This is a genomic window from Halomonas sp. G15, from assembly GCF_021282295.1.
In the GTDB taxonomy this organism is placed as follows: Bacteria; Pseudomonadota; Gammaproteobacteria; order Pseudomonadales; family Halomonadaceae; genus Halomonas; species Halomonas alimentaria.
This window is the reverse complement of the sequence record NZ_JAJSPA010000001.1, coordinates 54,606-111,196: the sequence shown is the minus strand read 5'-3', so window position 1 is coordinate 111,196 and position 56,591 is coordinate 54,606. Positions and strand designations below refer to the sequence as shown.

The 56,591-nt window shown below is 67.2% G+C and carries 50 protein-coding genes (1 of these 50 only partly in view); 39 read left to right on the top strand and 11 right to left on the bottom strand.

Annotated elements, in window-relative coordinates; genetic code table 11:
• The first annotated feature begins 120 nt into the window (after positions 1–120).
• The 13 genes from LWH48_RS00525 (at position 121) to LWH48_RS00465 (ending at position 11,730) form a co-directional block, all read left to right on the top strand.
• On the top strand, positions 121–885 hold the full coding sequence (locus tag LWH48_RS00525; RefSeq protein ID WP_232910859.1) for an electron transfer flavoprotein subunit beta/FixA family protein: 765 nt from the start codon (positions 121–123) through the stop codon (positions 883–885).
• Positions 882–1,808, top strand: coding sequence for an electron transfer flavoprotein subunit alpha/FixB family protein (locus LWH48_RS00520; protein WP_232910858.1), 927 nt, complete (start codon positions 882–884; stop codon positions 1,806–1,808). Before LWH48_RS00525 ends, LWH48_RS00520 begins: the two co-directional genes overlap by 4 nt.
• A gap of 321 nt (positions 1,809–2,129) precedes the next feature.
• On the top strand, positions 2,130–2,741 hold the full coding sequence (locus tag LWH48_RS00515) for a superoxide dismutase (protein ID WP_232910857.1): 612 nt from the start codon (positions 2,130–2,132) through the stop codon (positions 2,739–2,741).
• A 228-nt stretch (positions 2,742–2,969) separates the two neighbouring features.
• Positions 2,970–3,197 (top strand): glutaredoxin-like protein NrdH, encoded by a 228-nt coding sequence (gene nrdH / locus LWH48_RS00510; RefSeq protein WP_232910856.1) that lies wholly within the window; start codon positions 2,970–2,972, stop codon positions 3,195–3,197.
• Entirely contained in the window at positions 3,194–3,625 is a 432-nt protein-coding gene (gene nrdI, locus LWH48_RS00505; protein WP_332875597.1) for a class Ib ribonucleoside-diphosphate reductase assembly flavoprotein NrdI, read from the top strand. The genes nrdH and nrdI overlap by 4 nt, the downstream gene beginning before the upstream one ends.
• Complete coding sequence (gene nrdE, locus LWH48_RS00500; protein WP_269816041.1) at positions 3,607–5,769, top strand: class 1b ribonucleoside-diphosphate reductase subunit alpha; 2,163 nt, start codon at positions 3,607–3,609, stop codon at positions 5,767–5,769. The genes nrdI and nrdE overlap by 19 nt, the downstream gene beginning before the upstream one ends.
• Positions 5,770–5,783: 14 nt before the next feature.
• The gene (nrdF, locus tag LWH48_RS00495; protein ID WP_232910855.1) at positions 5,784–6,758 is read left to right on the top strand and encodes a class 1b ribonucleoside-diphosphate reductase subunit beta; all 975 of its coding nucleotides are present in this window, start codon (positions 5,784–5,786) and stop codon (positions 6,756–6,758) included.
• Between the two features lie 72 nt (positions 6,759–6,830).
• The gene (locus LWH48_RS00490) at positions 6,831–7,610 is read left to right on the top strand and encodes a DUF3450 domain-containing protein (RefSeq protein WP_232910854.1); all 780 of its coding nucleotides are present in this window, start codon (positions 6,831–6,833) and stop codon (positions 7,608–7,610) included.
• A complete protein-coding gene (locus LWH48_RS00485) occupies positions 7,610–8,995 on the top strand; it encodes a MotA/TolQ/ExbB proton channel family protein (protein WP_232910853.1) in 1,386 nt (461 codons plus the stop codon). Before LWH48_RS00490 ends, LWH48_RS00485 begins: the two co-directional genes overlap by 1 nt.
• Positions 8,982–9,512: a MotA/TolQ/ExbB proton channel family protein gene (locus LWH48_RS00480; protein WP_232911022.1), complete on the top strand. Its 531-nt coding sequence runs from the start codon at positions 8,982–8,984 to the stop codon at positions 9,510–9,512. Before LWH48_RS00485 ends, LWH48_RS00480 begins: the two co-directional genes overlap by 14 nt.
• Entirely contained in the window at positions 9,505–9,915 is a 411-nt protein-coding gene (locus LWH48_RS00475) for an ExbD/TolR family protein (protein ID WP_213313115.1), read from the top strand. The genes LWH48_RS00480 and LWH48_RS00475 overlap by 8 nt, the downstream gene beginning before the upstream one ends.
• A complete protein-coding gene (locus LWH48_RS00470) occupies positions 9,912–10,685 on the top strand; it encodes a TonB family protein (protein ID WP_232910852.1) in 774 nt (257 codons plus the stop codon). The genes LWH48_RS00475 and LWH48_RS00470 overlap by 4 nt, the downstream gene beginning before the upstream one ends.
• A 4-nt stretch (positions 10,686–10,689) precedes the next feature.
• Positions 10,690–11,730, top strand: a complete 1,041-nt coding sequence (locus LWH48_RS00465) for a hypothetical protein (protein WP_232910851.1) — start codon at positions 10,690–10,692, stop codon at positions 11,728–11,730.
• A gap of 55 nt (positions 11,731–11,785) precedes the next feature.
• Here LWH48_RS00465 and dinG read toward each other — a convergent pair whose 3' ends face one another.
• Both dinG and rhlB read right to left on the bottom strand, forming a co-directional pair.
• Positions 11,786–13,930 carry an ATP-dependent DNA helicase DinG gene (dinG, locus tag LWH48_RS00460; protein ID WP_232910850.1) on the bottom strand — a complete coding sequence of 715 codons (2,145 nt, stop codon included), beginning with the start codon at positions 13,928–13,930 and terminating at the stop codon, positions 11,786–11,788.
• A gap of 5 nt (positions 13,931–13,935) precedes the next feature.
• Positions 13,936–15,210, bottom strand: a complete 1,275-nt coding sequence (gene rhlB, locus LWH48_RS00455) for an ATP-dependent RNA helicase RhlB (protein WP_232910849.1) — start codon at positions 15,208–15,210, stop codon at positions 13,936–13,938.
• Between the two features lie 132 nt (positions 15,211–15,342).
• Between rhlB and LWH48_RS00450 the strand changes: the two genes are divergently transcribed.
• Positions 15,343–15,600 (top strand): hypothetical protein, encoded by a 258-nt coding sequence (locus LWH48_RS00450; RefSeq protein ID WP_213313118.1) that lies wholly within the window; start codon positions 15,343–15,345, stop codon positions 15,598–15,600.
• The gene (gene xthA, locus LWH48_RS00445; protein ID WP_232910848.1) at positions 15,600–16,427 is read left to right on the top strand and encodes an exodeoxyribonuclease III; all 828 of its coding nucleotides are present in this window, start codon (positions 15,600–15,602) and stop codon (positions 16,425–16,427) included. Before LWH48_RS00450 ends, xthA begins: the two co-directional genes overlap by 1 nt.
• 102 nt (positions 16,428–16,529) lie before the next feature.
• On the opposite strand, the gene LWH48_RS00440 is transcribed toward xthA, so the two are convergent.
• A complete protein-coding gene (locus LWH48_RS00440) occupies positions 16,530–17,606 on the bottom strand; it encodes a 3-deoxy-7-phosphoheptulonate synthase (RefSeq protein ID WP_232910847.1) in 1,077 nt (358 codons plus the stop codon).
• Between the two features lie 322 nt (positions 17,607–17,928).
• On the opposite strand from LWH48_RS00440, the gene rpoE reads away from it, so the two are divergent.
• The 11 genes from rpoE (at position 17,929) to LWH48_RS00385 (ending at position 28,583) form a co-directional block, all read left to right on the top strand.
• A complete protein-coding gene (rpoE, locus tag LWH48_RS00435; protein ID WP_232910846.1) occupies positions 17,929–18,534 on the top strand; it encodes an RNA polymerase sigma factor RpoE in 606 nt (201 codons plus the stop codon).
• Between the two features lie 189 nt (positions 18,535–18,723).
• Positions 18,724–19,443, top strand: coding sequence for a sigma-E factor negative regulatory protein (locus LWH48_RS00430; RefSeq protein WP_232910845.1), 720 nt, complete (start codon positions 18,724–18,726; stop codon positions 19,441–19,443).
• Positions 19,444–19,457: 14 nt separating this feature from the next.
• A complete protein-coding gene (locus LWH48_RS00425) occupies positions 19,458–20,426 on the top strand; it encodes a MucB/RseB C-terminal domain-containing protein (protein WP_232910844.1) in 969 nt (322 codons plus the stop codon).
• A gap of 70 nt (positions 20,427–20,496) precedes the next feature.
• On the top strand, positions 20,497–21,912 hold the full coding sequence (locus LWH48_RS00420; RefSeq protein ID WP_232910843.1) for a DegQ family serine endoprotease: 1,416 nt from the start codon (positions 20,497–20,499) through the stop codon (positions 21,910–21,912).
• 156 nt (positions 21,913–22,068) lie between these two features.
• Positions 22,069–23,886, top strand: a complete 1,818-nt coding sequence (gene lepA, locus LWH48_RS00415; RefSeq protein WP_161430395.1) for a translation elongation factor 4 — start codon at positions 22,069–22,071, stop codon at positions 23,884–23,886.
• Positions 23,887–23,914: 28 nt separating this feature from the next.
• Positions 23,915–24,718: a signal peptidase I gene (gene lepB, locus LWH48_RS00410; RefSeq protein WP_232910842.1), complete on the top strand. Its 804-nt coding sequence runs from the start codon at positions 23,915–23,917 to the stop codon at positions 24,716–24,718.
• A 52-nt stretch (positions 24,719–24,770) separates the two neighbouring features.
• Positions 24,771–25,460: a ribonuclease III gene (gene rnc, locus LWH48_RS00405; RefSeq protein WP_232910841.1), complete on the top strand. Its 690-nt coding sequence runs from the start codon at positions 24,771–24,773 to the stop codon at positions 25,458–25,460.
• The gene (era, locus tag LWH48_RS00400; protein WP_161430398.1) at positions 25,457–26,356 is read left to right on the top strand and encodes a GTPase Era; all 900 of its coding nucleotides are present in this window, start codon (positions 25,457–25,459) and stop codon (positions 26,354–26,356) included. Before rnc ends, era begins: the two co-directional genes overlap by 4 nt.
• A gap of 133 nt (positions 26,357–26,489) precedes the next feature.
• A complete protein-coding gene (gene recO / locus LWH48_RS00395) occupies positions 26,490–27,191 on the top strand; it encodes a DNA repair protein RecO (protein ID WP_232910840.1) in 702 nt (233 codons plus the stop codon).
• Between the two features lie 201 nt (positions 27,192–27,392).
• Entirely contained in the window at positions 27,393–28,202 is an 810-nt protein-coding gene (gene pdxJ, locus LWH48_RS00390) for a pyridoxine 5'-phosphate synthase (RefSeq protein WP_232910839.1), read from the top strand.
• A 3-nt stretch (positions 28,203–28,205) separates the two neighbouring features.
• Entirely contained in the window at positions 28,206–28,583 is a 378-nt protein-coding gene (locus LWH48_RS00385; RefSeq protein ID WP_161430404.1) for a holo-ACP synthase, read from the top strand.
• Here the strand turns inward: LWH48_RS00385 and LWH48_RS00380 are convergent.
• Positions 28,523–31,246 (bottom strand): ATP-binding protein, encoded by a 2,724-nt coding sequence (locus LWH48_RS00380; RefSeq protein WP_232910838.1) that lies wholly within the window; start codon positions 31,244–31,246, stop codon positions 28,523–28,525. The two genes, LWH48_RS00385 and LWH48_RS00380, sit on opposite strands and share 61 nt — an antisense overlap.
• A gap of 110 nt (positions 31,247–31,356) precedes the next feature.
• On the opposite strand from LWH48_RS00380, the gene cysM reads away from it, so the two are divergent.
• The 5 genes from cysM to ppc are packed head-to-tail and all read left to right on the top strand — an operon-like array spanning position 31,357 to position 39,575.
• A complete protein-coding gene (cysM, locus tag LWH48_RS00375) occupies positions 31,357–32,253 on the top strand; it encodes a cysteine synthase CysM (RefSeq protein ID WP_161430408.1) in 897 nt (298 codons plus the stop codon).
• 3 nt (positions 32,254–32,256) lie between these two features.
• On the top strand, positions 32,257–33,708 hold the full coding sequence (locus LWH48_RS00370; RefSeq protein WP_232910837.1) for a TRAM domain-containing protein: 1,452 nt from the start codon (positions 32,257–32,259) through the stop codon (positions 33,706–33,708).
• Positions 33,701–35,989, top strand: a complete 2,289-nt coding sequence (relA, locus tag LWH48_RS00365; protein ID WP_232910836.1) for a GTP diphosphokinase — start codon at positions 33,701–33,703, stop codon at positions 35,987–35,989. Before LWH48_RS00370 ends, relA begins: the two co-directional genes overlap by 8 nt.
• Positions 35,986–36,930 (top strand): nucleoside triphosphate pyrophosphohydrolase, encoded by a 945-nt coding sequence (mazG, locus tag LWH48_RS00360; RefSeq protein WP_232910835.1) that lies wholly within the window; start codon positions 35,986–35,988, stop codon positions 36,928–36,930. Before relA ends, mazG begins: the two co-directional genes overlap by 4 nt.
• Positions 36,927–39,575, top strand: coding sequence for a phosphoenolpyruvate carboxylase (gene ppc / locus LWH48_RS00355; RefSeq protein ID WP_232910834.1), 2,649 nt, complete (start codon positions 36,927–36,929; stop codon positions 39,573–39,575). Before mazG ends, ppc begins: the two co-directional genes overlap by 4 nt.
• A gap of 112 nt (positions 39,576–39,687) precedes the next feature.
• Here ppc and LWH48_RS00350 read toward each other — a convergent pair whose 3' ends face one another.
• The 3 genes from LWH48_RS00350 to LWH48_RS00340 all read right to left on the bottom strand — a co-directional run bounded on the left by LWH48_RS00350 (position 39,688) and on the right by LWH48_RS00340 (position 43,300).
• On the bottom strand, positions 39,688–40,305 hold the full coding sequence (locus tag LWH48_RS00350) for a hypothetical protein (RefSeq protein ID WP_232910833.1): 618 nt from the start codon (positions 40,303–40,305) through the stop codon (positions 39,688–39,690).
• Between the two features lie 161 nt (positions 40,306–40,466).
• Complete coding sequence (locus LWH48_RS00345; protein WP_232910832.1) at positions 40,467–41,366, bottom strand: ketopantoate reductase family protein; 900 nt, start codon at positions 41,364–41,366, stop codon at positions 40,467–40,469.
• Positions 41,366–43,300: a DNA topoisomerase III gene (locus LWH48_RS00340; RefSeq protein WP_232910831.1), complete on the bottom strand. Its 1,935-nt coding sequence runs from the start codon at positions 43,298–43,300 to the stop codon at positions 41,366–41,368. Before LWH48_RS00340 ends, LWH48_RS00345 begins: the two co-directional genes overlap by 1 nt.
• A gap of 119 nt (positions 43,301–43,419) precedes the next feature.
• Here LWH48_RS00340 and LWH48_RS00335 point away from each other — a divergent pair, with 119 nt between their 5' ends.
• Both LWH48_RS00335 and LWH48_RS00330 read left to right on the top strand, forming a co-directional pair.
• Positions 43,420–44,670 (top strand): ABC1 kinase family protein, encoded by a 1,251-nt coding sequence (locus LWH48_RS00335; protein WP_232910830.1) that lies wholly within the window; start codon positions 43,420–43,422, stop codon positions 44,668–44,670.
• A 223-nt stretch (positions 44,671–44,893) separates the two neighbouring features.
• Positions 44,894–46,735, top strand: a complete 1,842-nt coding sequence (locus tag LWH48_RS00330; RefSeq protein WP_232910829.1) for an SEC-C metal-binding domain-containing protein — start codon at positions 44,894–44,896, stop codon at positions 46,733–46,735.
• Between the two features lie 18 nt (positions 46,736–46,753).
• On the opposite strand, the gene LWH48_RS00325 is transcribed toward LWH48_RS00330, so the two are convergent.
• Positions 46,754–48,121 carry an AmpG family muropeptide MFS transporter gene (locus LWH48_RS00325; RefSeq protein ID WP_232910828.1) on the bottom strand — a complete coding sequence of 456 codons (1,368 nt, stop codon included), beginning with the start codon at positions 48,119–48,121 and terminating at the stop codon, positions 46,754–46,756.
• A gap of 138 nt (positions 48,122–48,259) precedes the next feature.
• On the opposite strand from LWH48_RS00325, the gene rfaH reads away from it, so the two are divergent.
• The 5 genes from rfaH to LWH48_RS00305 all read left to right on the top strand — a co-directional run bounded on the left by rfaH (position 48,260) and on the right by LWH48_RS00305 (position 51,438).
• A complete protein-coding gene (gene rfaH, locus LWH48_RS00320) occupies positions 48,260–48,793 on the top strand; it encodes a transcription/translation regulatory transformer protein RfaH (RefSeq protein WP_161430430.1) in 534 nt (177 codons plus the stop codon).
• A gap of 53 nt (positions 48,794–48,846) precedes the next feature.
• Positions 48,847–49,353 (top strand): FKBP-type peptidyl-prolyl cis-trans isomerase, encoded by a 507-nt coding sequence (locus LWH48_RS00315; RefSeq protein ID WP_232910827.1) that lies wholly within the window; start codon positions 48,847–48,849, stop codon positions 49,351–49,353.
• A gap of 129 nt (positions 49,354–49,482) precedes the next feature.
• A complete protein-coding gene (gene ccoM, locus LWH48_RS18335) occupies positions 49,483–49,593 on the top strand; it encodes a cytochrome c oxidase subunit CcoM (protein ID WP_276608735.1) in 111 nt (36 codons plus the stop codon).
• A 229-nt stretch (positions 49,594–49,822) separates the two neighbouring features.
• Entirely contained in the window at positions 49,823–50,239 is a 417-nt protein-coding gene (locus LWH48_RS00310; RefSeq protein WP_232910826.1) for a hypothetical protein, read from the top strand.
• The gene (locus LWH48_RS00305; protein ID WP_232910825.1) at positions 50,239–51,438 is read left to right on the top strand and encodes a PqqD family peptide modification chaperone; all 1,200 of its coding nucleotides are present in this window, start codon (positions 50,239–50,241) and stop codon (positions 51,436–51,438) included. The genes LWH48_RS00310 and LWH48_RS00305 overlap by 1 nt, the downstream gene beginning before the upstream one ends.
• A gap of 10 nt (positions 51,439–51,448) precedes the next feature.
• On the opposite strand, the gene LWH48_RS00300 is transcribed toward LWH48_RS00305, so the two are convergent.
• Positions 51,449–52,096 carry a lytic transglycosylase domain-containing protein gene (locus LWH48_RS00300; RefSeq protein WP_420841781.1) on the bottom strand — a complete coding sequence of 216 codons (648 nt, stop codon included), beginning with the start codon at positions 52,094–52,096 and terminating at the stop codon, positions 51,449–51,451.
• Positions 52,097–52,112: 16 nt separating this feature from the next.
• On the bottom strand, positions 52,113–53,825 hold the full coding sequence (locus LWH48_RS00295; protein WP_232910823.1) for a proline--tRNA ligase: 1,713 nt from the start codon (positions 53,823–53,825) through the stop codon (positions 52,113–52,115).
• 239 nt (positions 53,826–54,064) lie between these two features.
• Between LWH48_RS00295 and LWH48_RS00290 the strand changes: the two genes are divergently transcribed.
• Entirely contained in the window at positions 54,065–55,609 is a 1,545-nt protein-coding gene (locus tag LWH48_RS00290; protein ID WP_232910822.1) for an acetyl-CoA hydrolase/transferase family protein, read from the top strand.
• Between the two features lie 130 nt (positions 55,610–55,739).
• Here the strand turns inward: LWH48_RS00290 and LWH48_RS00285 are convergent, their stop codons facing one another.
• On the bottom strand, positions 55,740–56,591 hold the 3' portion of the coding sequence (locus tag LWH48_RS00285) for a vWA domain-containing protein (RefSeq protein WP_232910821.1). 339 nt of this gene lie beyond the right edge of the window; only the last 852 of its 1,191 coding nucleotides appear in the window; its start codon lies beyond the right edge, outside the window; its stop codon occupies positions 55,740–55,742.

Here is a 56,591-nt window from a genome sequence, read left to right as displayed (position 1 = left end):
ACATATAAGAGCATGCCACGCCGTTCTATGCGGCTGTTCCAGGAAGGTGCGGTCGGCAGTGGCAGTACCGCACCATTGGATTTGTGATGGTTCAACTTCCGAGAACCAAGCGAGGAAATCATGAAAGTACTCGTCGCGGTCAAACGCGTCATCGACTACAACGTCAAGATCCGCGTCAAGCCGGATAACTCCGACGTCGATCTCACCAACGTCAAGATGGCCATGAACCCCTTCTGCGAGATCGCCGTGGAAGAGGCGGTTCGCCTGAAGGAAAAGGGTGTGGCCACCGAGATCGTCGCCGTCACCGTCGGTCCCAAGGCCGCCCAGGAGCAGCTGCGTACTGCGCTGGCGCTGGGCGCCGACCGTGCCATTCATGTCGAGACCGACGAGCGCGTCGAGTCGCTGGGCGCGGCCAAGGCGCTGGCCAAGCTGGTGGAAGAGGAACAGCCGGGTCTGGTGATCCTCGGCAAGCAGGCCATCGACACCGACAACAACCAGACCGGCCAGATGCTCGCCGCCCTGACCGGCCTGCCCCAGGGCACCTTCGCCTCCGCCGTGAATATCAGCGGAGACGGGGGGGATGGAAAGATACAGGTGACCCGTGAGATCGACGGCGGCCTGCAGACCGTCGAGCTTTCCCTGCCGGCCATCGTCACCACCGACCTGCGCCTCAACGAGCCGCGCTACGCCAAGCTGCCCGACATCATGAAGGCCAAGAAGAAGCCGCTGGACGTCAAGAGCCCGGCAGACCTGGGTATCGAGGTGGCCTCGAAGGTCAAGCTGCTCAAGGTCGAGCCGCCGGCCGAGCGCCAGGGTGGCGTCAAGGTGGGCTCGGTGGACGAGCTGGTCGACAAACTCAAGAACGAGGCGAAGGTGATCTCATGAGCATCCTGGTACTTGCCGAACATCACGACGGCGCCCTGGCCGGCGCCACCGCCCATGTGGTCGCGGCCGCCCAGGCTATCGGCGGCGATATCGACGTGCTGGTGGCCGGTGAGAATGTGGCCGCCATCGCCGAGGCCGCCGCCAAGCTCGACGGCGTCAGCAAGGTGCGCGTGGCCGACAATGCCGCCTATGCCCATCTGCTGGCCGAACCCACCGCGGCGCTGATCGCCGAGCTCGCCGGAGACTACAGCCACGTGCTGGCGGTGGCCTCCACCACCGGCAAGAACGTGCTGCCGCGAGTCGCCGCGCTCAAGGACGTGGCGCAGATCTCCGAGATCATCGCCGTCGAGGCCGCGGATACCTTCAAGCGCCCGATCTACGCCGGTAACGCCATCGCCACGGTGCAGAGCGAGGACGCCCTCAAGGTGATCACCGTGCGCACCACCGGCTTCGATGCCGTGGGCGAGGACGGTTCCGCCAGCGTGGAAGTCGTCGACTTCATCGCTGACAACGCCCAGTCCACCTTCGTCAAGGAAGAGCTGGCCCAGTCCGACCGTCCCGAGCTGGGTGCCGCCAAGGTGGTCATCTCCGGTGGCCGCGGCATGGGCAACGGCGAGAACTTCAAGCTCCTCGACGGCATCGCCGACAAGCTGGGCGCGGCCATCGGTGCCTCGCGCGCCGCGGTGGATGCCGGCTTCGTGCCCAACGACATGCAGGTGGGCCAGACCGGCAAGATCGTCGCCCCGGACCTCTACATCGCCGTGGGCATCTCGGGTGCCATCCAGCACCTGGCCGGCATGAAGGACTCCAAGGTGATCGTGGCCATCAACAAGGACGAGGAGGCGCCGATCTTCCAGGTGGCCGATTACGGGTTGGTGGCGGATCTCTTCGAGGCTCTTCCGGAACTCGAGAGCAAGCTGTAACGACGATCGGGATCTTCCAGGTCGCGCTCTCGACAGTCATCGGGTTGGTGGCGGATCTCTTCGAGGCCCTGCCCGAGTTGGAAAGCAAGCTGTAAGGCATGACCCGATAGGCATGAACGAAAGCCGGTTCCGTCAGGGGCCGGCTTTCTGCTATCTGCGATAGCCCTGCCTTCGTCTGGTCTGCGCTAGACGGATTCGCGCTGCCTGGGGTAGGGTGGCCGAAGGATAAAAAGTGCGTGCGGTGCGGTTGAAATCCCCATGCGGCGACCGCATCTCAATGAGTTGCAGCACAATGAAAGCCACCAAAAGGAGATGATCAACATGGCACATACCCTCCCTGACCTTCCGTATGCCTACGATGCGCTCGAGCCCCACATCGATGCGCTGACCATGGAGATCCACCACTCGCGTCACCACCAGACCTACGTCAACAACCTGAACGCTGCCCTCGAGGGCACCGGCCTGGAAGACGTGCCTGTCGACGAGCTGCTGGCCGATCTGGACAAGGTGCCGGCTGAGAAGCGTCAGGCGGTGATCAACAACGGTGGCGGCCACTCCAACCACTCCATGTTCTGGCAGATGATGTCGCCCAATGGCGGCGGTCAGCCCAAGGGCAAGGTGGCCGAGGCCATCGACAGCGAGCTGGGTGGCTTCGAGGCCTTCAAGGATGCCTTCACCAAGGCCGCTCTGGGTCGCTTCGGCAGCGGCTGGGCGTGGCTCAGTGTCACCCCGCAGAAGACGCTGGTGGTGGAGAACTCCCTCAACCAGGATAGCCCGCTCTCCAACGGCAACACCCCGGTGCTGGGTCTGGACGTGTGGGAGCACGCCTACTACCTCAAGTTCCAGAACAAGCGCCCGGACTACATCGCCGAGTTCTTCAACGTGATCAACTGGGACGAGGTCGAGCGTCGCTACCAGGCGGCCACCGCCTGATCGACCGACTTCCGGTCTCACCATGCAGCGCCGCGGCCCCTGGGCCGCGGCGCTGTTTTTATATTTGGCTCTTGCCCCTTTCTCCTGCCGCTTGGCTGCAGCCACTTGTGCCTCGTTTCTTTCTATACCACTACATATGGTATTTCAAGAGTGACGAATTCTATATATGGTGTATCCTTGCCCCTGTAGACGCCATATATAGTTTTCCTGCCAACAGGGAGTGTCACCATGGAGATCGAGGTCTATACCCGTCCCGCCTGCCCCCAGTGCACCGCCACCTGCCGCACCCTGGAGCGTCAGGGCATCGCCTACCGCCTGATCGACCTGGAGCGTGACCCGAAGGCCCGCGAGCGCGTGATGTCCCTGGGCCATCGCCAGCTGCCGGTGGTGATTGCCGGCTCCGAGCACTGGTCCGGCTTCCGTCCGGATCGCCTCGGCCACCTGGCCCGGGCGTGAGTGTGGCGGCCGTCTCGGCGCTGCCACCGGAGCTGATCTACTTCTCGACCCGCTCCGGCAACACTCACCGCTTCGTGGAGCGTCTCGGTCTGCCGGCCCGGCGCATCCCCCTCGAGCGGGGTGCGCCGACGCTCGAGGCGACGTCCCCCTTCATCCTGGTCACGCCCACCTACGGTGGGGGCGAGGTGAGGGGGGCGGTGCCGGCCCCGGTGATCCGTTTCCTCAATGACGACGCTAATCGGGCCCTGCTGCGCGGGGTGATCGCCGCCGGCAATACCAACTTCGGCGCCGCCTACGGGCTGGCCGGCCGCATCATCGCCGAGAAGTGCGGCGTACCGCTGCTGTATCGATTCGAATTGCTGGGCACGGACGAGGACGTGACCCGGGTTCGCAAGGGAGTGAGAGAGTTTTGGACACGACCATCCTGACCCCGCCGCCCCGCCAGGGGGAGGCCGCCGCGCGTGAGCTGGATTACCACGCGCTCAACGCCATGCTCAACCTGTATGGTGCCGACGGACGCCTGCAACTGGAGCGCGACCGCGAGGCGGTGCGCCAGTATTTCCTGCAGCACGTCAACCAGAACACGGTGTTCTTCCATTCGCTGGAGGAGAAGCTCGACTACCTGGTGGAGCAGGAGTATTACGAACCGGAGGTGCTCGCAGCTTATGCTCCCGGCTTCGTCAAGGCGCTTTTCGAGCAGGCCTACGCCTGGAAGTTCCGCTTCCCGAGCTTCCTTGGCGCCTTCAAGTACTACACCAGCTATACGCTGAAGACCTTCGACGGGCGCCGCTACCTGGAGCGTTTCGAGGACCGGGTGTGCATGGTGGCGCTGACCCTGGCCCGCGGTGACGAGGCTCTGGCCCGCTCGCTGGTGGACGAAATCATCGGCGGCCGTTTCCAGCCGGCCACGCCCACCTTCCTCAATGCCGGCAAGCGCCAGCGCGGCGAACTGGTCTCCTGCTTCCTGCTGCGCCTCGAAGACAACATGGAGTCCATCGGTCGGGGCATCAACTCGGCGCTGCAGCTCTCCAAGCGCGGTGGCGGAGTGGCATTGCTGCTCAGCAACATCCGCGAGGCGGGGGCCCCCATCAAGCAGATCGAGAACCAGTCGTCGGGAATCATCCCGATCATGAAGCTGCTCGAGGACGCCTTCTCCTACGCCAACCAGCTGGGCGCCCGCCAGGGGGCGGGCGCGGTCTACCTCAACGCCCACCATCCCGATATCCTGCGTTTCCTCGACACTAAGCGCGAGAATGCCGACGAGAAGGTACGCATCAAGACCCTCTCGCTGGGGGTCACCATCCCCGACATCACCTTCGACCTCGCCCGGCGCAACGCGCCCATGTACCTCTTCTCGCCCTATGACGTGGAGCGTGTCTACGGCGTGCCCTTCGGCGACATCAGCGTCACCGAGAAGTACCACGAGATGGTGGACGACCGGCGCATCCGCAAGACCAGGATCGACACCCGGGCCTTCTTCCAGACCCTGGCCGAGGTGCAGTTCGAGTCGGGCTATCCCTATGTGATGTTCGAGGACAACGTCAATCGCGACAATCCCATCGCCGGCCGGGTCAACATGAGCAACCTCTGCTCGGAGATCCTGCAGGTCAACACGCCCAGCGAGTTCGACGAGGATCTCGGCTACCGCCGCGTGGGAGAGGACATCTCCTGCAACCTTGGCTCATTGAATATCGCCCGGGTCATGGATGGCGGGGATATCGGAGCCAGCGTCGAAGTCGCCGTGCGCGGCCTGACCGCGGTGGCCGAGATGACTGACATCGCCTCGGTGCCTTCGGTGGCTAACGGCAATGCCCGCTCCCGGGCTATCGGCCTGGGTCAGATGAACCTGCATGGCTTCCTGGCTCGGGAGCATATTCACTACGGCTCCGAAGAAGCGCTCGACTTCACCGGCGTCTACTTTGCCTGCGTGGCTTACCATGCACTGCGCGCCTCCAACCGGCTGGCCATGGAGCGCGGCGAGAGCTTCGCCGGCTTCGCGGCCTCCGCCTACGCCAGCGGTGCCTTCTTCGACAAGTACACCGAGCGTGACTGGCGACCGAGCACCGAACGCGCCCGGGCGTTGTTCGAGCGTCTCGGCATCGTGCTGCCCACTCGCGATGACTGGGCGGCCCTCAAGGAGTCGGTGATGGCGCACGGGCTTTACAACCGCTACCTGCAGGCGGTGCCTCCCACCGGATCGATCTCCTACATCAACCACGCCACCTCCAGCATTCATCCAGTGGCCTCGCCCATCGAGATCCGCAAGGAGGGCAAGCTGGGGCGGGTCTACTACCCGGCACCCTACCTGGACGACGACAACCTGGCGTTCTACCGCGACGCCTACGAGATCGGACCCGAGGCGATCATCGACACCTACGCCGCGGCCTCGGAGCACGTCGACCAGGGGTTGTCGCTGACGCTCTTCTTCCCCGATACCGCCACCACCCGGGACATCAACCGTGCCCAGATCTATGCCTGGCGCAAGGGGATCAAGACGCTCTACTACGTACGCCTGCGCCAGAGTGCCCTGGAGGGCACCGAGGTAGAAGGCTGCGTTTCGTGCACACTCTGACGGAGGGATCCGACATGACGACGGCAACATCGCGATTGACCCGTGTCCAGGCCATCAACTGGAACCGGCTCGAGGACGACAAGGATCTGGAGGTGTGGAACCGCCTGACCAGCAACTTCTGGCTACCCGAGAAGGTGCCGCTCTCCAACGACATCCCGTCGTGGAACACCCTGAGCGAGCCGGAGCGGCGGCTCACTATCCGGGTGTTCACCGGACTGACGCTGCTCGACACCATCCAGAGCAGTGTCGGGGCGCCGACGCTGATGCCCGATGCGCGCACCCCCCACGAGGAGGCGGTCTATGCCAATATCGCCTTCATGGAGGCGGTACATGCACGCTCCTACAGCTCGATCTTCTCGACGCTATGCACCACTCGCGAGGTGGATGACGCCTTCCGCTGGAGCGAGGAGAACCCCGCGCTGCAGACCAAGGCCGAGCTGGTACTCGAGCGCTACCGCGCCGAGGACCCGCTGATGCGCAAGGTGGCCAGCGTCTTTCTGGAGTCGTTCCTGTTCTATTCGGGCTTCTACCTGCCGATGTACTGGTCGAGCCACGCCAAGCTGACCAACACCGCCGACCTGATCCGCCTGATCATCCGCGACGAGGCGGTGCACGGCTACTACATCGGCTACAAGTTCCAGCAGGCCCTGGCCGAGGCGAGCCCAGAGCGCCAGGAGGAGGTCAAGGCCTATGCCTATGACCTGTTGCTGGCGCTCTACGACAACGAGGTGGCCTACACCGAGTCGCTCTACGACGAGGTGGGATTGACCGAGGACGTCAAGGCGTTCCTCCACTACAACGCCAACAAGGCACTGATGAACCTGGGCTTCGAGGGTCTCTTTCCCCAGGAGCTGTGCGACGTGGATCCCACCATCCTCGCCGCACTCTCGCCGGGGGCTGACGAGAACCACGACTTCTTCTCCGGTTCCGGTTCGGCTTATGTCATCGGGCGGACGGTCGCCACCGAGGATGAGGACTGGGCCTTCTGATCTGCGTCATTGATAATTGTTATCATTTTTGCGATGATCCGGCGTCATTCGAGATCGCTCAGGGAGCCTGACGTGAAGAGGACCGGACATCTGCTGATCGGGGTGGCCGCCGGCTTGATGCTGGCGGCCACCCCGCTGATGGCCCAGGAGCTGCTGGAAGCCACTGGTGAGGCCCAGCGCGCCCAGGCCGAGCTGCAGCAAAGGATCGATGCCGCCGACGACGCCAGTCGCGAGATGTTGGCCGAGCTACGTCGCCTGGAAGCCGCTACCCGCCGGCTCGAGGCGCGCAGCGACACCCTGGCGCCACGGCTCGAACGCCAGGCGCAACAGCTGGACGCTCGGGAAACGGCACTGGATACCCTGTCCGAGACGCGTGAGACGTTGCCCGAGGTCGAGAAGGCGCTGACCAGGCGCCTGGGCACATGGGTCGAAGGCGATCTGCCGTTCCTGAAAGAAGAGCGCCTGGCCCGGGCCGAGGGCCTCGAGAAAGGCATGACGGACCCCGACACTACCACCGCGGAGCGCCTGGATCATCTGCTTGCCGCCTGGCGCAGTGAGCTGGACTACGGCCGCGAGCTCGACGCCTGGCGCGGTACCCTCGGGCAGGGCGAGCAGCGCCGCGAGGTGGACTTCCTGCGCCTGGGGCGGGTGGGGCTCTACTACCTGACTGCCGACGGACGAGAGGGGGCGGTCTGGCGCAGCGATGCCAAGCGCTGGCAAGCGCTGGATGAGGCGGCCCGCGTCGAGCTGCGCCATGGCCTGCGCATGGCGCGCGACCAGCGAGCACCGGAACTGCTGACCCTGCCGGTTTCCCACCCCATCACGCCGGCCAACGAGGGGGATGCCTCATGATGACGACCGTCACATCCGCTGCCGGGCGCATGATAGCGACAGCGCTGACCGCATTGTTGCTGGTCACGGCACTGCCCGTAGCCGCTCAGGAGGACCCCTTGACCACGCTGCGCGCCGAGCGCGAGGCCGCAGAGGCCCGGGACGCCGCCCGACTTGCCGCGTTGGTCGAGGATCGTGAGGCGCTGGAGTCTGCCTTGAACGAGGCCCGCCAGGTGCACGCCGCGGCCGAAGCACGAGGTGCCGAGCTCGAGTCACGTCAGGCCGAGTTGCAGGCGCGGGATTCGGCCCTGGATGAACGCCAGGCCGAGCAGGGGGGTGACCTGGCGGCGGTACTGGACGTGCTGGCCCGGCACAGCGGCGAGCTGCGCGACTCCCTGGGACAGAGCTGGATCACGTTGGGAGGCCCTGATCTACCGCCACGCCTGGATGATGCCGAGGTGCTGCGTCCGGAACACCTCGAGACCCTGGGCGATGCGCTGATGGCGCTGACCGCCGAGACTGGCCGCATTCGAGCCTTAGAGGCTCCTGTTGCCGGCAGCAACGGCGAGATCCGCCCCCGCGAGGTGGTGCGCCTGGGTGACCTGGCGGCATTCAGTGGCGGCGAGCTGCTCCAGCGCGGGGCCGAGGAGGGCGTACTCTCCACGCTGGCGCGCACGCCGGATGAGGTCAGCGAGCACTTGAGCGCCTTTCAGGCCGGCAACGCCGAGACCGTCGTGCTGGACCCCACCGGTGGCGATGTTCTGGCGGCCCTGGGCCAACGCCCCAGCCTGGTGGAGCGTTTCCATCAGGGGGGTGCTGTGGGCTATGTCGTGGTGGGGCTCGGCGCTTTCGGCCTGCTGGTGGCACTGGCCCAGTATGCCTATCTGCTCCGTGTCAGCCTGGTGGTAAGGCGTCAGCGTCGTGACCTGGCCGACCTGCGTCAGGACAACCCGCTGGGCCGTGTGCTGCTGCGTTTCCGGGCACTCAGCGACGAGCCGGTTCCCGAGGCGCTGGAGGCGCGGCTCGACGAGGCGGTGCTGGCTGAGATGCCACGCCTGGAGCGCGGTCAGCCGCTGGTCAAGCTGCTCGCCGCGGTCTCCCCGTTGCTCGGCCTGCTGGGCACGGTGACCGGCATGATCGTTACTTTCCAGGCGATCACCGTGTTCGGCACCGGCGATCCGCAGCTGATGGCCGGTGGCATCAGCCAGGCCCTGGTGACCACCGTGCTGGGACTGGTTACCGCCGTTCCGCTGCTGTTTGCACATACCGCCCTGACCGGGCGCAGCCGTCAGCTGGCCGGCATTGTCGAGGGCCAGGCCAGTGCCGCCCTGGCCGAAACCCTCGAGCACCGCCAACCCTCATCCGTCGCGTCCAGGAACAAGCGCCGTGCTGATGCCCTGGCTTGAGCCGATCGCACGGCTGATCGATGCCGGTGGCGTGGTGCTGGTCGGCATCGCCGCGGTAGCGGCCCTGCTCTTCAGCCTGGCACTCGAGCGGGTGCTGTTCTTCCGCCTCGCCTACCGGGGAGCCCGCCAGCGCCTGATCCGGCGCTGGACGGCGCGCGCTGACCACCACAGCTGGAGCGCCCTGACCCTGCGTGAGGTGTGGACCCGCCAGCTGATCGCGCGACTGCGCCGGCCGTTACCCTGGCTCAAGCTGCTGGTGGCGCTCTGTCCACTGCTCGGCCTGCTGGGTACCGTCACCGGCATGATCAGCGTCTTCGACAGCCTGGCATTGAGCGAAACTCACCAAGCCCGCGCCATGGCCGATGGGGTCGCCCGGGCGACTCTGCCGACCTTGGCCGGAATGGCCGTGGCCGTGGTGGGGCTGCTGTTCACCAGCCGACTGGAACAGATCATCCGGCGCGAGGACCAGCGGCTGCATGACCGCCTGGCTCGAGCCGTGGAGGAGAGTGATGCGTAGACGTCGCAGCGTTGCCGGCGAGCCGGGGGATGCCGGAGAGATCAACCTGACCCCGATGCTCGATGTGGTCTTCATCATGTTGATCTTCTTCATTGTCACCACCAGCTTCATCAAGGAGAGCGGGGTGGAGATAGAACGTCCCGAGTCGAGTGCTGCCACACCGCGCCCGGATGCCCAGCTGATGGTGGCGATCACGCCGGAGGGAGCCGTCTGGGTGGATGGCGAACCGGTGGACGTGCACCGGGTGGGTGACGAGGTGGCCGCCCTGGTCAGCGACGATGGCGGTGTGGTGATCCAGGCCGATCGAGAGGCCACCACGGGCCTTCTGATTGAGGTGATGGACCGCTTGCGCCAGGCGGGAGTGGAGAACGTGGCGGTGGCCGCCACGCGAGGCGCCTCATGACACGGGTTGTTGTCTCGGTGCTCTCCGGCCTGGGACTGGCGCTGCTGCTGTTCTGGCTGCTGGCGCTGCTGGTTACGCCTCCCGAGGCTGAGGTCGAGGTCATGGAAATGAGCATGGCGCTGACCAGTGTCGAGGCAGCCGAGCCCGAGTCGACTCAGCCGCCCGCCGATGCCGAGCCCCCGGCGCCCGTGGAGCCGGCGCCGCCGCCTCCCTTGCCGGAGCCGGCCCCGCTGCCCCGCAGCGAGGTGATGCTGCCAGAACCCGAGCTGCCGCCGGAGAACGCCGAGCCGCCGGAACTGGATACTCGTCTGCCGGAATTGAGCGAGGTTCAGCCCGAGCCTCGCCCGGAGCCGGCGTCGCAGCCTGCCCCTCTGCCGGAACCCCGCCCCCAGGCAGAGCCCGAACCCCAGGCGAGCCCGGCACCACAGCCGAGCCAGGAATCCTCGGCGCCATCGCCCGCGCCGTCTGAACCCGCACAGGCCGAAGCGGCCAGCAATGCGCCGGTGGATGTGGGGCAGGTCGCGCCCACCAGTCGGGTGCCGCCCGAGTATCCCGCGCGGGCCCAGCGCCGCGGCCTCGAGGGGCATGTCGAGGTGGAGTTCGTGATTCGAGCCGACGGTAGCGTCGACCCCTCGAGCATCCGCGTGCTCTCCGCCCGGCCATCCAATGTTTTCGACCAGGCGGCGAAGCGAGCCGTATCACGTTGGCGCTTCGAATCCGCTGAGGGGCTGCGTCGCGCTCGCCAGCGCCTGGAATTCGAGCTGAGGTAATGCCATGTCGAGAGTTCTCCTGCCTGTTGCGTTGCTGGTCACTAGCTGGTTGGGGGGCGCCACCGTGGCCTGGTCGGCGCCACCGCTACCGGCCTCGTTTATCGCTGATCTCGAAGGGCTCCAGGCGCGGCTAGAGGCCGGTGACCTGGCGGCAGTGAGGGAGCGATCCGTGGCCCAGGCCGAGCGTCTGGCCGGGGGCAATGCCGCCGATCGCTGGGCTCGCGCTCTCTATCTGCAACTGGCGGCAGGGGCGGCGGCACGTGACGGGGATCTCTCCTTGGCCGCCGACTACCTCGGCCAGGCGCGTCGCGTATCCGGCATCGAGCCGCATCATCGTGATCGCTGGCAGCACGACGAGGCCGGTTTGCGCCTGGCCGCGGGCGAGACCCGGGATGGCGCCAACCTGCTGGCCGAGTGGCTCGAGGGCCACTCGGGCGAAGCCCGGGATCACTGGCGTCTGGCTCGCGCCAGGGCCGAACTCGAGCAGTGGGAGCTGGCCGCCGAGCATGTGCGGCATGCGCGTGGCATGACAGCGCAACTGGATGAGGGCCAGCGGGAACTGGCCGTCACGGTGCTGCGCCGCGCCGGGGACGAGGCAGAGGCTCTGGCGCTCCTGGGTGGCGGGCTCGCCACGAGCCGCGACCCTGAACGCTGGCGAGTTGCCGCAGCCCTGGCACAGCGTGCCGGCAATACCGGTCAGGCGGCAACGATCTGGGAGGCGGGCTGGCGCGCCGGCGTATTCACCGGGGCCGATGACCTTCGCCGGTTGGTCGAGTTGCATCTGGCCGGGGGCACGCCGGCCCGGGCCGCCGAGCATCTCGAGGCCGCCCTGGCAGAGGGGACCCTGGAGGACAGCGAGGCGAACCGGCGGCTGCTGGCCCAGGCCTGGGAGCGGGCCCGGGATCGTGAGCGCGCCCTGGCCGCCTGGCAGCGGGTGGCCGAGCAGAGTGGGGCCGGCAACGATTGGGCGAGGCTTGGTCAGCTCGCCCATGCCTGGGGGCGCGATCGGCTGGCCGAGCGGGCTCTGGCACAAGCCGGCCGGTAACCGGGCGCTGCCCGGTTATATATAGCCGGGATAGCGTCGCTTCGTTCCTGGAAGCTTACCGCGCCTGCTGTACCCCGTCGATCTCGCGGACGAAGGGTGGCAGCGAGTCGAGCAGCGCCCGCCCGTAGCGCCGGGTAAGCACGCGCCGGTCGAGGAGGGTGATGCGGCCGTGGTCGGCTTCCTTGCGGATCAGACGGCCACAGGCCTGGACCAGCTTGATGGAAGCGTCCGGCACGCTGATGCGCATGAAGGGATTGCCACCGCGGCTCTCGATCCATTCGGCGAGCGTCGCGCCCACCGGATCGTCGGGCACCGCGAAGGGCAGCCGGGTGATGACCACATGGGTCAGGTAGTCGCCGGGCAGGTCGATGCCTTCGGCGAAGCTCGCCAACCCGAAGATGATGCTGCCTTCCCCGGCATCTACCCGCTCGCGGTGGCGGTTGATCAGCTCGCGCTTGGGCAGCCGGTCCTGAGCCAGTACCCGCTCGGCCAGGGACCTGGGCAATGCCTTCTCCACGGCGCGCAGCTGGGCCCGGGACGAGAACAGCATCAGCACTGCTTCCCGGGTGTCGAGACTCTGGACGAAGTCGACGATGGCGCGCTCATGGCCTTCGCGATCGGCGGGGTCGACGGCCTCCCGGGGAACACTGAGCACCGCCCGCGAATAGTCGAAGGGACTGGGCAGGCGCTGGTAGCGATAGCGGTTGGCCAGTCCGGCGCGCTCCTGCAGCCGTTCGAAGCGACCCAGTGCGGTGAGCGTCGCCGAGGTGACCACGGCGCCGAAGGTGGTACCCCACAGGCTCTTGGCCAGGGTGTGGGCGGCCGACACGGGGCTCGCCGCGAAGGTCAGCTCCGGCTCGCCGCCGAAGCGTTCCAGTGTCAGCCAGCGCGCCCGCGGTGGCTCTCCCTCGGGATCGACCTCGCTGAAGGCCTGCCACAGGGCGTGGGCTTCCAGGGCGCGGCCATGGAGCAGCGCCACCAGCGGCAGCCAAGCCTCGGCGGCGTCCCGAGGCAGGCCGGTGTGCTTCTCGGGGTCGAGGCTCTCGCGCAGGATATCCGCCATGCTCTCGAGGGTGCGGGAGAGCTCGGCAAACAGCGTGACCAGCGCCGCGGCGTGCTCGCGCAGTGCCTCCGGGGCGCGTCCCATCTCGAAGCGGTGCTGATGGAACTCCTCGGCGTCGCCGAGCCCCTGGGGACGCCCGGCCAGCTGATGGCCCAGGGCGAAGGCCTCGCCGAGTCGTGGCTCGGCGGCATCCATCGCCTGGGGCAGGCTGGCCAGCAGCCGCGCCAGGGTGGGCTGTACGCCCAGGGCGGCGTTGAGTTCGCTGAGCGACTTCCTGAGATTGCGCAGCCAGCGCAGGCCGGCATTCACGCCGAAGCGATAGGTGAAGTGGTTGAGGGCCTTGTCGGGCAGGTGATGCCCCTCGTCGAAGACGTGGATGCAGTCACCCGGGTCGGGCAGTACCACGCCGCCGCCCAGGGAGAGATCGGCCAGCACCAGGTCGTGATTGGCGACGATGATATCGGCCTGTTCCATGTCGCGGCGGGCACGGAAGAAAGCGCAGGCACCGAAGTGGCCACAGCGCCGGTTGGTGCACTGCCGGTGGTCCACGGTCAGGCGACGCCAGTGCTCATCCTTGATCGCCTCGGGCCAACTGTCGCGATCCCCCTCCCAGCGGCCACTGCCGTAGGCGTCGCTCAGGCTCTTGACCAACGCCTGGAAGTCATCGCCGCCACTGTCCAGGGCCTGCTCGAACATCGACAGGGTGGGGTTCTCCTCGCCGCCATCGAGGGCCTGGTCGAGGCGTGCCACGCACACGTAGCGGCCACGCCCCTTGGCCAGGGCGTAGCTGAAGTCGATCCCGCTGTGTGCCTTGAGCGCCGGCAGGTCCTGGTGAAGCACCTGCTCCTGCAGCGCCACCGTGGCGGTGGAGATCACCAGCCGCTTGCCGCGGGCCTTGGCCACCGGCAGGGCGGCCAGCAGATAGGCCAGGGTCTTGCCGGTGCCGGTACCCGCCTCGAGCACGCAGACATGCTCGTCGCTTGTGCGCTTGCCGGAGTCGTCAGCCTCGATGCCTGCCAGGGTGCGGGCGATCTCGGCGATCATCAGGCGCTGGCCATAGCGGGGCGTCAGCCCCAGGCCCTCCAGCGCATGGCGGTAAGCGGTCTGGATCTCGCGCTTGAGGGCCTCGTCGAGCATTATGGCTACAGCAGTCCTTCGGGCGGATGCTCGCAGGGCAGCTTGTCGCCGATGAAGCGCTCGATCTCGGGCAGCGAGAAGGCATCTTCCTCGCCCACGAAGCTGATCGATACGCCCTTGGCGCCGGCCCGGCCGGTGCGGCCGATACGGTGGACGTAGTCCTCCGGGTCTTCCGGCAGGGTGTAGTTGATCACGTGGCTGACGTCCTCGATATGGATGCCGCGACCGGCCACGTCGGTGGCCACCAGCACCTGGATCTCACCTGCGCGGAACTTCTCGAGCGTTTCGATGCGCTGGTTCTGCGGCACGTCGCCGGAGAGCATGGCCACGTCGATCCCCGCCTTGCGGAGCAGGTCGTCGAGCTTGCGCACCAGGTCACGCCGGTTGCCGAACACCATCACCCGATCGAAGCTTTCCTGCTGCAGCAGGTTGACCAGCAGACGCTGCTTGTCGGCATCGCCGACCATGTAGACGCGCTGGTCGATGTCGGCGGCGTTGTCGACGGTCACCGCGATCTCGACGTGGGCCGGCTCATGGGTCCACTGGCTGGCGAGCTCCAGGATGTCCTCGGTGAAGGTGGCCGAGAACAGGAAGGTCTGCCGCTCTTCCTTCTTCGGCGTATGGCGGATGATACGCTTGACGTCGGGAATGAAGCCCATGGAGAGCATGCGGTCGGCCTCATCGAGCACCAGCACCTCGACCTGGGTCAGGTCGACGTCGCGCTTCTGATGGAAGTCGAGCAGGCGTCCCGGCGTGGCCACCAGAATGTCGAGCTTGCCGCCCAGGGCGTCACGCTGCTTCTGGTAGTCCATGCCGCCGACGACACTGGCCACCTTGAGATCGGTGAAACGGGCCAGTGCCTTGGCATCCTTCTCGATCTGCAGGGCGAGTTCCCGGGTCGGCGCCACGATCAGCGAGCGCGGCGCACCGTTCTTCTGGCCGTTGGGACGCTCTTCCTCGAGGAAGTAGGCGATGATCGAGATCAGGAAGGCGGCGGTCTTGCCCGTGCCGGTCTGGGCCTTGCCGACGATATCTCCGCCGAGCAGGGTGTGGCCGAGGGCCTCGGCCTGGATCGGCGTGCAGTACTCGAAGCCCAGCGCATGGATGGCGCGCATCAGCGGCAGGGGCAGGTCGAAGTCGTGAAAGCGCCACTTGCCGGCCACCGGGGGTACCTGGAACTGGCGCAGGTCCCAGTTCGACTGGCGACGGCGCGGCTTGCGACGACGACGCTTGGGCTTGCGGTTCTCGGCCGGGGCCGTGGTCTGTTCCGACTCGCTCATAGGCTTGCTGTCTTTCCGTATCGATAGGGTAGTCGTGTGATGCAAACGGGCATTGTACCAGTCTATGCGACGAAGGGCGCGTCTCACCGCCAAGGGCTGGTAGAATGCGCGCCAAAGCAGAGGAGTTTCCCCATGACACGTCGCAAGAAGACACGTTCGCTGGCCGACAAGGTGCAGATTCGCACCGGCCGACGCAAGGATTACAAGAAGTGGCGCCACGAGAATCCCGATCAGGTGACCTCGTCGACCCGCTATACCCAGAAGAAGCGTCAGCAGCGCAAGCTGCAGGCTGCCCGCAAGCAGGCCCGCCAGGAGGCTGGCCAGGAGATCGCCATTCACCCTGAGCACGAAGGCGGCCAGGGGTCGGAGCAGGGAGGCCCGTCGAACTGATGCGCCTGGTCTCGTTCAATATCAACGGCATTCGCGCGCGTCTCCATCAGCTGGAGGCGCTGGTGACTACCCAGCGCCCGGCCGTGATCGGTCTGCAGGAGACCAAGGTGCAGGACGCCGAGTTTCCCCGCGAAGCGGTGGAAGCGCTGGGCTACCGGGTCGTCTATCACGGCCAGAAGGGCCACTACGGAGTGGCCCTGATGATCGATGTCGCCCAGTGCGGTGAGCCCGAGGCGGTGCACTACGGCTTCCCGGATGACGGCGAGGAGTCCCAGCGGCGCATGATCGGCGTGGTGCTGCGCCTGGCCGATGGTGAGCGGCTGACGGTGTGGAACGGCTACTTCCCCCAGGGCGAGAACGTCGAGCACCCGCTGAAGTTCCCCCACAAGCGTGAGTTCTATGCCCAGCTCCGGCGCCTGCTGGAGGGCGCCCAACGCCCCGACGAGCGGCTGGCGGTGATGGGCGACTTCAACATCTCACCCGAGGATATCGATATCGGTATCGGCGAGGCCAACCGCAAGCGCTGGCTGCGGGAGGGCAAGACCAGCTTCCAGCCGCTGGAGCGCGAGTGGCTCGCCGGGATCAAGGCCTGGGGACTCACCGACAGTTACCGCCTCTGCTATCCGGCGGTGGACGACCGCTTCAGCTGGTTCGACTACCGCTCGAAGGGCTTCGACCGGGAGCCGAAGCGTGGCCTGCGCATCGACCATATCCTGGTGACCGCGCCGCTGGCCGAGAGGGTGACCGACGCCGGTATCGACTACGACCTGCGCGGCATGCAGAAGCCCTCCGACCATGCCCCGGTATGGGCCGAGCTGGCACTGTAGAGGCGAGACCTGACCAGAAGAAAACCCCGCGCCGACAGTAGTGGCGTGGGGTTTTCGTGCACGGTACCGGGTACCGCTGGGCGCTTGTGCCGGGCGGCTCGATCAGGCCTCGATGCGCTTGGCCAGCACCGGCGCCAGCTTCTCGTCCATCTCCTTGAAGGCCCGTTCCGTGGTCTCCCAGTCGATGCAGGCATCGGTGATGGAGACACCGTACGCAAGCTGGCTCAGGTCCTTGGTCAGCTTCTGGTTGCCCCAGCCGATGTTGGACTCGACCATCAGGCCGATGATCGAACGGTTGCCCTCGAGGATCTGGTTGGTGACGTTCTCCAGCACCAGGGGCTGAAGCGCCGCATCCTTGTTGGAGTTGGCGTGGGAGCAGTCGATCATGATGTTGGGCTTGATGCCGGCCTTGTTGAGCTCCTGCTCGGCCAGGGCCACGCTGACGCTGTCGTAGTTGGGCTTGCCGTTGCCGCCGCGCAGCACCACGTGGCCGTAGACGTTGCCGCGGGTGCGGATGATCGCCACCCGGCCCTTGTAGTCGATGCCCAGGAAGTTATGGGGATGCGCCACCGACTGCAGGGCGTTGACCGCGACATCCAGGCTGCCGTCGGTGCCGTTCTTGAAGCCTACCGGGCAGGAGAGGCCGGAGGACATCTCGCGGTGGGTCTGGGACTCGGTGGTGCGCGCACCGATCGCCGACCAGCTGATGCAGTCCTGGATATACTGCGGCGAGATCGGGTCGAGGGCCTCGGTGGCCAGCGGCAGGCCCATCTCGGCGAGCTCCACCAGCAGCCGGCGGGCGATATGCAGCCCTTCCTCGATCTCGAAGGAGCCGTTCAGGTGGGGGTCGTTGATCAGGCCCTTCCAACCCACGGTGGTGCGTGGCTTCTCGAAGTAGACGCGCATCACGATATACAGGCTGTCCTTCACCTCGTCGGCCAGGCGGCGCAGGCGGCGCGCGTAGTCGAGGGCGGCGTCCACGTCGTGGATGGAGCAGGGGCCGACCACGACCAGCAGGCGCGGATCCTCGCCGTCGAGGATACGCTGGATGGTGTGGCGCCCCTCAATGACCGTCTTCTCGGCGGCGTCGGTAAGCGGAATCTCCTGCTTGAGGGCTTCCGGGGTGATAAGCACGTCCTGGGAGAGGACGTTGAGGTTGCTGACCTGCTGATCTGTCATTCTGATTCCTGTATGTCGTGTCTGCGCTGAGGGCCTGACGGCGTGATTCTTGTGCGCCTACTATACACCGGGCGGGGTGTGGCGGATCAATCGCGGGAACCTCCTGAGCATGCGCATTGTCTCAGCGCCCGCGTCCGCTAACGACCACCGCTTGATGGATGAACTGGAAAAGGGAACACTTGTGCGACTCTTGTTGACGGTCATCGACCCCCATACGCCCAGGCTCCAGGTAGACGCTATGCAAGCACGCCACGCTGTTGAAGTTTCAAGGCCTTCCGGACGACGCTGCCTTTCCCGTCGCCTGATGACGGGGAGGGTCTAGATGGGCGCCAGGGAAACCGACCAGCAGCTCGTCGAGCGTGCCCAGAAGGGCGATACCCGCGCCTTCGACCTGCTGGTGAAGAAGTATCAGCACAAGATCATCGGCCTGATCGGTCGCTATGTGCACGATCATGCCGAGGTACAGGATGTGGCCCAGGAGGCCTTCATCAAGGCCTATCGTGCCCTGGGCAAGTTCCGCGCCGAGAGTGCGTTCTATACCTGGATGTACCGTATTGCCATCAACACGGCGAAGAACCATCTGGTCTCCAAGGGACGGCGTCCGCCGGGCAGCGATCTGGATATCGTCGATGCCGAGATCCTCGACCAGAGCGGGCGCCTCTCGGATACCGAGACCCCCGAGGCGGCCATGGCCCGCGACCAGCTGGAGGCTGCCATCTTCGAGGCGATCGAGGCGCTGCCCGATGACCTGCGCACGGCGATCACACTTCGCGAGCTGGATGGCCTCTCCTACGAGGATATCGCCAATATCATGGATTGCCCGGTAGGCACGGTACGTTCGCGGATATTCCGCGCACGTGAGGCGGTGGATGCGCATATCCAGCCGCTGGTCACCACCGCACGCAATCGCGAGACGGTCGATGAGTGAAGTGCACCAGAAAATTGCCGATTTCTTGTCGATTCGCTGAACTGTCCGGCGCCTTTGGCGTCACATGCAGTGTTCGATCCGCCCATGGCGGTTCAGGATGTCGGCATTCCCGGAGCAGCTTCCGCGAATGCCGATATCAGGCTGATAACGGATGCAAGGCCACGGCCTTGCCAGGCTGAGGTGTAGAGAATGAGTCAGAACGCACGGGAATCGCTTTCTGCCCTGATGGACAACGAGGGCGACGAGCTGGAGCTTCGCCGCGTGCTGAAGTCGCTGGAAGACGAACCGGATGCCGCCGAGGCGTGGCGACGCTATCACCTGATGCGCAGCCTGATGCGGCGTGAGACGGAAGTGGATGTCAGCGTCGACCTTTCCGCGGGTATCCTGGCGCGTCTCGAGAGTGAGCCGGCGCCGGTCCTTGACGCCACCACCACGCCATCCGCCCACCGACGCTCCCTTCCATTCGCGCGCAGTGCCGGCATCGCCGCTGCCGTATCGTTGATGGTGATCACCGGCGTGCAGTTCTACAACGGCGGGGGCCTTCCCGGCGAGGCCACGTCATCCGAGCTTGCCGCCGGCGCCGGAGAGGGGGCTCAGATCTCACCCGCCGGCCTCTCGGACCCCAGCCTCTCGGATCAGAGTGTTCAGCGCCCCTCCCTGGCCGATCTGCCGCTCTTCCAGCTTCCCCAGGGGAGTGGCAGTGGTCTGATGACCGTGGGTGCCAGCATGCCGAGCACCCCGATGTTCATGGCCCCCAGCCAGCGGCAGTCGCTGATGGCCGACGAGGAGCAGGCACGTCTGCTCCAGTCCTATCTGGATCGCCATGCCGAGGGGGCCGCCTATCGCAGCGGAGACTCCTGGATGCCGCTGCTGCGCGCCAGCGGTGGCGATAGCCTGGGCCAGCGCTGAACGGGAGGCAGGCGATGCGCGTTCTTCGCAGCTGCGCCGCGGGCCTTCTGCCGTTTCTTTTGGCAACCGCAGTGCCGGCAGTGGCGCTGCAGGTGACACCCGAGGCGGGTAGGTTCGATTGTCGTTCGCTCGAGAAGGAGCCTGTCCCCCAGAGTGCGCTCGACTGGTATGAGCTCAGCCTCTGGGCGGGTCACTGCTACCGCTACGACGCTCACGCGGTGCGTATCGGCTTCGACGGCGTGCGTACCCTCGTGCTCAGTCACGATGTCAGCGGCGGTCTCGAACATGGCCAGGTCCGTTTCCTCGATGGCCCCCCCATGGCCGTCGAGCGTCGCAGCCGTATTGGCCGCCTGGGCTGGTCGGGGGGTGGCGAGGCGCCCGCCACACCCAATGGCATCGCCTCCAGCATTGCCTCCCACTACCGGCTGAGCCTGGGCGAAGAGGAGCGCATCGCCAACCGGCGTGCGCGTCGCCTGGATGTCTCACCGCTCGACAGTTTTCGCTACGGGAAGCGGCTGTGGCTCGATGTCGATACCGGATTGACCCTCAAGCAGAGCCTGCTCGACGAGACCGGGCGGGTCGTGGAGACCTTCCAGCTGACGGTGCTTGAGCGTCCGCGGTTGCACCAGGGTGAGGTGAGCGTCGACGCCCCCCGCGAGGCGCCCCGGGATGCGTGGAGCCCCGGCTGGCTGCCCGCCGGTTTCCTGCCGCAGCCGGTAGAGACCCGCAGCGGGCTCCATGGCAGTGATGTGACCCACCGTCTCTACAGCGATGGTCTCTCCACCTTCAGTGTCTTCGTCTCGCCCCTCGACGGCATCGAGCCCCTGGCCCCCGGCCTGCACCGGCTCGGCGTCTCCCACGCCGTGGTGCGTCACCGCGAGCTGGGCGGCGCTCCCCGCCAGGTGGTGGTCATGGGCGAGATGCCGCCGCGGGTGTTGCTGCAGGTCGCCGATACCCTGAACTGGGAAGCCGCCGACTCCTGACCCCCTGGCGAGTCGATGTCGTTACCCCGTTATCTTCGCATTGCCCAACCAAAACCACGCAGGAGCCAACATGATGCGAACGTTGCGACACCTTTCCCTGTGGATGCTGCTGGCCGGTACCCTGCTGGCCTGGCAGAGCGCCATGGCCCGTGAGCTACCCGACTTCACCGAACTGGTGGAGGAGGCCGCCCCCGGCGTGGTGAATATCTCGACGACCCGCATGGTCGAGAGCCGAAACCCCTTCCAGGGGTTCGGCAGCGAGGAGATCCCCGAGATCTTCCGGCATTTCTTCGGCGACCGTTTTCCGATGCCGCCTGGCCAGGCGCCCGGAAGGCCTCAGGAGCGTCAGTCGCTGGGTTCCGGCTTCATCATCAGCAATGATGGTTACATCATGACCAACGCCCACGTGGTCGATGGTGCCGACGAGATCCTGGTGCGCCTCAACGATCGCCGCGAGCTGGCGGCGGAGCTGGTGGGCAGCGACGAGCGAACCGACGTGGCGGTGCTCAAGGTCGACGCCAGTGACCTGCCGACGCTGCGTCTGGGCGACTCCGATGATCTCAGGGTCGGTGAGTGGGTTGCCGCCATCGGCTCCCCGTTCGGCTTTGACCATTCGGTTACCGCGGGCATCGTCAGCGCCATTGATCGCACTCTGCCCCGGGATGCCTATGTGCCGTTCATCCAGACCGACGTGGCCATCAATCCGGGCAATTCCGGCGGGCCGCTGTTCAACCTCGACGGCGAGGTCGTGGGCATCAACTCCCAGATCTTCACCCGCAGCGGTGGCTTCATGGGGCTGTCGTTCGCGATTCCCATCAACGTGGCCATGGACGTCGCCGACCAGCTGCGGGATGGCGGCGAGGTGCGCCGCGGCTGGCTGGGGGTGATGATCCAGCCGGTATCGCGTGACCTGGCCGAGTCCTTCGGCATGGACGAGCCCCGTGGTGCGCTGATCGCCGATCTCGACCCCGAAGGGCCCGCGGCCGAGGGCGGCCTCCAGGCCGGTGACGTCATTCTCGCCGTGGATGGTGCTCGGGTACATGACTCCAGCACCCTGCCGCGGCTGATCGGGCGCACTGCGCCGGGCAGTGACGTCGAGCTCGAACTGATGCGTGACGGCGAGCGCCGCACCCTCGAGTTGACCCTGGGAGACTGGCCCGACAGCGGCAGTGCCGCCGCCGGCGAGAGCCGCGATAGCCAGCAGGCGCGCCTGGGCATCTCCGTGGTCGAGCTGGATGCCACCGAGCGCGAGCGTCTGGGTATCGAGGGTGGCGTGCGCATCGCCGAGGTCGACCCCACTGGTGCCGCGGCGGCGGCGGGCCTGCAGCCCGGCGACATCCTGGTCAGCATCGATCACCGGGCCGTCACCAGCGCGTCGCAGCTGGTCTCCCTGGTGAGTGAGCTGCCCGCGGATCGCGCCGTGCCGGTGCGACTCTATCGTGATGGTCGTTCGCTGTTCGTGGCCCTGCGCCTGGCCGGCGACTGACCCTCTCCTTCACGCCACGCCACTGCAGCCCGACGGTCCTCCCGTCGGGCTGCTGTATCTGGCACCAGCATCCCGGTACAATGCGCCTATCCTGGCCGCCGGCCCGCGCTGCTGTGCCCGGCCCCGGCCCGAACCCCATCAGGTAGAAGTCCATCGATGTCCCAAGACACCTCCTCCGACAAGCTCAAGCATATCCGCAACTTCTCGATCATCGCGCATATCGACCATGGCAAGTCCACGCTGGCCGACCGGTTGATCCAGACCTGCGGCGGTTTGACCGAACGCGAGCTCAAGGAGCAGGTGCTCGACTCCATGGACCTGGAGCGTGAGCGGGGCATCACCATCAAGGCGCAGTCGGTGACGCTCGACTACCACTCGCCGGATGGCAACACCTACCAGCTCAACTTCATCGACACCCCCGGGCACGTCGACTTCTCCTACGAGGTGTCGCGTTCGCTGTACGCCTGCGAGGGGGCGCTGCTGGTGGTGGATGCCGGCCAGGGCGTCGAGGCGCAGTCGGTGGCCAACTGCTACACCGCCATCGAGCAGGGCCTCGAGGTGCTGCCGGTGCTCAACAAGATGGACCTGCCCCAGGCCGACCCCGACAAGGTCTCCCACGAGATCGAGGAGATCATCGGCCTGGACGCCACCGACGCCTGCCAGGTCTCGGCCAAGAGCGGGATGGGTATCGATGCGCTGCTCGAGCGGCTGGTGCGTGATATCCCGCCGCCCAAGGGAGATCCCGAGGGCCAGCTGCAGGCGCTGATCATCGACTCCTGGTTCGACAACTACCTGGGCGTGGTCTCGCTGGTGCGGATCTTCGATGGCACCCTGAAGAAGGGCGAGAAGATCCGCATCAAGTCCACCGGTCGCGACTGGCAGGTCAACGAGGTAGGCATCTTCACGCCCCAGCGCAAGGAGACCGGCGTGCTGCGTGCGGGCGAGGTGGGCTTCATCGTCGCCGGCATCAAGGAGATCCAGGGGGCACCGGTGGGTGACACCATCACCCACACCAAGACCCCGGATGTGGCGCGCCTGCCCGGCTTCCAGAAGGTCAAGCCCCAGGTCTATGCCGGCATGTTCCCGGTCAGTGCCGACGACTACGAGGACTTCCGCGACGCCCTGGAGAAGCTGGCACTCAACGACGCCTCCCTGGAGTACGAGCCGGAAAACTCCGATGCCCTGGGCTTCGGCTTCCGGGTCGGCTTCCTCGGCACCCTGCACATGGAGATCATCCAGGAGCGTCTCGAGCGCGAGTATGACCTGGACCTGCTGACCACGGCGCCCACCGTGGTGTATGAGTTGGCGCTCAAGAATGGCGAGGTGATCTACGTCGCCAACCCCTCCAAGCTGCCCGACATGGCCGACGTCGAGGAGATGCGCGAGCCCATCGTGCGTGCCAGCATCCTGGTGCCCCAGGAGTTCGTCGGCAACGTCATCACCGAGTGTGAGCAGCGCCGCGGCACCCAGAAGGACATGCAGTTCCTGGGCAGCCAGATCCAGCTCACCTACGAGCTGCCGATGAGCGAGGTGGTGATGGACTTCTTCGATCGCCTGAAGTCGATCTCCAAGGGCTATGCCTCGCTGGAATACAACTTCGAGCGCTTCGAGGCCGCCAAGCTGGTGCGCCTGGATGTGCTGATCAACGGCGACAAGGTCGATGCCCTGGCGGTGATCATCCATCGCGATCATGCTCACTCCCGTGGTCGCCTGCTGGTCGAGAAGATGAAGGAGCTGATTCCGCGCCAGATGTTCGATGTGGCGATCCAGGCAGCCATCGGCGGCCAGGTGGTGGCCCGCTCCACCGTCAAGGCGCTGCGCAAGAACGTCACCGCCAAGTGCTATGGGGGCGATGTCTCCCGCAAGAAGAAGCTGCTCGAGAAGCAGAAAGCGGGCAAGAAGCGCATGAAGCAGGTCGGTCGGGTGGAAATTCCCCAGGACGCCTTCCTCGCCGTGCTCCGGGTCAACGACTGATTCCACCAGCCAGGGACAAACAACTGCCATGGACTTCTCACTGCTGCTGGTGATCGCCGTCGCCGTCACCGGCGTGATCACCCTGCTCAACCTTATCTGGTGGCGTCCGGCGCGCCGCCAGTCGCTGCAGGCCGCCGAGGCCGGCACTACCGAAGGCTTGACGCCCCATGCCCGGGAGCAGGTGCTGAAGGAGCCGTGGCCGGTGGACTACGCCCGCTCCTTCTTCCCTGTCTTGCTGGTGGTGTTGGTGCTGCGAAGCTTCGTGGTGGAGCCGTTCCAGATCCCCTCCGGCTCCATGCGCCCGACCCTGGAGATCGGTGACTTCATCCTGGTCAACAAGTTTGCCTACGGACTGCGTCTGCCGGTGGTGCATACCGAGATCGTCGATCTGGGCGAGCCCGAGCGCGGCGATGTCATGGTGTTCCGCTTCCCCAGCGAGCCGTCGGTCAACTTCATCAAGCGCGTGGTGGGCCTGCCGGGCGATCGCATCCGCTACGAGGGCAAGCAGCTCTACATCAATGGCGAGGCGGTGCCCAAGGCGCTGCTGGCCGAGGGGCCGGCCAAGGCGCCCGGTGAGCTGATGCTCGCCGAACAGCTGGGCGAGGTGGAGCACCGCATCTACAATAATCCCCGGGATCCGGGACCCCAGATGCGCGAACTGGTCGTGCCGGACGGCCACTATTTCACCATGGGCGACAACCGCGACCACTCCAACGACAGCCGCTACTGGGGCTTCGTGCCGGAGGACAACGTGGTGGGTCGTGCCTTCGCCGTCTGGATGCACTGGGACGGCGGCCTGCCCAGCTTCACCAGCATGCGGCGCATCCACTGACCGTGCCTTGCACACTCAGAATCAGACGACAGAAACAGACAACAGGATTTTCGTGAGCCAAACCCTCAACGCCTTCAGCCGACGTCTCGGCCACGACTTCGGCGACGACTCGCTGCTCGAGCTTGCCATGACCCACCGCAGCTTCGGTGGCCAGAACAATGAGCGCCTCGAGTTCCTGGGTGACTCCATCGTCAACTTCGTCATCGCCGAGGCCCTGTTCCGGCGCTTCCCCGAGGCCCGGGAGGGGCAGCTCTCCCGCCTGCGCGCACGCCTGGTCAAGGGTCAGACCCTGGCCGAACTGGCCCGTGAGATGGGCTTCGGCGAGCACCTGCGCCTCGGCTCCGGGGAGATGAAGAGCGGCGGGCACCGCCGCGAGTCGATCCTTGCCGACGCCGTCGAAGCCATCATCGGTGCCATCTACCTGGATGCCGGCATGGAGGCGGTGCGCGCCCGGATACTCTCCTGGTATGCCACGCGGCTCGAGGAGATCAGCCTGCAGGATACCCAGAAGGACCCCAAGACACGGCTTCAGGAGTTCCTGCAGTCGCGCCAGGTACCGCTGCCGCGCTACGAGGTGGTCAGCGTGGAAGGCGAGGCCCATGCCCAGACCTTCACCGTGGAGTGCCACGTGGAGTTGCTGGAGAAGCACACCACTGGCATCGGCTCCAGCCGCCGGCATGCCGAACAGCAGGCGGCCGAAGTGGCCCTCAAGCAACTCGAGCCGAAAGGAGTCCGGTCATGACCCAGACCTGTGGTTTCGTGGCCATCGTTGGCCGTCCCAACGTCGGCAAGTCCACGCTGATGAACCGTATCCTCGGCCAGAAGGTCTCGATCACCTCGCGGCGGCCTCAGACCACTCGCCACCAGGTGATGGGCATCAAGACCGAGGGGGAGGCCCAGTTCATCTACGTCGACACCCCTGGCATCCATATCATGGCCCGCGATCGCAACAAGGCGATCAACCGCTTCATGAACCAGGCAGCCACCCAGGCCCTGCGCGACGTCGACTGCGTGGTCTTCATCATCGACCGCACTCGCTGGAGCGAGGAGGACCAGGTCGTCCTGCAGCGTCTCGAGCATGTGGAGGCGCCGGTGATCCTGGCCGTCAACAAGGTCGACCGTCTCAAGGACAAGGCGGAACTGCTGCCCTGGCTGGAGTCGGTGGGCGCCCGCCGCGATTTTGCCGCCATCGTGCCGATCTCCGCCAAGCACGGTACCAACGTGCCGGAGCTCGAGGCCGAGGTGGCCAAGCACCTGCCGGAGAGCGTGCATTTCTTCCCCGAAGACCAGATCACCGACAAGAGCCAGCGTTTCCTGGCCGCGGAACTGGTGCGCGAGAAGGTCATGCGCCAGCTGGGCGACGAGCTCCCCTACCAGATGACCGTGGAAATCGAGGAGTTCCGCGACGAGGGCAGGGTGGTGCATATCAGCGCCCTGATCCTGGTCGAGCGCCAGGGGCAGAAGAAGATCCTCATCGGCGAGAACGGCGAACGCATCAAGAGCATCGGTCGCGAGGCGAGGCTCGACATGGAGCGTGCCCTGGGCGCCAAGGTAATGCTCAACCTCTGGGTCAAGGTGAAGCGCGGCTGGTCCGACGACGAGCGGGCGCTGAAGAGCCTGGGTTACGATCTCGACTGATGCTGTTGCGGCGGAAGCCCTTCGGGGTCAGACCCCGGCGGCGGGCAGCATCTCGAGAAGCGCGCACGATGATGGGCCGTGTGGCTTGGCCGGGGTCTGACCCCGAAAGGGCGGCACGGTACTGGCCCCTTGCATGACCCCCGAACCCGCCTTCCTGCTGCACAAGCGGCCCTACCGCGAGACCAGTGCCCTGGTGGAGCTGCTGACGCTGCACCACGGGCGGGTGCGGGCCGTGGCCCAGGGTGTACAGCGCCCCGGCTCACGCTCCCGCGGCCGGCTGCAGCCCTTCGCCCCGCTGCATGTGACCTGGGTGGGGGAGGGGGAACTCAAGCGACTGCGGTTGATGGAGAGCCGCGGCGCGGTGGCGCTGCTGGCCGGGGAAGGGCTGCTGTGCGGCCTCTATGCCAACGAGTTGCTGACTCGAACCCTGCCGGTGGAGCTGCCGGTGGCCGAGGTCTTCGCCTTCTATACCTCGCTGCTCGAGGCGCTGCCGCGGCCCGACGCCCGCGCCGGTGCCCTGCGCTGCCTGGAGTTCTCGCTGCTCGAGGTGCTGGATGCCGCCCCGCGCTTCATCGACGCCGAGGGTGGCGAACTCGACCCTCAGGCACGTTATGTCTATGACGTCGCCAGCTGCGCCTTCCGACCCGGTCAGCCGGGTCTCGACGGGCGCACCCTGCGCCTGCTCGCCGCCGGCGACTGGGCCGCACCCGGGCTCGCCGGGCCTGCCAAGGCGGTGGCCCGCGCCGCCCTGGCACCGCTGCTGGGCGCTCGCCCCCTGCGCTCCCGGGAGCTGATGCGCCAGCTTGCCGAGCGACGCAGGGGCGGTTCACACTGATCGCTTTCTTGCGACTCTCGTGTTGGCCGCGAGGGGCGCCGGGGGCAGACCGAAGAGGAGGTCCTATGCCAGGGATGGCATCGGTAGCGCCCAGGGATGGGTTCACAGCGCCTCCTCGCAGGTCTGTCGCCGGAGCAGCCCCGTGCACACGGCTATCAAGCGTGACTTCCTGCTGACTATTTGACACTCCTGGAGCCATTCATGCATCCCCCCCGTATTCTTCTCGGCGTCAATATCGACCACATCGCCACCCTGCGTCAGGCTCGCGGTACCCGCTACCCGGACCCGGTCCAGGCGGCGCTGCTCGCGGAGGAGGCCGGCGCCGATGGGATCACCGTCCACCTGCGCGAGGATCGTCGGCATATCCAGGAGCGCGATGTGCGCCTGCTGGCCGAGGTGCTCAACACCCGTATGAACCTCGAGATGGCGGTGACCGAGGAGATGATCGCCCTGGCCGAGGAGGTGCGCCCGGCACACGTCTGCCTGGTGCCCGAGAAGCGCGAGGAGCTCACTACCGAGGGCGGCCTCGACGTGGTGGGAGGCTTCGAGACGATCCGCACCGCCTGCCGCCGCCTGGCCGCCGCGGGCTGCGAGGTCTCGCTGTTCATCGACCCGGAGCCTGCCCAGATCGAAGCCGCCGCCAAGGCCGGTGCCCCGGTCGTCGAGCTGCATACCGGGGGATACGCCGAGGCCATGGGAGACGCGGCAGCCCGCGAGCATGCGCGGCTCTCGGCGGCCGCCGAGATGGCCATGGAGCTGGGCCTGATCGTCAATGCGGGGCACGGGCTGCACTACCATAACGTGGAGGCGGTGGCCGCCATCCCGGGCATTCATGAGCTCAATATCGGCCACGCCATCATCGCCCGCGCGCTGTTCGTGGGCCTTAAGGAGGCGGTGGCGGAGATGAAGCGCCTGGCGATCGCCGGCCAGGAGGCGGGCTTCGTCGCCGCCCTCGAGGAGCATGACCATGACCACGAGCATGCGCACGACCACGACGACCGCGTGCACTGAGCGATGATTCTGGGGATCGGTACCGATATTGCCAGGGTGGCGCGCTTCGAGGCCGCCCTGTCACGCCGGGGCGAACGCCTGGCGGGGCGCCTGCTGGGGGAACTGGAGCGCGAGCGGCTCAACGAGCAGGTCCGGCCCGCGGCCTTCCTGGCCAAGCGCTTCGCGGCCAAGGAGGCCTTCGTCAAGGCGCTGGGTACCGGCCTCAGGAACGGCATGCGCTGGACCGAGATCCAGGTGGTCAATGACACCCTCGGCAGGCCCTCGCTGCTGCTCGCCGGCAAGGCCCACGAACTGGCGCGAGCCGCCGGGGTGCGTGCCACTCACCTGTCGCTATCCGACGAGGTGGAGTTCGCGGTGGCCTTCGTGGTGCTGGAGGGGTGAGGGTCCAGGGGATGCTCGCTACGCCAGCGACGTAGCTCCCCCATGGCGCTGAACAGGTCCTCCAGCAGTGGTGTCACGGCCTCGCGCCCGCGGGTTCTCAGGCGGGTCTCCATGGTCTCGGCAAGCAGCCCCAGGCGCGGCGCACCGCAGTAGCGGCAGGCGCCATTGAGGGCGTGAATCGCGTCCAGTAGCGCCTCGTCATCCTGCTCGGCGTGGGCACGACGTATCGTGGCTTCGCTCTCGTCGAGGGAGTCGATCAACTGGTCAAGCAGCTGTCGGGCCAGCGATTCCCGGCCGCCGGCCAGGTCCGTGCCCAACGACAGATCCACCGCGCGCAGCTCCGAGCCCGGGGGCTGGTCCGGCGGGGCGGTGCGGCTGGTGAGCGGTGCCGTGAGATGGTCGGGCGCTCTGCCCAGATGGCGAGTCAGCAGGGTGGCCAACTCCTCGGCGTCCAGGGGCTTGACCAGCACGTCATCCAGTCCACTGGCCAGCAGGCGTCGACGCTCGTCCTGCAGGGCATGAGCAGTCACGGCGACGATCGGCGTGCGGCTCCATGCCTCCCCGAGATGACGCAGCGCGTGGCTCGCCTCGATGCCGTCCATGCCCGGCATGCGGATATCCATCAGCACCAGGTCGAATTGCTGCCGGCGCCCCAGGGCCACGGCCTGCTCACCGCTGCTGGCCAGGGTGACTTCCATGCCGGGGCCGGCCAGCAGTTCGCTCATCAGCCGGCGGTTGGCGTCGTTGTCGTCCACGGCGAGCAGGTGCAGGCGGGTGTCGGGGCCGCTCGATGCGTCGCCGCTACCGGAGGCGTCCTGCTTCCGGGGCAACAGTCGCTCGATGGCGTCGGCCAGGCTATGTCGGGTCACCGGCTTGGCCAGGATCTCTCCGCCATGGGGCAGCGCCAGGTCGGGGAAGTCCAGCGGACTGGCGGTGCACAGCAGCAGGGCCGGACAGGGCAGCTCGGCGAGGCGTTCGCGCCAGTGGCGCAGCTGCTCGGAGGAGTAGGGCGGGGCACCCAGGCTGGCCACCAGCAGGCTGGCCGAAGAAGAGGCCGACGCCTTGGCGTCCAGTGTCCTGGCTCCCCAGCGCCGTAGGAGGTACTGCAGGGCACGCCGCGTGGCCGGGTGCGGTTCCTCCAGCAGGATACTCGCTCCCGCCAGATGCAGCTCCGCTGGCCGCTCTGTTCCGGTTTCGCCGGCCAGTGGCAGGGTGAAGGTGAAGGTGCTGCCGTGTCCCGGCTCGCTCTCCACCCCGATCTCACCGCCCATCTGCTCCACCAGCTGGCGGCAGATGGAGAGCCCCAGCCCGCTGCCACCGAATTCCCGCGAGTGGCTCGGGGTCGCCTGCTGGAAGGCATCGAACAGCCCGCGGCAGTGCTCCGCCGACAGGCCGATGCCGGTGTCCGACACGCTGACGCGCAGGGTGACCCGGCCGGGCTCGGTTTCCTCCACCATGACGCGCACCAGGACCTCGCCGCGCTCGGTGAATTTCACCGCATTGTTCACCAGGTTGGTCAACAGCTGGCGGATGCGCATGGGGTCGCCATGCAGTATCGTCGGCACGTCGTCATAGACCATGCCGACCAGTTCCAGTCCCTTCTGCTGGGCCGTGGGGGCTTGCAGGGCCAGTACCTCGTCGACCAGCTCCACCATCTCTACCGGCAGCCGCTCGAGCTCCAGCCGGCCCGCCTCGAGCCTGGAGTAGTCGAGCACGTCATTGACCAGCAGCAGCAGGTTGCCGCAGGCACGGTTGACGTGCTCCAGCCACTCCTGCTGCCGTGCATCCAGTGGTGAACGGCCCAGCAGCCGACAGAAGCCCACGATACCGTTGAGCGGGGTGCGGATCTCATGACTCATGTTGGCCAGAAACTCCGACTTCACCCGGTTGGCTTCCACGGCGCGCCGATGGGCCAGGTCGAGCTGCATGTTCTGGACCTCGACGGTCTCCATCGACTCCTCGAGTTCCGCGGTGGCCTGGGCGATCTGGCGCTGCATCTCCTCGCGGGCCTCCTCCAGTCGCGTGGCCAGCGTATTGATACGGCTGCCCAGGGGAGGTAGCTCGGTGGGCGAGGGGGGCAGAGGGCGTACAGGCTTGCCGCGGGTCAGGCGTTCCAGGGTGGCATCGATCTCCTCGAGGGGGCGTTGCAGGCGCCGATAGCTGACGCTCGTGGCCAGCCCCAGCACGCCCGCACCCAGCAACAGCAGCAGGCCGGCACCCGCCAGCTGTCGGTAGTGCTCGAGGAGCAGCCCGCTGGCGTCGATATCCATGACCAGGCGTTCGCCGCTGCCATCGAGGGGGGTGCTCAGTCGCCAGTGGCCGTCGCCATGACGCTGCCACCCCGGCGCGTCGTCGAGGGTCACGCCCTTCTCGAGGCGCCCGATCTCCACGCGTGGCGTGCCGCCGGCATCGACCACCGCCACGGCCTTGACCTCCCTGAGGTCCAGCAGACGGCCGGCGCCCGCTTCCAGGGCTTGAGTGTCATTGTCCTGCAGTGCGGCCGTCAGGCCGGGCTCGATCAGACCCACGGCCCTTGCCAGTTCCGCCTCAAACCGCGCCTCATGCTGTCCGCGGTGCAGGGGCAGAGTGATAAGCGCCACGCTGACCATCAGCAGCAGGGGCAGTACCAGGGCGATCAACAGCAGGCGCAGCTTCAGTGACATGGGAACTCTCGGGTAGGGATGACACCAAATACCACGCGGCCGAGGATGCCTGTCCACCCCGGTGCCACGCGGATATAATGTTGAAAATACCTTTAGAGAAGGATGCTTGCATGCATTTTCCCACCATCGAGGAGATTGTCGGCCACACTCCGCTGGTGCGCCTCAAGCGGATCGGCGCCGGCCGCAACAATGTGCTGCTGGCCAAGCTCGAGGGCAACAATCCGGCGGGCTCGGTAAAGGATCGTCCGGCCCTCTCGATGCTCGAGCAGGCGGAGGCTCGCGGCGAGATTGTCCCGGGTGACACCCTGATCGAGGCCACCTCGGGCAATACCGGCATCGCGCTGGCCATGGCCGCGGCCATCAAGGGCTATCGCATGGTGCTGATCATGCCCGAGAACGCCTCGGAGGAGCGCAAGCAGTGCATGGCCGCCTATGGCGCCAGGCTGATCACGGTCAGCAAGGAGGGCGGCATGGAGGAGGCTCGCGACGTCGCCGAGGCGATGCTCGCCCGCGGCGAAGGCAAGCGGCTGGACCAGTTCGCCAACCCCGACAACCCGCTCTCTCACTACCGCGGCACCGGCCCGGAAATCTGGGAGCAGACCGGCGGCACGGTGACCCACTTCATCAGTTCCATGGGCACCACCGGCACCATCATGGGCGTCTCCCAGGCGCTCAAGGAGCGCAATCCCGGGGTCGAGATCATCGGCCTGCAGCCCGAGGATGGCGCCAGCATCGCCGGCATCCGCCGCTGGCCGGCGGAGTACCTGCCGAGCATCTTCGATGCCAGTCGCGTCGATCGGGTACTCGATATCGGCCAGCGCGAGGCCGAGGTGCATATGCGCCGCCTGGCCCAGGAAGAGGGCATCCTGGCCGGCGTCAGCTCCGGTGGCGCCCTGGCCGGTGCCCTGCGCGTCGCCGAACAGGTGGAGGATGCGGTGATCGTGTTCATCGTCTGCGACCGCGGCGACCGCTATCTCTCCACCGGCCTGTTCGCCCCGGAGGCCTGAACCATGGCGATGCTGGGCAAGCGGCGGCCGCGCCGTGAGCGGTCGGGGGTCTCCGGCCTGCAGGGCCGTCAGGCAGACGCCAGGACGGCGGCCAAGGCGCTGGAACACGGTGAGGCGCCGGGCCTGCGGATCGAGCGCCTGGCCCATGACGGCCGGGGGCTGGCCCACGATGCCGCCGGCAAGGCGCTGTTCGTCGAGGGGGCGCTGACCGGCGAGCGCGTCGAGGTGGCGGTCCATCGCACCCGCAAGCGCTTCGACGAGGCTCATGTGCGTGAGGTGCTCGAACCCTCGCCGCAACGTGTCGACCCGCCCTGTGCGTACTATGCCCGTTGTGGCGGCTGCGACCTCCAGCACCTGGCGGTACCCGACCAGCGTCGCCACAAGCAGGCGGTGCTCATCGACCTGCTGGCCCGTCAGGGCATCGAGATCGACGGCGAGCCCGAGTTGCTGGCCGGCGCCAGCCAGGGCTATCGCCGGCGTGCGCGGCTGGGGGTGAAGATTGATGCCGAGGGCCAGCTCCACCTGGGCTTCCGGGCGCGGCATACGCACCGCCTGGTAGATATCGAGCACTGCACCATCCTGGTGCCGGCGCTAGAGGCGCTGCTGGTTCCCCTGCACCGTCAGGTAGCATCGCTCCAGGCGCCACGCCAGGTGGGGCACCTGGAGTTGCTGGCCAGCGACCAGGACACCACCCTGGTGGTGCGTCAGCTGAAGGAGAATACCGCGGATCGCGAGGCCTGGCGTGCCTTCGGCGTCGAGCACGGGGTACACCTGGCCTGGCTGTCGGGACGAGAAGCCCCCGTGCTCGAGTGGCTGACCACAGCACCGGCGCTGAGCTGTCGTGTGCCGGGGGACGCCGGCGAGCTGACTCTGGGCTTCTCGCCGGGAGACTTCCTGCAGGCCAATGCCGAGGTCAACCGGCAGATGGTCACAACCGCCCTCGAGTGGCTGGGCACCCTCGAGGGCGCCGCGCTGCTCGACCTCTTCGCCGGGGTCGGCAACTTCAGCCTGCCGCTGGCCTCCGCCGGGGCTCGGGTGACCGCGGTGGAGGGCAACCCGGCCATGGTCGAGCGCCTGGAGCGCAACGTCCTGGCCAATGCTCGGGGGACGGCCCTGTCGGTCGCGGCGCGTCAGGCCGATCTGGCGCAGGAGGGCGCCGTGGCGGCGCTGCTCGCGGAGGTCCGACCCGAGGTGGTGGTGCTCGACCCGCCGCGAGACGGCGCCGCGGAGGCCGCACGGGCGCTGGTGGCTGCGCCGGTCCCGCGGGTGCTCTATGTCTCCTGTGATCCGGCCACCCTGGCCCGGGATGTGGCACACCTCATGCATGGGGGGTATCGGGTCACGCGTATCGCCGTGGCCGACATGTTCGTGCACACCTCACATCTGGAATCGATGCTGCTGTTGGAGCATTCACGGGCTCAGCAGCAGCGGCAAGGAGCATCAGCCGATGGTTAAAGTCCGTGAGGACCAGCCTCTTACCGCGTCGGGGCGTGTGGATATCGACCTGTGGGTGGCGCGCCTGCAGGAGGACGTCAGGCTGCGCGACCCGGCCAGGATGGTCGAGGCCTGCCGCCTCGCCGAGCGACTGGACCGCGAGTCGGAGCGGCCCCATCGCGACTGGCTGGCGGATGGCTCCAGCTTTCGCATGGGCCTGGAGATGGCCGATATCCTGGGAGAGCTCAAGCTCGACCAGGCGGTACTCGAGGCCGCCGTGCTCTATCGCGCGGTTCGCGAGGGGCTGATCGGCCTGGAGGCGGTCGCCAAGCAGTTCGGCGATGAGGTGGCCAGCCTGATCGACGGCGTGCTGCAGATGGCGGCGATCAGTGCCACTCAGCTGCCCAGCCACGAGATGAGCCAGCATGACCAGCAGGACAACCTGCGCAAGATGCTGGTCAACATGATCGATGACGTGCGCGTGGCGCTGATCAAGATAGCCGAGCGCACCTGTGCGCTGCGCCAGGTCAGGGATGCCCCTCGCGAGAAGCAGTTGCGCGTGGCCCGTGAGGTGTTCGACATCTATGCACCCCTGGCGCATCGCCTGGGTATCGGCCACCTCAAGTGGGAGCTGGAGGACCTCTCCTTCCGCTACCTCCATGAGGACGACTACAAGGCCATCGCCCGCCAGCTGGCCGAGAAGCGCCTGGATCGCGACCGCTACATCGCCGATGTGGTCGACACCCTCAAGGCGCTGCTCGAAGCCCAGGGCATCAACCGCTATGACGTCGATGGCCGGGCCAAGCACATCTACTCGATCTGGCGGAAGATGAAGCGCAAGCGCATCGACTTCTCCCAGGTCCACGATATCCGCGCGGTGCGCATCCTGGTGCCCGAGGTGGCCGACTGCTACACCGTGCTGGGACTGGTGCATTCGCGCTGGCACCACGTGCCCAACGAGTTCGACGACTACATCGCCAACCCCAAGAAGAACGGCTACCAGTCGCTGCATACGGCGGTGATCGGACCCGAGAACAAGGTGCTGGAGATCCAGATTCGCACCTTCGCCATGCACGAGGAGGCAGAGCTCGGGGTGTGTGCCCACTGGCGCTACAAGGGCCACGATACCAGGGCCAAGAGCAGCAGCTACGAGGAGAAGATCGCCTGGTTGCGCCAGGTGCTGGAGTGGCAGGAGGAGGTCGGCGACTTCGGCGACCTGCGCGAGGGGCTCAATAGCGACGTCGCCCCGGATCGCATCTACGTCTTCACACCCGACGGCCATGTCATCGACCTGCCGCGCATCGCCACCCCCATCGACTTCGCCTACCGGGTGCACACCGAGGTGGGGCATCGCTGCCGAGGTGCCAAGGTCAACGGCCGTATCGTGCCGCTCACCTACCGGCTCAAGACCGGCCAGCAGGTGGAGATCCTCACCGCCAGCAAGGGAGGCCCCAGCCGCGACTGGCTCAACCCGAGCCTGGGCTATGTGCGTACCTCCCGTGCCCGCGCCAAGATCCAGGCCTGGTTCAAGCACCAGGCCCGCGACCAGAACCTCGAGGAGGGGCGTGGGCTGTTCGAGCGCGAGATGAAGCGCCTCGACCTCGAGGACATGGACCTCGATACCCTGGCCCGCAAGGTCAACTACCAGAGCCGGGATGACATGTACGCGGCGCTGGGGGCGGGCGATCTGCGCATCGGCCAGGTGCTGCATCAAGCCCAGCAGCTGTTCGGCGAGAACGACGACCAGGAGCAGCTCGAGCGCCTGCTGGCCAAACCCAGGCGTTCTCCGGCCAAGGGGGCACAGAGCGATATCACCGTGCTCGGGGTCGGCAACCTCAAGACCAGCATGGCCAACTGCTGCCACCCGGTGCCCGGGGAGCCGATCGTCGGCTTCATCACCCAGGGGCGCGGCGTCACCGTCCATCGTCAGGACTGCCCCAACATCCTCCAGCTGCGCCTCGACGAGCCCCAGCGCATCATCGAGGTGGAGTGGGGCGAGCGGGCCCGTACCCAGTATCCGGTCAATATCGAGGTGCAGGCCTGGGACCGCTCCGGCCTGCTGCGCGACGTCACCGGGGTGCTCGGCAACGAGAAGGTCAACGTGCTGGCGGTGAACACCCTCACCGACAGCGACGACGGCATCGCCCGCCTGCAGATCACCGTGGAGGTGGACGGCCTGGAGACCCTGGGGCGACTCTTCTCGCGCATCCAGCAGCTCTCCAATGTCATCGAGGTGCGGCGCCTGCGCAGCGGCGCCGGCGGTGGCGGCCGCAAGGGCAGGAAGAAGGAGCGCAGGTCATGAGCCATCGCCACTCCCTGGAGGAGCTGCTGACCCTGATGGCAGTGCTGCGCGACCCCGAGCAGGGCTGCCCCTGGGACCTCGCCCAGGGGTGGGACTCCATCGTGCCGCACACCCTGGAGGAGGCTTACGAAGTTGCCGACGCCATCGAGCGGCGCGCCTGGGACGAGTTGCCCGGCGAGCTCGGCGACCTGCTCTTCCAGGTGGTCTACTACGCCCGCTTTGGCGAGGAGGAGGGGCGCTTCGATTTCCACGACGTCGTGGATACCCTGACCGCCAAGATGCTGCGCCGCCATCCCCATGTCTTCCCCGACGGCACCCTGGCCTCGCGGCGCCCGCCGGGCGTTTCTGCCGCGGAGATCGAGCAGCGTCAGGTCCACTCCCGCTGGGAGGTGCTCAAGGCCGAGGAGCGCGCCGCGCGGGCTGCCCAGGGAGCGGGCGCATCGGCGTCTGGCTCGGCGTCGGTGCTGGATAGCGCCGCGGCTTCGGTGCTGGATGACGTGCCGCGCACGCTGCCGGCCCTCTCTCGCGCCGCCAAGCTCTCGAAGCGTGCCGCCCGGGTGGGCTTCGACTGGCCCGATTCCCGCGGAGTGATCGCCAAGATCCGCGAGGAACTGGACGAGGTGGAGGAGGCGTTGGCCGCGGGTGACCGGGACCACGCCGCCGAGGAGGTCGGTGACCTGCTGTTCGCGGTGACCAACCTCGCCCGCACTCTCAAGGCCGACCCGGAGCAGTGCCTGCGCGCCACCAACGCGAAGTTCGAGCGTCGCTTCCGTTATGTGGAAGCTGCCCTGGCCGCCGAAGGTGGCAGCCCCGATGCTGCCGACCTAGACACCATGGAGCGTCACTGGCAGGCCGCCAAGCGCACCGAAGTCCGGCATTCGGACGTCACCGACGATATCGATAACAACGTCACCGCCATCCCCGGAGAGTCACGGCAATGAGCCACGATCTGCACGAATCCCTGCGCGACAACGTCCGTATCCTGGGTGACAGCCTGGGACGCACCATCGCCGACGATCTGGGCCATGGTTTCGTCGACCGGATCGAGGCGATCCGTGGCTTCGCCAAGCGCGGCCGTCAGGGCGACGAAGCGGCCCAGCGTGAGCTGATCGACTACCTGCGCGGCCTGCCTGACCGCGACCTGCTGCCGGTGACGCGGGCCTTCAACCAGTTCCTCAACCTGGCCAACATCGCCGAGCAGCACTACCGGGCGCGCTTCCGCCGCGTGGAGGACTACCGCCCGGGCACCCAGCCGGTGCTGTCGGAACTGGTAGAGCGGGCACGTCGTGCCGGCAACTCGCCGCGCAAGCTGGTGGAGAGCCTGGCCGGCATGCGGGTCGAGCTGGTGCTCACCGCCCATCCCACCGAGGTCATCCGGCGTACCCTGATCCAGAAGTACGACGCCATCGACGACTGTCTGACCGCCATCGAGTCTTCGGCGGATTATCCCGAACGAGGTGCCCGGGCCAAGGGGCGCCTCGAGGAGCTGATCAGCCAGGCGTGGCATACCGACGAGATTCGTCATGAGCGGCCCTCGCCGGTAGATGAGGCCAAGTGGGGCTTCGCGGTGATCGAGAACTCACTGTGGCAGGCGGTGCCCGACTTCCATCGCGACCTGGACAACCTGCTGCTGGAGACCGCCGGCGAGCGCCTGCCGCTGGATGCTGCGCCGATCCGCTTCGCTTCCTGGATGGGGGGCGACCGGGACGGCAACCCCAATGTCACCTCCCGGGTGACCCGCGAGGTGCTCCTGCTGGGGCGCTGGATGGCGGCCGACCTCTACCTGCGCGACCTAGAGCAGCTCAAGGCCGAGCTCTCCATGTGGAAGGCCAACAGCGCACTGAAGGCCGAGGTCGGTGATGCCGGGGAGCCCTATCGCGAACTGCTGCGCCGGCTGCTGGCGCGGGTCGAGGCAACTCGCGACTGGGCCAAGGCGAGCCTCGACGGCAAGCCCTACGATGGCGGCCCGATCATCGAGAGTCGCGACCAGCTCTATGCGCCACTGCTCGCCTGCTACCGCTCGCTGTGCGACGTGGGGCTCGACACCATCGCCAACGGCGCGCTGCTCGACACCCTGCGCCGGGTCGCGGTGTTCGGGGTCACCCTCACCAAGCTCGATATCCGCCAGGAGGCGGGCCGCCATGCCCAGGTAATGGAGGAGCTTACCGATGGCCTGGGACTGGGCCACTATCGTGACTGGAGCGAGGAGCAGCGCCAGGCCTTCCTGCTCGAGGAACTCGCCTCGCGGCGACCACTGATTCCCCGGCGCTGGGAGTGTTCGCCGGAGTCCCGGGAGGTCATCGATACCTTCCGGGTGATCGCCGCCGAGCAGCCTGAGGCGCTGGGCACCTATATCATCTCCATGGCGGCACAACCCTCCGACGTGCTGGCTGTGGCGCTGCTGATGAAGGAGGTGGGGGGCGAGGTCAAGCTGCCCATCGCGCCGTTGTTCGAGACCCTCGACGATCTCAATCATGCCGGCGAGGTGATCGACCGGCTGCTGGCGCTGCCCGGCTACCGTCGTCACGCCGGGGATCGCCAGGAGGTGATGATCGGCTACTCGGACTCGGCCAAGGATGCCGGCCAACTGGCCGCCGCCTGGGCCCAGTACCGCGCCCAGGAGAGCCTGGTGGAGGTGTGTCGCCGACACGAAGTCGACCTGACCCTGTTCCACGGTCGCGGTGGCACCGTGGGGCGCGGTGGTGGCCCCGCCCATGCCGCTATCCTCTCCCAGCCGCCAGGCTCGGTGAACGGCAGCCTGCGAGTAACCGAGCAGGGCGAGATGATCCGCTTCAAGTTCGGCCAGCCGGAGATCGCCCTGCGCTCTATGGAGATCTACGCCTGTGCGGTGCTGGAGGCGACCCTGCTGCCGCCACCGGATCCGGAGCCCCAGTGGCGTGAGGAGATGGACCGCCTGGCCGAGATCGCCCATGGCGCCTATGTGGGAGTGGTGCGGGAGGATCCCGACTTCGTGCCCTACTTCCGGGCGGTGACCCCGGAGGGCTCGCTGGGACGACTGCCACTGGGTTCACGGCCTACCAAGCGCCGCCAGGACGGCGGGGTGGAGACCCTGCGAGCGATCCCCTGGATCTTCGCCTGGACCCAGATCCGGCTGATGTTGCCGGCCTGGCTGGGCAGCGGTGAGGCCTTCGCCACGCGCGTCGAGGAGGAGGGCGGCCGTGAGGTGCTTCAGGAGATGCGGGATCGCTGGCCCTTCTTCGGTACCTATCTGGACATGCTGGAGATGCTGCTGGCCAAGGCCGACGTGGGTATCGCCGCCTACTACGAGCATCGCCTGGTCGACGAGCCGTCCCTCAAGGCGCTGGGCCTGCGCCTGCGCGACCGCTTCGAACGTCTCAACGGAGTTCTGCTGGAGATACTCGAGCAGGAAGAACTGCTGGAGAAGACGCCGCTCATCCACCAGGCGATTGCGGTGCGCAACCCTTATATCGACCCGCTGCACGGCCTGCAGGCGGAACTGCTGCAGCGTAACCGCGACGCCGACGGAGCGATAAGCGCCGATCTCTCGCGGGCGCTGATGGTCACCATGGCGGGCATTGCGGCGGGGCTGCGTAATACGGGATAGGCCTTCGGCCAGGAGCAAGGGGTAAGGAAGCAAGGATGCATGCGAGGGCGTTGCGTTCATGCCTGGTAGCATCGCTACGCAGCTTGCGCCTTGAAGCGGCGTAGCCGCGCTCTTAGAAGGGAATATTGATCGAGGCGGTCAGCAGGTTGAGGTGAGCCATGTCGGGGGCGTCGTACTCCTCGAGCTCCAGGCGGCTGGTAAAGCCCGGGAACTGCAGCCGGGCGCCGAAACCCTGCACCCGGGTAGTGCCGGCCTCATCGAAGTCGCCGCGGGGAATCACGGCATCTCCCTCCCAGCCCACCAGGCCGGATTTGGCATACAGGCCGAAGTGCCCCAGGCGAACGCCCGCCACCAGGCTGCCGCCGAGGCTAACGGTATTGACCAGCAGCTGCTGGTCGCCGAGGCGGGTGGGCACTTCGTCGCTCTCGCGGTAGCTGAACTCGGCACCGAGGTCGAGCTTGGGCATCTGGAAGGGACTGAAACCGGCGATCAGCCGAAAGCCGGAAGTGAAACCATCGGGGCTTTCGATGTCCTGGCCGTCGATAACGACGCCGTTTTCCAGGCGCATGAGGTCTTCCGGCTGGCCGGCGTAGACGGGGCTTTCTCTATCCCCGCGTTTCGACTTCTTGGCAATGTCGTCACCGAGGCTACCCTCGGCGGCGGCAGCCCCGAGCGAGGCGGTGAGGGCAAGGCAAGCCAGCAGCACGGCGATGGTGTGACGGGATGTCATGGGTCCCTGTCCTTGCGCTACGGCCTGTCCAGAGGGGCAAGCCGCAGGGCGAGTAGCGATGAGATCTCTCTAGGCTAGCAAGCCGTCTCGAGATCTGCCAGCGACAGGATCGTCCTGATCGCCACTCTCCACCCATTCATGGCGGCTGGCGGACCCTTGGCTCAGCGTCCGTTCATGGTGGCCAATAGCGCTTCCAGCTGCGGTGTAGCCAGGCCGTGGCAGGTGGCAGCCGACACCAGGGGGCCCAGGATGGCCTCATGCTCGGTGGGGCGTCCCGCCAGCACATCCTGAAGCATGGAAGCACGGTTGGTGGCGGTGGCCTCCACCACCTTCCAGACCAGGGCCCGCCAGCCCTCGAGTCCCGTGCCGCTGGGCGGGGCAATCCCTTCGGCCTCCATCACTGCCGCCACCTCAGTGATGATCGTTTCCACCTCGGCCCGATAGGGGGCGTCGCGCAACTCGCCATTGCGAATCCGGTAGCGAGCGACCAGCGGGTTGATGGCGGCATTGACCGCCAGCTTCTGCCATAGCCGTTGCCGAATATCGGGCACCGCCCGGGTCGGCAGCCCGGCGTCGCTCAGCAGCCCAGCCAGTGATTCGGCGAGGACAGTATGCCCTCCGTCCAGCGAGCCAATGGCAGTGTCGCCATGGCCTGCGTGAACCACCCGGTCATCCGCTTCCACATAGGCGCCTTCGGTGGTGGTGGCGCAGAGCACCGGGCCGGGGTGGCGCGCGCTGAGCCGCGGTTGGGTGAAGAAGCCGTTCTGCCACAGCACCAGCGGAGTGTGCGCAGGAAGGTGCCCGGCCAGGGCCGCATAGGCTGCCTCGGCGGCGTAGGCCTTGGTGGTCAGGTGAACCATGTCCGGGGAGCCCTGGGGTGGGCCGGTTCTGGTGGTGACCTCGAGGGTCGACGCTTCACCCTCGGGTGTGACAAGGGTCTGGTGGCCAGGGAGGGGCCGGCGACCGATCAGCATCGCCCGCTGGTCGTGCTGGACCAGGCGCAGGGCCAGCAGTCGACCGATGGCTCCCGGGCCGATGATCCAGTGGGTTTGCCGGGGCATCAGTTACCCTCCTTGCGGCGTCGCGGCGCACGGCGCTTGCTGCCCCTGCTCGTCGCGCGTCCCGTGCCGCGCCGTCGCGACGCCCGCTGGGGTACCTTGGCTTCCTCACCCTCGGCACTGTGCAGTGCCTGGCGCAGTCGGTTGGCATCGGCGGCGCCGAGCAGGGCACGCAGGTCGCTGATCAGCGAGTCGAGGAAGGGGCCTGGCGCGCAATCCTCTTCGGCGATGGCGGTGAGTCGCTGTTCCCATAGGGCGGTGCGCTCGGGGCGACCGACCGCCTCGGGCAGCGAGGCGATCAGCGCACTGCCCAGGCGGGTGGCTCGCAGCGCCTTGCCCTGACGCACCAGATAACCGCGCTCGACCAGGGTCTCGATGATGCCGGCACGCGTTGCCTCGGTGCCCAGGCCATCGTGCTCGCGCAGGGTGCGCCTGACCGCGGGGTCATCCACGTAGCGGCCGATGTTCATCATCGCCTTGATCAGGCTGGCGTCGTTGAAAGGCTCGGGCGGGCGGGTCTCGCGATCCTCCACGCCGGCCTTCTGGCCCCGGCACGCCTCGCCCTCGGTGAGGGGCGGCAGCGGTGGCGCCTCGTCGCGGGTGGTGAACAGCGGCTTCCAGCCGGGATCGAGGATCTCCTGGCCACGAGCGCGAAAGATCTCCTCGAGGATGCGGAACTCGGCCTTGACCTCGCGGGTGGAGAGCGCGGGGTAGAACTGGGCCAGCACGTTGCGGGCGATCAGCCGGAAGACATTGGCCTCGGTGGGCGAGAGCCGCGTCGGGTCCATGGGACGCCCGGTGGGCGACAGGGCGTGGTGGGCGCCTACCTTGCTGTCGTTCCAGGCCCTGGAGCGACGCGAGAAGTCGGCGCCGGAAAGCCACCCGCGCAGGGTCTCATCGTCCCGGCAGGCGCTCTGCAGAGTGCTGCGGGCGGCGGCGAAGTGCTCCTCGGGCAGGTAGCGGCAGTCGGAGCGCGGGTAGGTGATCAGCTGGTGGCGTTCGTAGAGCGCCTGGCAGGTGTCCAGTACCACCTTGGCGGAGATGCCGTAGCGCCTGGCGGCGTCGACCTGCAGTGCCGACAGTGAGTAGGGCAGAGGGGCGGCCTGGCGCTTCTGCTGGGTCTCCAGGGCCACCAGTCGGCCCTCGGCTCCCGGCAGGCGCTCGGCCAGGGTCGCTGCGGGCTCCCGGGCCAGCAGGCGCCCCTGGTCGTCGAGCGGATGGTGCTCCCCGGGGGCCCACCAGGCGCGCAGCTCACCGTGCGCCACCGCGAGGTCGGCCCACAGCACGAAGAAGGGGCGGGGCGTGAAGTCGCGGATCTCGGCATCGCGGCGCACCACCAGGCCCAGCACCGGAGTCTGCACGCGGCCTACCGAGAGCACACCATCATGGCCGGCCTGGCGACCGGTCAGCGTCCAGGCCCGGGTCAGGTTGATGCCATACAGCCAGTCGGCACGCGAGCGCGATTCGGCGGCCCGGTAGAGCGGCTGGTAGCGACCGTTGTCCTCCAGGCGTGCAAGCGCCCGCTGCACCGCGGGGCGGTTGAGGTCGCTGACCAGCAGTCGGGATACCCTGCCCTTCCAGCCGAGGTACTCGATCACCTCCTGGACCAGCAACTGACCCTCACGGTCGGGGTCCCCGGCGTGTACCACCTCGTCGGCTGTCTTGAGCAGCTTGCGAATCGCCGCCAATTGGCCGCGAGCCTTGGGGCGAGGCGTGAGTTTCCAGCGCTCGGGCAGGATTGGCAGGGTATCCAGGCGCCACTGCTTGAGGGCGGGATCATAGGCATCGGGTGGTGCCTGCTCCAGCAGGTGGCCCAGGCACCAGGTCACGGTGGTATCGCCCACGGCAATCGCCCCCTCCTGCTTGCGGGGAGAGCCGGGCAGGGCGTCGGCGATGGCCCGGGCCAGGCTGGGCTTCTCGGCGATAATCAGGCGCATGGTGGCCTCGGCGGCGGTGAAATATGGACATTCTTCCAGTGTTCGAGGTAATTGGCCAGGTGTCACGTCGCAATCATGGTGTACAATTGTTGTACCACTATTTTCCCGCGGAGCATGCGATGCGTGAGCGAGGCAGGACGAGGCGGTTGCTGGGACTGGGGGCACGCACCGGTGGGGCGCTGTTACGTACCCGGATGGGCGGCCAGGCCGACTGGCGCGCCCTGGGTGAGGCGCTGTTCGAGGGGCTCTCCGAGCTCAAGGGGCCGGCCATGAAGCTGGCCCAGATCATGTCCCAGTGGGATGACCTGCTGCCGCCGGACCTCGCCGAGGAGCTGGCCCGGCTGCAGCGACAGGCCGAGCCGATGCCCTGGGAGTCGATTCGCCGCACTCTGGATGACCACTACGGCGATATCGATGGGGTGTTTTGTGAGGTCGAGACGCGCCCCTTCGCCAGCGCCTCCATGGGACAGGTACATCGCGCCGTGACCCACGACGGCGAGACTCTGGTACTCAAGGTGCAGTACCCCGGCCTTGCTGAGGTGCTGGAGAGGGATCTCGCCCAGGTCAGGCGTCTGATGCGCCTGGGGCGCTGGTTCAAGGTACCCCAGGCGCGACTCGATGCGCTCTTCGAGGAACTGGCGGCGAGCCTGCGCGGTGAGCTGGACTACCACGCCGAGGCCGCGGCGCTGGCACGCTATCGGCAGCGCTACTCCGACTGGCCGGGACTGGTGATCCCCGAGCCGCTGCCGGCGTACTCCGGTGAGCGGGTGCTGGCGATGCGCCATGTGTCTGGCACCCCGCTGCGCGAGCTGGAGGCCTCCGACGATGCCACCCGACAGCGCATCGCCCAGACCCTCGCCGACTGGCTCACCGAGGAACTCTTCACCCATGGCGAGCTGCACGCCGACCCGCATGCCGGCAACTTCGCCGCCGACGCCGAGGGGCGGCTGGTGATCTATGATCTGGGCGCGGTCATACCCGTGCCCGAGGCGCGGCTCAAGGCGATGATGCGCCTGCTCGAGGCCACCCTGGCCGGAGACCCGATGGCCATGGACAGTGCGCTGCTCGAGCTGGGCGGCCGTCAGGGGCAGGGTGCGCCGCTGGCGCTGTACAGGGAATCCGCCGAGGCGGTCTCGGCGCTGTTCGCCCCCGGAGAGCAGGACTTCGGCGACGTGCGGGTGCATCGTCGCCTGCGCGAGCTCTCGCCCAAGGTGTGGGCGGCCATGGACCGCCTGCAGCCTCCCGCCGACACCCTGCTGCTGTCGCGAACGCTCAACGGCCACTACTGGAACCTGGTGCGCCTCGGCGCCCGGCTCGATATGCGCTCGCGCACTGCCCCCTTGATGGCGTGGGCGCAACAACAGGGCTAACACCGTTCGACTCTCTGCGATGGCGAAAGGCGCCGGGGACAGGTCGAAGAGGGGGGCCTATGCCAGGGATGGCATCGGTAGCGCCCAGGGACGGGTTCACAGCGCCCCCTCGAAGGCCTGTCGCCGGAAAAGCCTTGAGCGGGTGTCAGGGCAGGTGCTGGCAGCTGCCAAGCCCCCGTGCGGACTGGTAGACTGTGCCGTTTTCCGGACGGTGGAGTGTGCAATGCTGGCGGTATGGGTCGAACAGCTGCTGGGATTTGCCTCGGGAGCGCTCAAGGCGATTCGCCAGGACGAGCGCTATCCGACGCTGATGGCCTGGGCTCGGGAAGAGGGACCCGCGCTGGTGGGCGGCAATCTGCCGCTGGCCCAGGCGCTGGCCCCGGAACTGTGGTCCCAGGCGCCGCTGGCGCGTCTGGATTTCCGCTGCGAGCCACTGGCGCGCCCGGGGCGTAACGAACCCTGCTGGTGCGACTCCGGCCGCAAGACCAAGCACTGCTGTGGCGCCGTGACACTGCCCGGCTCGGTGCCCGATCACCTGATGTGGATGCTCTCGCTGCGCGACTGGAAGGGCGACACCCTCAAGGCGGCGCTGGCCAGTGGCCGGGCCCCGGCCCAGGCGCTGCTCGAGGCGGGCCTGATCGCCGCCGAGACCGGCCAGCGCGGCCGCGCCCAGCAGATCCTGGAGTCGCTGTTCGAGCGTGGCGACTGGTCGCGGCTGCCGGAGCAGGCCGAACCCGCCTTCGAGATCCTCATCGACCTCTATCAGGAGCGCGGCTTCCATCGCAAGCGCGAGAGCCTGCTCGATGCCGTGCTCGAGCACGGTCCGCTGTTCCTGCGCGGCGTGGCCCTGGAGCGGCTGTGCCTGATGCACCTCGACAACGACGACCTGGACAGCGCTCGCGCCGCCTTTGTGCGCGCCCAGCAGGCCCTGCCCGACTCGCCCACTCTGGCCTATATCGAGGCCATGCTGCTGCTCCACGAGGGGCATGAAGAGGAGGCCGCCGAACGGGCCCGCTTCTGGTTCCGGCGCCTGGCTCGCCAGGGCGACCTGGATCCCGATCAGCTGCAGTTCCTCGCCGATCTGGCCGAGAATCCCGGCGCCACCCTGGCCGAACAGCTGCTCAACGCCGAGGAGGATCTGGCCGAGCCGCTGGCCTCCCTGCAGGCGCTCCTCGAGGAGCTGCCCATCGCGCCGCGCCTGGCCGTGTCATGCACAGCGGAAGGCCGGCTCGAATATCACACCACGGCCCGCGAAGACACCCTGCATGCCGCCTGGCGCCAGGTGTTTCCCGTGTCTGCCGTCTCCGACTCGCCACTGGGGCTCGAGGATGACCCCTGGCCGAGCGCTGCGGAGTGGCTCCCCGAGCTATGCAGCCACCCCGAATGGCTGGATGCCCCGGCGGTGGTTCAGGAGCTGGCGTTGGCGTTGACCACGCGCTTCGGCAGCCTGCCATGGATGGCTCCCAGCCTGTTTGTGCCGCTGGCCAGCCGGCTGGAGCGCTGGCTCGAACAGGTGGCGGCCGAGGGGCCCGGTACCCTGGCCTGGGAGGATGCCGACAACGCCCTGCTGTTGCGTACGGGGCTGGCGCTCGTAGTGGGCATGGAGCGAGGTGCCCGCGAACGTTCCCGCCAACTGGCCGAACGCCTGCTGGTCCTGGACAACCATGACAGCCTGGGCCTGCGTGAGTTGGTACTCGACCAGCTGCTGCGGGATGGCCGCGACAGCGATGCCCTGGCGCTCAGCGAGCAGCCGCCCGAAGCCGAGGCCGAGGGGCCGGCACTGGGCGTGCTGATGGGGCGGGCCCTGGCACTCTATCGCCTCGACCGGCCCGAGGAGGCCGTCCAGGCACTGGCCGAGACCCAGGCACACAACGCCCATGCACTGAAACTGCTGTGCGCCGACACTCCACGGCCGCTGTCGGGAAGCGATGATGACCCCGCCGAGCCCGGCAGCCGCGCCGAGGCCTGGCAGTACCGCACCCTGATGCGCGACCAGTGGCGGGCGACCCCGGGGGCGCTCGCCTGGCTGCAGGGGTGGCTGGATGGCGAGGCGCATCGCCGATAAATCGGGCTCCCACGGGGGTTACTGTGAGGTCGGCACCGGCGCCGGCACCAGTTCCCGGTCGCGGCTGATCCATAGCGCCAGCAGCACCGCCGGAATCCCCATGACGGCGGAGATCATGAAGAAGGTGGCGTAGCCCTCGACCTCGACCACCAGCCCACCGAAGCCGCTCAGGAACTTGCCGGGCAGGGTCATCAGCGACGAGAACAGCGCGTACTGTGTCGCGGTGTAGGCCCGCGATGTCAGGCTGGAGAGAAAGGCGATAAACACCGCACTGGCCAGGCCGTTGGCCAGGTTGTCGCCGATGATGGCCATCACCAGCAGCGGCAGGCTCTGGCCGGTGAGCGCCAGGGCGGTGAACAGCAGGTTGGTCAGCGCCGCCGCGGTGGCGCCCAGCACGAGAATGGGGCCGATGCCATAGCGCGCCACCAGCAGCCCACCCAGCATGCCTCCGGCGATGCTCATGGCAATCCCGAAGGCGTTGGTGACGTTGGCGATCTCGGTCAGCGTGAACCCCAGGTCGATATACAGCGGGTTGGCCATGGAGGCCATGGCCAGGTCGCTGATCCGGAATACCGCCACGAAGATCAGCAGCCACAGGGCCTTACGCCGATAGCGGGTGAAGAAGTCGGTGAAGGGGCAGACGATGGCACCGATCCCCCAGGCGCCCAGGCGCCGCAGCGTCCTGGGCTTGCCGCGGCTGGCCCGCAGGAAGGCACGAACCCGCGGCTCATGGATCAGCTGGCTGGTCAGGGAAAGGCGTTCCGGCTCGGGGCGCACCAGAACCGTCACCACGCCGATGCCGACCAGCGCGGCCATGGTCAGGTAGGCGGCCTCCCAGGAGAGCCAGGAGGCGACGTAGAGCGCCCCGGCACCGGCCGCCAGCAGGCCGCCGCGGTAGCCGATGATATAGGTCGAGGCCATGGCCGCCTGGATGTCCTCCGGCGCCGACTCGATGCGAAAGGCGTCGATGGCGATGTCCTGGGTGGCGCTGCCGAAGGCGACCAGCAGGGCGAAGGCGGCCACCAGCGGCAGGTGACCCTCCGGGTCGACCCCGGCGAGTCCCACCAGGCCGGCGACGATCAGCGCCTGGGCCAGCAGCATCCAGCCGCGGCGCTGGCCGAGGTGACGGGTCAGCAGTGGCAGTGGCAGGCGGTCCACCACCGGGGCCCAGAAGAACTTGATCGAGTAGAGCATGCCGATCCAGGCGAAGAAGCCGATCGCCGCTACCTCGACGCCGTCGCTGCGCAGCCAGGCCGAGAGTGTGGAGAACACCAGCAGGAAGGGCAGGCCGGCGGAGAAACCCAGGAACAGCATGGTGATGACGGGGGCGCGCAGGTAGATCGCCAGGGAGGCTAGCCAGCTTCTCTGGACGGTAGGCGTCGGCATGGGGCTCTCCTTGCAACGGTGTTAGAATCCTTGCCTCTTTCGCCGGGCTCCCGGCCCGCGAGACGGGTCGCGCAGGGCAGCAGCCGATTGTTGCAGAGCCCCGGCAGCGATACCAGCGTGCAGCGTGAAGGGAGAGACATGAACGAGAGCGATGTGATCCGCGACGAAGGTGAAGCAGCGGTACCTCGCTGGTATGCGATCCAGTGCAAGGGCGGCGAATCCTTCCGCGCCACCGAGAACCTGGTCAATCAGGGCTTCGAGGTCTTTCATCCGGTGCTCGAGGTGCAGAAGAAGCGCCGCGGCAAGCTGACCTGGGTGGTCGAGCCGCTGTTTCCCTATTATCTGTTCATCCGCCTCGACCGGCTGGTGAGCAACTGGCGTCCCATCCGCTCCACCCGAGGCGTGCTGAAGCTGGTCAGCTTCGGCGAGACGCCCATCGCCGTGGATGATGCCCTGGTAGAGACGCTGCGCGAGAAGGGCAGCGAGCGCGACCAGGATGCCAACCTCTACTTCCATGCCGGCGAGGCGGTGCAGATCACCGACGGCCCCTTCAAGGAGCTGCAGGCAGTGTTCGAGAGCCACAAGGGTGAGGAGCGCGCCATCGTGCTGCTCAACCTGCTGCATCGCCAGCAGCGCCTGGAGATGCCGGTGGCCAATCTGCGCCGCAACTGAGTCGGTCACCGCCGCCGGCTTCCACCCGTGATACCCCCATTCAGGAGATCCGCATGACCATTGCCCCTCAGCGCGTCGTCACCCTGCACTATGTCCTCAGTGACGCCGACGGCCAGGTCCTCGATGACTCCCGTGCTCGCCAGCAGCCCCTCGAGTACCTGCATGGCCACCACAATATCGTCGCCGGCCTGGAGCGAGCCCTGGATGGCCAGGACACCGGGGCCGAGCTGACGGTGACACTGATGCCGGCCGAGGCCTACGGCCTGCGCGACGAGGCGCTGCAGCGTGAGGTGGGGCGTGACGCCTTCCCGGTTCCCGAGCTCGCGCCGGGCATGCGCTTCCAGACGCCCGGGGATGATGGTCCCGAGATCGTCACCGTCATCGAGGTGCGCGATGACAGCGTACTGATCGACACCAACCACCCCCTGGCCGGCCACACACTGCGCTATGCGCTCCAGGTGCTGTCGGTGCGTGATGCCACTCGCGCCGAGCTGGCCAAGGGCCACCCCCTGCCCCCCGACACCGATCACACCCAGGTCGAGGACAAGAAGCTGCCCTGAAAACTGACCTGAATCAATTACGCTCCCTCTCTCGTCAGCCCCCGGGGCGTAACTTGATTCAGGTCAGGTTTCCCCTTGCCTTCCCGGTCTACAGTGCACTCAACACATCGAGTCGGGGAGGACACCACCATGTATCTGGATGACGCCGTAATCTTCGGGCTGGTCACCGTCGCGATGATGATCGCTTTCATGGGTGGCTGGATTGCCTTCATCGTGCGGGACCACCGCAAGAAGCACTGAAGCCAGCTGCAGCACGAGTCGTCAGGGGAGGGGGGAATCTTTCCCCCCAGTGGGCCGACCTTCACGGGTCGGCCTTTTTTTCGTGTGTGTGATCAGCCGGTGTCGCGGTTCGGCAACGCCCGTGGAACAAATCGACAACGCTTCTCCGGCGGCGGCATCTCGCGGCCTCAGTGGCTAGGATGAACAGTGTTCGAGCAAGACACTGCTCGCCGAGCCGCAGGAGGTTCCCATGTCACACCACGATCATGAAATCGAGGCCGCCGAGACCCATCGTCGGCGTCGGCGCCGGCTCCTCGCCACCCTCGGCGTGGGCCTGGCCGGTGCCTATGTTGCCCCCACGCTGTTCAGCGTCGGCCAGGCCCAGGCCTGGGATGGGCGCCGCCGTTCGCGTCCCAGTCGCTCCCGGCCCAGCTGGTCGCGCCCCAGCCGCTCTCGGCCCAGTCGCTACGACGGCGCCTATCGGCGGCACGAGCGGGCCCGTCAGGAGCGCCACTATCGCCGCGGCGATGACCGCTATCGCCGGGACGACCGCTACTACTCGCGGCGTGAATACGAGCACGACCGTCGCCGGCTGCGCGACTATCGTGAAGACCCGGTGACCATCGTCGAGGATATCGTCTTCGGTCGCCCCGATCGCCGCTGGTAATGGCCGACGCCCAAGATATTTCCCTGCCCGGCCTCGGTCGCATCCTGCGCGTGCAGGAGGCGCCCGAGGTCGTCGCGGCCCTCAGCCAGGCGTTGCCGGGTTGGCCATTCTCCGTCGCGCGTGCCCGGGGCCTGGCACCGGCCATCCGCCTGCGGCGCAGTCGCGGAGGCTATCTGCAGCGCTCGCCCCAGCTTCCCCGAGGTCTCGAACTGCCGACGCCGGCCTCGGCAGTGTGCAGCCTGATCGCGGATCTGGGTGGCGATTTTCTCGATCGGGATGGTTCGCTGCTGGGCCTGCACTGCGCCAGCGTGGAGGTGGGTGGCCGCCTGGTGCTGTTTCCCGAGAGCCATCGCGCCGGCAAGAGCACCCTGGCGGTGGCCTTTGCCGCGGCCGGTTACCGGCTCTTTGGCGATGATGTGCTGGGCCTGACTCGGGAAGGCAAGGGGGTGGGCCTGGGCATCGCGCCTCGGCTGCGCCTGCCGATGCCCGAGACGTTGGCTCCGGAGCTGATCGACTATGCCGAGGCCCATGCCGGTCCCGAGGATGCCCGCTACCGCTTCGTGGTGCCGGCCGGGAATGCCCTGGCTCGCCATGGGGAATCGGGTCCGGTGGGGGCACTGGTGCTGCTGGAGCGAGATGACCAGGCGAGCATTCCCGAGGTCGTCCGGCTCCAGCCGGGAGAGGGGCTGTTGCAGCTGCTCTCCCAGAACTTTGCCCGGCATGCCGCTCCCGAATCGCTCATGACACACCTGCTGCCGCTGATGCAGCGCGTTCCCTGCCTGCTGCTGCGCTATGCCGAGCCGCTGGCAGCGGCCCGCCACCTGGGCGCCGTGCTCGAGGGTGACGAGAGTGAGGCTGGCCAGGGAGAGAGCGACAGGTTCGTGGTGGCCAGGCGTGAGGCCTCGCCGTCTAGCGGCCCGGCCCCCGCAGGGCGGCACTGGCTGGCGACTCGTGAGGCGAGAAGCTACCCGCTAGGTCGTGAGCTGTTCCTGATCCAACCTGCCAGCGGTGCCATTCATCGCTTGAACGCCACCGGCGAGGCGGTCTGGAGACTGCTGTGTCAGGAGCCGCTCAGCGGGGAGGAGCTGGGGGAGCTGTTGGCCGAACACTTCGGTGAGCCGCTCGAGGCGGTCAGCGAAGATGTCGGCTGGTTGCTGGCGGGGCTTGCCGATGCCGGCCTGGTGGCTGCCGTCGAGTAGCAGGCAGCACCTATCTCTGCACCGTGACGCGCTCCTCGGCGGGGCGCCAGTGGCGCTGCCAGGCTCGCATCACGCGTTCCGGGTACCAGGTCTTGCCCAGGCTGCCGTTGTAGCGGGCCAGGGCCCGGGTGAAGTCGCCGCGCTCCACTGCCAGGTAGTGGGCGAGTATCGTGCAGCCATAGCGCAGGTTTCGCCACGGATCCTTGAGGTCGTCGGCGGGTAGGCCCAGTTCCCGGATCCAGAACGGCATGATCTGCATCAGCCCCACCGCCCCGGCCGAAGAAACCGCCTCGACCTGGAAGGCACTCTCCACCTGGATCAGGGCCAGTACCAGCTCGGGAGGCAGCCCCGCCAGCGTCGCCTCGTGATAGACACGACGCAGCAGCTCGCTGCGCAGCATTGGATCCTTCACATGGCGCGACAGCGCCGGCTCCATGGCGGTAAACCACTGGCGTGCGGCCCACACCTCGGCCGGGTCACGGGAGATGGAGAGGGTCTCGTCGAGGGTGGTGCGCAGCGTATGTGGGGTATCCGGCAGCGGCTGGACCAGCAGCGGCCGACTATCGGCCGCCAGGGATGCCAGGAAATCGCCGTCATCGGCCGCTACACCCGCCGCCAGCAGGCTGCTTGCCAGCATGGCGGCAAGTGAGCGGCGCATCCTGGCCAAGATGAAACTAGCCGATCTGGATCTTGTGGCGCAGGAAGTCGAGGATCTCCCCGGCCGGCACCATGGTAGCTTCGCTGTCACGGCGTCCCTTGTACTCCAGTTCACCCTTGTCCAGTCCGCGATCCCCGACCACCAGGCGGTGCGGCAGGCCCATCAGCTCATGGTCGGCAAACTTCACGCCGGGGCGCAGGTCGCGGTCGTCCAGCAGTACCTCGAAACCGGCGGCGGTCAGCTCGGCGTAGAGTTTCTCCGACTCCTCGCGCACGCGCTGCGACTTGTGGGCATTCATCGGCACCAGCGCGATATGGAAGGGCGCGATGGGGTCTGGCCAGATGATGCCGGCGTCGTCGTGGTTCTGCTCGATGGCAGCCGCCACCACGCGGGTCACCCCGATACCATAGCAGCCCATCCAGGGATGAATGGCACGACCTTCGTCGCCCAGCACGGTGGCATTCATCGCCTCGCTGTACTTGCGTCCCAGCTGGAAGACGTGGCCCACCTCGATGCCGCGCTTGATGGAGAGCGTGCCCTGGCCGTCCGGCGAGGGGTCGCCCTCGACCACGTTGCGGATATCGGCCACCTTGGGCAGCGCCACATCGCGCTCCCAGTTGATGCCGAAGTAATGCTTGCCGTCGATGTTGGCGCCGGCGCCGAAGTCGCCCATCAGCGCCACCGAGCGATCGATGATCACCGGCATGTCGAGGTTGACCGGACCCAGGGAGCCGGGGCCGGCACCCACCACGGCGCGGATCTCCTCCTCGCTTGCCATGGTCAGCGGTGCCGCCACCTCGGGGAGGTTCTCGGCCTTGACCTCGTTGAGCTCGTGGTCGCCACGCACCAGCAGGGCGATCAGGCCGCCCTCGGCGGCGTGGACCATCAGGGTCTTGATCGTCTTCTCGATGGGCAGGCCGTGCTGCTCCACCAGGGCGGCGATGGTCCTGGCATCGGGGGTGTCGACCAGGCGCAGCTCTTCGCTCGGCGCGGCGCGCTCGCCCTGAGGCGGCAGTGCCTCGGCCTTCTCCATATTGGCCGCGTAGTCGGAGCCGGTAGAGAAGACGATGTCGTCCTCGCCGGAGTCGGCCAGCACGTGGAACTCGTGGGAGCCGGTGCCGCCGATGGCGCCGTTGTCGGCGATCACCGGGCGGAAGTCCAGTCCCAGGCGGGTGAAGATCCGCGTATAGGCGTCGTACATCGCCTGGTAGGTCTCCTTGAGGGAGTCCTCGTCGACGTGGAAGGAGTAGGCATCCTTCATGATGAACTCGCGCGAGCGCATCACTCCGAAGCGCGGGCGGATCTCGTCACGGAACTTGGTCTGGATCTGGTAGAAGTTGGCCGGCAGCTGCTTGTAGCTGGAGATCTCCTTGCGGACCAGGTCGGTGATCACTTCCTCGTGGGTGGGGCCCACGCAGTAGTCGCGATCGTGGCGGTCCTTGAGGCGCAGCAGCTCGGGGCCGTACTGCTCCCAGCGGCCGGACTCCTGCCACAGTTCGGCGGGCTGGACCGCCGGCATCAGCACCTCCTGGGCGCCGGCCCGATCCATCTCCTCGCGCACGATGCGTTCGACCTTGCGCAGGGTCTTGAGCCCCAAAGGCAGCCAGGTGTAGAGGCCGGAGGTGAGGCGGCGGATCATGCCTGAACGCAGCATCAGCTGGTGGCTGATGACTTCCGCATCGGCGGGGGTTTCCTTCAGGGTGGCGATCAGCATCTGGGTGGCGCGCATGGGTCCGGCGTGTCCTCGGTGGTCAAACGGGATGGCCGCAAGGGCGGCAATGTTGGAGGCATTGTACGGCGAAGCCGGGGGCGCGGCAAAAGCCGTCGCGCCGTGGGCCGGCGTTGCGCTGGGCCTTGATGCGGATCAACTTGATCACGCTTATGTATAGCAAGCTAAAAGAAAGCATGAAATCATCATGCCGTGATCCAATTCTGCGGCCTCGCCGCGGATCGTGAAAGGAGACGACCTTGGACAAGCTGGACAGGAATTCCATCGAAGCGCGCTGCCGCTGGCCCGGCTGGCAGGACAAGCTGTGCTCCGCCGCAGAGGCCTCTGCCCTGATCGAAGATGGCATGACCGTGGGCATGAGCGGCTTCACTCGGGCCGGAGAGGCCAAGGAAGTACCGCGGGCACTGGCCGAGCGCGCCGCCCTGGACCCGTTCTCGATCACCCTGATGACCGGGGCCTCGCTGGGCAACGACCTGGACAAGCTGCTCACCGATGCCAACGTGCTGTCGCGGCGTATGCCGTTCCAGGTCGACGCCACCCTGCGCCGCGCCATCAACGACGGCCGGGTGATGTTTATCGACCAGCATCTCTCCGAGACGGTGGAGCTGCTGCGCAACCGCCAGCTGGCCGAGCTCGACGTGGCCGTGGTGGAAGCCTGCGCGATCACCGAGGAGGGCGGTATCGTGCCCACCACCTCGGTGGGCAACTCGGCCAGCTACGCGATCCTCGCCGACAAGGTGATCATCGAGCTCAACCTCGACTCGCCCGCCGAGCTGGAGGGGCTGCACGATATCTATATCCCCCAGATGCGGCCCACGCGCCCGCCGATTCCGGTGGTGGCGCCGGACTCGCGCATCGGCACGCCCTATATACCGATCGATCCGGAGAAGATCGCCGCCATCGTCGTCACCCGCGGCAAGGACAGTCCCTCCACGGTGCTGCCGCCGGACGCCGATACCCGACATATCGCCGATCACCTGATCCGCTTCTTCTCCGCTGAGGTGAGTGCGGGGCGTCTTGCCCCCTCCCTGCTGCCGCTCCAGGCCGGCATCGGCACCATGGCCAACGCGGTGATGAGCGGGCTGGCCGAGGGTCCCTTCGAGCACCTCACCATGTACTCCGAGGTGCTGCAGGATTCCACCTTCGACCTGCTGGATGCCGGCAAGCTCGACTTCGCCTCCGGCTGCTCCATCACCCTCTCCGAGGCGTGTGGCGAGCGGGTCTGGTCGAACCTGGACGCCTATCGCGATCGCCTGATCCTGCGCCCCCAGGAGCTCTCCAACCACCCGGGCATCGTGCGCCGTCTGGGCATCATCGCCGTCAACACGGCGCTGGAGGTGGATATCTACGGCAACGTCAACTCCACCCATGTGGGCGGCACCAGGATGATGAACGGCATCGGTGGTTCCGGTGACTTCGCCCGCAACGCCCAGCTCTCGGTGTTCGTCACCAAGTCGGTGGCCAAGGACGGCGATCTCTCAAGCGTGGTGCCCTTCGTCAGCCACGTGGACCATACCGAGCACGATGTGGATGTGCTGGTGACCGAGCATGGGCTGGCCGACCTGCGTGGCCTGGCGCCGCGGGAGCGCGCCGAGAGGGTGATCGAGCAGTGTGCCGACCCGCTCTATCGCCCGGCGCTGCGTCGCTATTTCGAGGAGGCCTGTCGGCGTGGCGGTCACACGCCGCACTGCCTGGAGCAGGCGCTGTCGTGGCATATCGCCGTGGAGCGTGATGGCCATATGCGCAGCCTTCAGGAGCAGGACGCCGAGGCCGTGGGCGCCTGAGCGCCCGGTGCAGGCCGTAACCGCGGCCGGCTCGGCCGATACCGCCACCCGATAGCCCCGAGGTAGTAGCCCTGAGGAAATAGCCCCGAGGGGCTATACGGCGTCCCGATAGCCCTCGGGGGCTATCGTCCTACCGGGCCAGCTCCCGCATGGCGTTCTCCAGCCCCTCAAGGGTCATGGGGTACATGCGGTCATCGATCAGCTGGCGGATCAGCTGGGTGGAGTGGGTGTAGTCCCAGGCGTGCGGCGGCATGGGGTTGAGCCAGGCCAGGCGCGGGAACTTGTCCGCCAGGCGCTTGAGCCACACGGCCCCGGCCTCGTCGTTGAAGTGCTCCACGCTGCCGCCGGGATGGGTGATCTCGTACGGTGACATGGCAGCGTCACCGACGATTACTACCTGGTAGTCGTCGCCATAGGTGTGCAACACATCCAGGGTGGGGATGCGCTCGGCCTGGCGGCGGGACTGGTCGTGAGCATTGCTGCGCCATAGCCCCTCGTAGGGGCAGTTGTGGAAGTAGTAGGCCTCCAGGTGCTTGAACTCGGAGCGCGCCGCCGAGAAGAGCTCCTCGCAGGTGCGGATATGGTCATCCATGGAGCCGCCCACATCGAGGAGCAGCAGCACCTTCACCGCGTTGTGACGTTCGGGGCGCATCTGCACGTTGAGCAGGCCGGCGTCCCGGGCCGTCTCGCGGATGGTGGCGTCGACATCGAATTCCTCCGCGGCCCCCTGGCGTGCGAACTTGCGCAGCCGGCGTAGCGCCATCTTGATATTGCGGGTGCCAAGCTCCAGGGAGTCGTCGTAGTCGCGGAAGCGGCGCTCGTCCCACACCTTCACCGCGCGGCGGTGGCGGGAGCCGTCCTGGCCGATGCGGATCCCTTCGGGGTTGTAGCCATAGGCGCCGAAGGGGCTGGTGCCGCCGGTACCGATCCACTTGTTGCCGCCGGCGTGGCGCTCTTTCTGCTCCTCGAGGCGCTGCTTGAA

Bases quoted from the DNA above. Each gene is read 5' to 3' on its own strand.
- LWH48_RS00525 (WP_232910859.1), top strand. From the start codon at position 121: ATGAAAGTACTCGTCGCGGTCAAACGCGTCATCGACTACAACGTCAAG.
- LWH48_RS00520 (WP_232910858.1), top strand. From the start codon at position 882: ATGAGCATCCTGGTACTTGCCGAACATCACGACGGCGCCCTGGCCGGC.
- LWH48_RS00515 (WP_232910857.1), top strand. From the start codon at position 2,130: ATGGCACATACCCTCCCTGACCTTCCGTATGCCTACGATGCGCTCGAG.
- nrdH (WP_232910856.1), top strand. From the start codon at position 2,970: ATGGAGATCGAGGTCTATACCCGTCCCGCCTGCCCCCAGTGCACCGCC.
- nrdF (WP_232910855.1), top strand. From the start codon at position 5,784: ATGACGACGGCAACATCGCGATTGACCCGTGTCCAGGCCATCAACTGG.
- LWH48_RS00485 (WP_232910853.1), top strand. From the start codon at position 7,610: ATGACGACCGTCACATCCGCTGCCGGGCGCATGATAGCGACAGCGCTG.
- LWH48_RS00480 (WP_232911022.1), top strand. From the start codon at position 8,982: ATGCCCTGGCTTGAGCCGATCGCACGGCTGATCGATGCCGGTGGCGTG.
- LWH48_RS00475 (WP_213313115.1), top strand. From the start codon at position 9,505: ATGCGTAGACGTCGCAGCGTTGCCGGCGAGCCGGGGGATGCCGGAGAG.
- LWH48_RS00470 (WP_232910852.1), top strand. From the start codon at position 9,912: ATGACACGGGTTGTTGTCTCGGTGCTCTCCGGCCTGGGACTGGCGCTG.
- LWH48_RS00465 (WP_232910851.1), top strand. From the start codon at position 10,690: ATGTCGAGAGTTCTCCTGCCTGTTGCGTTGCTGGTCACTAGCTGGTTG.
- dinG (WP_232910850.1), bottom strand. From the start codon at position 13,930: ATGCTCGACGAGGCCCTCAAGCGCGAGATCCAGACCGCTTACCGCCAT.
- rhlB (WP_232910849.1), bottom strand. From the start codon at position 15,210: ATGAGCGAGTCGGAACAGACCACGGCCCCGGCCGAGAACCGCAAGCCC.
- LWH48_RS00450 (WP_213313118.1), top strand. From the start codon at position 15,343: ATGACACGTCGCAAGAAGACACGTTCGCTGGCCGACAAGGTGCAGATT.
- xthA (WP_232910848.1), top strand. From the start codon at position 15,600: ATGCGCCTGGTCTCGTTCAATATCAACGGCATTCGCGCGCGTCTCCAT.
- LWH48_RS00440 (WP_232910847.1), bottom strand. From the start codon at position 17,606: ATGACAGATCAGCAGGTCAGCAACCTCAACGTCCTCTCCCAGGACGTG.
- rpoE (WP_232910846.1), top strand. From the start codon at position 17,929: ATGGGCGCCAGGGAAACCGACCAGCAGCTCGTCGAGCGTGCCCAGAAG.
- LWH48_RS00430 (WP_232910845.1), top strand. From the start codon at position 18,724: ATGAGTCAGAACGCACGGGAATCGCTTTCTGCCCTGATGGACAACGAG.
- LWH48_RS00425 (WP_232910844.1), top strand. From the start codon at position 19,458: ATGCGCGTTCTTCGCAGCTGCGCCGCGGGCCTTCTGCCGTTTCTTTTG.
- LWH48_RS00420 (WP_232910843.1), top strand. From the start codon at position 20,497: ATGATGCGAACGTTGCGACACCTTTCCCTGTGGATGCTGCTGGCCGGT.
- lepA (WP_161430395.1), top strand. From the start codon at position 22,069: ATGTCCCAAGACACCTCCTCCGACAAGCTCAAGCATATCCGCAACTTC.
- lepB (WP_232910842.1), top strand. From the start codon at position 23,915: ATGGACTTCTCACTGCTGCTGGTGATCGCCGTCGCCGTCACCGGCGTG.
- era (WP_161430398.1), top strand. From the start codon at position 25,457: ATGACCCAGACCTGTGGTTTCGTGGCCATCGTTGGCCGTCCCAACGTC.
- recO (WP_232910840.1), top strand. From the start codon at position 26,490: ATGACCCCCGAACCCGCCTTCCTGCTGCACAAGCGGCCCTACCGCGAG.
- pdxJ (WP_232910839.1), top strand. From the start codon at position 27,393: ATGCATCCCCCCCGTATTCTTCTCGGCGTCAATATCGACCACATCGCC.
- LWH48_RS00385 (WP_161430404.1), top strand. From the start codon at position 28,206: ATGATTCTGGGGATCGGTACCGATATTGCCAGGGTGGCGCGCTTCGAG.
- LWH48_RS00380 (WP_232910838.1), bottom strand. From the start codon at position 31,246: ATGTCACTGAAGCTGCGCCTGCTGTTGATCGCCCTGGTACTGCCCCTG.
- cysM (WP_161430408.1), top strand. From the start codon at position 31,357: ATGCATTTTCCCACCATCGAGGAGATTGTCGGCCACACTCCGCTGGTG.
- LWH48_RS00370 (WP_232910837.1), top strand. From the start codon at position 32,257: ATGGCGATGCTGGGCAAGCGGCGGCCGCGCCGTGAGCGGTCGGGGGTC.
- relA (WP_232910836.1), top strand. From the start codon at position 33,701: ATGGTTAAAGTCCGTGAGGACCAGCCTCTTACCGCGTCGGGGCGTGTG.
- mazG (WP_232910835.1), top strand. From the start codon at position 35,986: ATGAGCCATCGCCACTCCCTGGAGGAGCTGCTGACCCTGATGGCAGTG.
- ppc (WP_232910834.1), top strand. From the start codon at position 36,927: ATGAGCCACGATCTGCACGAATCCCTGCGCGACAACGTCCGTATCCTG.
- LWH48_RS00350 (WP_232910833.1), bottom strand. From the start codon at position 40,305: ATGACATCCCGTCACACCATCGCCGTGCTGCTGGCTTGCCTTGCCCTC.
- LWH48_RS00345 (WP_232910832.1), bottom strand. From the start codon at position 41,366: ATGCCCCGGCAAACCCACTGGATCATCGGCCCGGGAGCCATCGGTCGA.
- LWH48_RS00340 (WP_232910831.1), bottom strand. From the start codon at position 43,300: ATGCGCCTGATTATCGCCGAGAAGCCCAGCCTGGCCCGGGCCATCGCC.
- LWH48_RS00335 (WP_232910830.1), top strand. From the start codon at position 43,420: ATGCGTGAGCGAGGCAGGACGAGGCGGTTGCTGGGACTGGGGGCACGC.
- LWH48_RS00330 (WP_232910829.1), top strand. From the start codon at position 44,894: ATGCTGGCGGTATGGGTCGAACAGCTGCTGGGATTTGCCTCGGGAGCG.
- LWH48_RS00325 (WP_232910828.1), bottom strand. From the start codon at position 48,121: ATGCCGACGCCTACCGTCCAGAGAAGCTGGCTAGCCTCCCTGGCGATC.
- rfaH (WP_161430430.1), top strand. From the start codon at position 48,260: ATGAACGAGAGCGATGTGATCCGCGACGAAGGTGAAGCAGCGGTACCT.
- LWH48_RS00315 (WP_232910827.1), top strand. From the start codon at position 48,847: ATGACCATTGCCCCTCAGCGCGTCGTCACCCTGCACTATGTCCTCAGT.
- ccoM (WP_276608735.1), top strand. From the start codon at position 49,483: ATGTATCTGGATGACGCCGTAATCTTCGGGCTGGTCACCGTCGCGATG.
- LWH48_RS00310 (WP_232910826.1), top strand. From the start codon at position 49,823: ATGTCACACCACGATCATGAAATCGAGGCCGCCGAGACCCATCGTCGG.
- LWH48_RS00305 (WP_232910825.1), top strand. From the start codon at position 50,239: ATGGCCGACGCCCAAGATATTTCCCTGCCCGGCCTCGGTCGCATCCTG.
- LWH48_RS00300 (WP_420841781.1), bottom strand. From the start codon at position 52,096: ATGCGCCGCTCACTTGCCGCCATGCTGGCAAGCAGCCTGCTGGCGGCG.
- LWH48_RS00295 (WP_232910823.1), bottom strand. From the start codon at position 53,825: ATGCGCGCCACCCAGATGCTGATCGCCACCCTGAAGGAAACCCCCGCC.